A 48419-nucleotide genomic window follows, 5' to 3' on the forward strand; every position below is an offset into this window, starting at 1 on the left:
TCACCATCACCAAAACCGTGCCGTTCGACGTCCTCACTCATGCCAGATTCCCGTGAGTTCGACGGACACCCTCTCCGCCAGTCTCTCATTAGGTCAGGTGACGGAACGCGTCCCCCCTTATGTCGGGTTGCGGCGTTCTCAGCCGCTTCGCAATGGCTCAGAACCGCGCCCGTGGATCTTCAGGGAGACTGCGGGCGGCTCGGTCTCGACTGACGGGCTCTATGATTTCCCGCTGGCGCGGCCTGACCGGTTCGACGCTGGCGGAGCGACACTCATCACGACTGCGGGCCGCGGCGCGGCGCCATTCGGCAGATCGCGGCGATGGGGCACCGTCCCTTTCGCCGCCATCCCTCGCTAATCAGCCATCGAACCTCGGCGCCTTGTCGAAGTCTGCCTTGCCGAACGGCTTGTCGGTGAAGAGATAACCATAATAGAAATCGCGCAGTCGTTTGTGGAACGCCCGGATACGATCCTGATAGGCCAGTTGCGCCTGCATGTCGGTCTTCGCCAGCCGCGTCAGCACCGCCTGCACGCCTACCGAAGGCAGCAGCCAGCCGATGGTTCTGGCCGCCGCATCGCGTGTCTCTATGCCGCGGCGATAGGCGTCAACCTGCTGCGCGACGCTTTCGTCACCCACCTGGTGGAAAGCGAAATACCATTTATAATGGAAGGCGTCGGTGAGGGGCGGGCTGTCCTGCCATTCGGGATGGCCGGCGTAGAAGGCGCGCATCGTCGCGTCGCGCGGGATGTCCCAGGCGCGGTTCACCGCTTCGCGCTGGGCTAGCGTCAATTCCACCCCCTGACCCACCGGGACGGCCTGGTTGATCGCGACATGGGCAAGTGTCGGCAGGACCAGCGTCAGCACCAGCCACAGCCCCGCCAGCGTTGCCGCATTGGCGACCGATGACCAGCGCAGGCGGCCGATGAGCAGTGTCACGCCGATCCAGAAGGCGAGGTAGAACGCCGTCAGTCCCAATACCGCCAGCAGCAGGATGCCCGGCACATGCGACAGGATCGCCCCGATCGTCAGCGGCGTTCCCAGCGCCACGAACAGCAGACCGCCGCGTAGCGCAACCCGGCGCGCCCAAAGGTGCCGGCCGGACCCGGCGATCGCGTCCAGCATCCGCAGGCGGCCCGCTTCCCGCTCGCCCGACACCATATCGTGGAACAGGGCGATCACGAACAGCGGGGTCAGATAGACCAGCACGAAGGCAAAATCGAAACGGCCAGGCAGCGCCAGTTCGGGATTGAACGCTTCGCCATCATATAGCTGTGCCTCCAGCCCCAGCGCGCGGACCCGCAGAATATAGGGGGCGACGTCGCGCAGGCCGAGCGCGGCGAAGGCCAGCGGCGCAGGCGTATCCCATGTGGCATGGAAGCTGTAATAGGCGGCGTTGCCGGCATCCTTGGTCTTGTCCACCCATGCGGCGATGCTGGCGGTGTCCTGCGCCTGTTTGGGCTGGATACGGGCGATGACATCGCGCTGGCGGGCGATTTCGGCCATGCCCGCCGCCACGGCGGCGATCGACAGTAGGGTGACCAGCAACAATGTCAGCACCGCCATGCGCGATCGCAGCAGCAGGCGCAGTTCGTGGGCGATCAGGGTCATGGACGGGCTTTCTGAAGATGACGGACGACGGGCAGCAGCGCCAGCGCGGCGGCGATCAGCCAGGCGATCAGCAGGCCAAGGCCGGGCAGGCTGGCCTTCACCAGGTCGGCGGCGCTGGCGGGCTGGAACCGGAATTGCGGGATGGCATGCCAATGGTCGGCGGAAATGCGCTTGCGCTGGTCGGCGCCCGCGTCGCTCGCGGTGTCATTCTGGTAGCTGACCGCCTCCGCCTGGAGCCGGTTCAGGCGCTGCACCATGTCGTAGCGATAGGCTTCCGCCTGCGAGAGAAAGCGGCGATGACCGGCAAGGTCCGTGCCCGCAGCCGCCATCGAAACGCGTTTGAGGGCGATGGCGGGGCTGACGATACCGAAACCGTCGTACAGGCGGCTCTGGTCCGCCTGGATGGCGAAACTGCGGTTGGCATAGTCGTCGAACAGGCCCGATGTGAGCGCCTCGCCTTCGAGCGCAAGCAGCCCCTTGTAATTGACGGGCAGGTCTTCGACGCGAGTGACGCCGTAGCGGCGCAGTGTCCTTTCCTTGAACGCGGTGAAGAACGGATCGTCGGGATTGTGGCTGTCGCCCAGCCTGTGCAAATCCTGCGCAATGGCGATGTCGGTTTCAAGCCGCGTCGGCAGCGCATGCGCCTGCGCCGCGATGTCGGGCGCGACGCGCGGCGCCAGGATCACCAGCACCGCCCAAAGCGCCAGTAGCGCGAGCAAGGCGTCCCGCCCGCGCGGCGCGAGCGCGGAGACCAGAATGACGATGATCGTCCACAGGCACAGATAAGCGGCATAGCCAAGCGCGATGACCAGCATCGGCCCGGCCGAAGCGCCCGGCTGTCCGGCTATAGCCAGAAAGGTGATCATGGCCGGCAACCCGACCAGCGCGGCAATGCTGCCCAGCGCCAGCAGCTTGCCCGTGACAAGCGATCGGGCCGATACGCCCTGGACCAGCATCTGCCGCAAAGTCCCGCGCTCCCGTTCGCGCGCGATCGCGCCATAGCCAAGGAAGATGAGCAGCAGCGGCGCAATCACCTGCAATATGAAGGCGGGGGTCAACTGGCCAAAACGCACCAGCAATGAGGATTGGCGTATATCGCCGAAATTGGCGCTATTCTGTCGGTGGCCTTCCAGGAACATGGCGTTGCCCGTGAAGGCGTCGACGCCCGGATCGAAGGCGGCAAGCGGTCCGAGCGGACGAAAGATGAAATTGCCGAAATGCACCATCCGATGCGGATGCCTGTCGGGCTGCGCCTCGAACGCCTCGGCAGCCTGGGCCTGGAACCGGGCGCGGGTTTGGGAAATCGACTGCTGGTGCGACCAGCTGATGAGCGCGGCGGCCAGGGTCAGCAGGACAAGCAGCGCAAAGGCGATGACGGCGACGCGATTGCGCCGCATCAGCCGCAGCTCGTCTCGCGCAATCAGCGTGACCGGGCTCATGCGACGGCGACCTCGCGCGTGAATTTGCGATGCAGCGCGCGCACGTCGAACCGCTCGGGCGGCTGCGCGCAGGCTTCATCGACGATGCGGCCGGCATCCAGGAAGCCGATGCGATCGGCGATGTCGGCGGCCGACAAAAGGTCGTGCGTCACCATCAGCACCGCTGCGCCCCGGCGCGCGACATCGTGGACAAGGCGGTTGAAATCGGCAGTGGCGCGCGGATCGAGACCCGATGACGGCTCATCGAGCAGCAGCACCGGCACTTCGCGCAGCAGGGCGATCGCAATCGCGACCTTCTGCCGCATCCCTTTGGAAAAGCCCGACAGGCGCTTGTCCCATGCCTCGCGTTGCAGGCCGGTTGCCTCGAACGCCCCCTCAATGTCCTGCATGCCGGGCTGAAGTCCGGCCAGCGCCAGCAGATAGGCGGCATTTTCCCGGGCGTTCAGATGCTCGTACAGCGCGACATTTTCCGGGACATAGGCGATTTGCTCGCGCGCCCGATCCGGCTCCGCCGCCGGATCATGTCCGGCGACCAGCACCGTACCGCTATCGGGCCGCGTAAAGCCCAGCAATGTCGACATGGTGGTCGATTTGCCCGCGCCATTGCCGCCCAGCAGCGCATAAATCTCGCCTGGCTCGACATGCAGGGTCAGGCCGCGCAGCACAGGCTGACTGCCGTAGGATAGATGAACATCGGACAAAATAATGCGCTGGCCGGTTGCGGTCAGGGGCATGGGACAAGGCTCCTTGGCTGTTGGTCACGAGCATTTCGCGATGGCAGCCTCATGTCAATGGAATGGTATAACATTTTTATTGACGGGGGCGACCCGTCGGCCATAGGGGCAGCCGCGCACGATATCGGGCTGGTCCGATCAGGGGAAAATCATGTCGATCACAACAACGCCGCGAAAGCGGGCTGCGTCCTCATGCGCCTGGGGCCTGCGCCATCTGACCGTGGCGACGCCTCTCGCGGCCTTGCTTGCCGCCGCCTCCGCGCAGGCGCAGTCGGGCGATGCCCTGCACCATCTGCCGGACGGCCAAGGGGCCATCACGGTGACCGGTGTGCGCCAGGCCTATCGCGGCGATTTTCAGCTCCGCGAAATCCCGCAGGCCATCACTCAGATCGATGGCGAAACATTGCAGCAGAACAATATTGTGCGCCTGACCGATGCGCTCGACATGAATGCGTCGGTCGCCCGGCAAAATACATTGGGTGGCTTGTGGGACGCCTTTGCGGTCCGGGGCTTTGCCGGCGACGAAAATCTGCCCAGCGGTTATCTCGTCAATGGCTTCAACGCCGGACGCGGCTTTGCCGGCCAACGCGACGTGGCGGGGATCGACCGGATCGAGGTGCTGAAGGGCCCAGCGGCGGCCCTGATCGGGCGCGGCGAACCGGGCGGGACGATCAATATCGTGACCAAACAGGCGGAAATCGGGCGCAGCTTCGGCACCGGGTCGCTGCAATATGGCAGCTATGATCGGTTCCGCGCCGATGCCGACGCCAATCTGGCGCTGACCAGCGGCCTCACGGCGCGATTGATCGGCTATTATGAAAATGGCGACACGTTCCGCGATTATGTGTCGCAGAAACGCTGGGGCCTTCTGCCTTCGGTGGGCCTGACGCTGGGCGACCGGACGCGCCTGACCTATGATTTCGAATGGACGCGGGTGGAAGTGCCGTTTGATCGCGGCATTGTGGTCTTGAACGGCGATTTCGACACGGTCCCGCGCTCCCGCTTCCTGGGCGAGCCGGGCGATGGCGATACGGTGGCGCGCGCCACCGGCCACCAGCTCCGGCTCGATCATCAGTTCAGCGACGACTGGAGTCTGCAGGTCGGCGCCAGCCATCGCGACACGAAGCTGACCGGCTCCTCCTCCGACGCGGAGCAGGCGCGCGCGCGCCAGAAGCTGTATGTCGACGGTCATTCCCTGTCGCGTCAACGGCGCTCGCGCCGCTATGACGCGGAACATAGCGTTCTGCGTGCCGAACTTGCCGGTGCGTTCGACACGGCATCCCTGCGCCACCGCGTGCTGATCGGCGGCGATTTCGACCATTTCCGCTATGATAATTTCTTCACGCGATATCGTCCGCCAGCGGTCAGCACGAACCCGGACGATCAGGCCGGCTACGTCATCGACATCGATAATCCTGTCTATGGGCGATATCCGCTTCCCGCGACGGCGGTGTTGACCAACCGCCTCGATACGCAGCGCAGCTTCGGCTTTTATGTGCAGGATCAGATCGAACTGACGGACCGTCTTCAGATCCGCCTCGGCGGCCGATACGACAATCTGACGCTGAAGGTCGATAACCGCCTGCTCGCGCCCGCCATCCGGCACAACAGCCGCAGATATGAACGGTTCAGTCCGCAGGCCGGCATCGTCTACGATCTGAACGCCGCGATCAGCCTCTACGCCGCCTATGGCGAGGGGTATCGCGCCAATATCGGCGCGGATTTCCTCAACAATATCTTCGATCCCGAAACCAGCGAGTCCATTGAGGCCGGCGCCAAGCTGACGATGCTGGGCGGCGCACTGACGGGCACCCTGTCCGTTTATCAACTGTCCAAGAAGAATGTTCTGGCCAGCGACAACGACAATCCTGGCTTTTCCGTCGCCATCGGCAAGGCGCGAAGCCGGGGCGTTGAACTGGACCTCAATGGCCACCTGCCCGGCGATATCGATGTGCTGCTCAGCTACGCCTATACCGACGCCCAGGCGCGTTCGACGGTGAATGATCCCAATTTCGGGTTCCAGATCCTGCCGGGCGACCGGCTGATCAACATTCCCGACCATGTCCTCAACCTCCAGGCGGCCAAGCATTTCTCGCTCGCCGGGCGCGCCGCCCAGCTTGGCGCCGGCATGAACTATGTCGGCAAGCGGCTCGGCGAGACTGGCACCGACTTCAGCCTGCCGTCCCACACGCTATTCCGCCTGTTCGGCAGCGTTGACGTGTTGGAGAATGTCGAGCTGTTCGGAACGGTCAGCAATTTGTTCGACGCGACCTGGTATGCCAGCAGCTACAGTTCGGTCTGGGTGCAGCCGGGCACGCCGCGCACCGTAACCCTTGGCGTACGCGCCCGCTTCTGAACAGGAGGAGTCCGGAAATGGTCGAATGGATGAGGACATGCCTGGGCGCTGCGGTCCTGTGCCTGGCCGGCAGCGGCATGGCACAGCCGCTGTCCCGCGCGCCGATGCCAGATATGCCAATGTCAGCGTTGCCGCCGGCGCTGCCATGGTCGGGCGCCAGCGAAGCGCTGGTGGTCGATCAGGATGATCCCTGGATCACGCCGGCTGAACGGGCGGGCTTTGCCACTTCGCCCCGCTATGGTGAGGTTCAGGCCTGGCTGAAGCGACTGGACGCGGCCTCGCCGCTCATCAGCCTGGAAATATTCGGCCGCACCGGGGAAGGGCGCGACATGCTGCTCGTCCGCGCCAGTAAGGGCGGCGGGGCCAAGCCCGTGGTGCTCGTCCAGGCGGGCATCCATGCCGGCGAAATCGACGGCAAGGATGCGGGCCTGATGCTGCTGCGTGACATCGCGCTGCGGGGCAAGGACGGACTGCTGGACAAGGTCGATCTCGTGTTCGTGCCGGTCTATAATATCGACGGGCATGAGAAGGCGAGCCGCTGGAATTTTCCGGCGCTGCGCGGCCCTGTCGAAAAAGGCTATGTCGGCAACAGCCGGAACATCAATCTGAACCGCGATTATGCAAAGGCGGATGCTCCCGAAAGCCGCGCGATGATCGGCCTTTTGCGCCGGCTCGACCCCATCCTCTATGTCGATTGTCATGTGAGCGACGGCTTCGACATGCAATATGACATCACCTTCACCTATGCCGGCTGGGGCCGCTACGCCTATCACCGCTTCACCGCCGATTGGCTGCAACAGCGCTTCGGGCCGATCGTAACGGCCGCGCTGGAACAGGCGGGGCATGTCCCCACCCTTTATCCCAGTCCGATCGACACGCGTGATCCCACGAAAGGCATTCGCCAGGCGCCCGAAGGCCCGCGCTATTCGACCGGCTATGGCGATTTCATCGGTGTTCCGACGGTGCTGGTCGAAAACCATATGCTCAAGCCTTACCGCCAGCGAGTGCTGGGCACCTATATATTGCTGGAAGCCGCGCTCGGGCTGGCGGGGCAGGATGCTGGCGTCATCGCCAAAGCCAAGGCCAGCGACCTGGCGACGCGCCCGACCGAGATGCTGACGCGCTGGAGGCCTGCGCCTGCGCCGATCGGCTGGATCGACCAGTTCAAGGGGGTGGCCTTCGACACCTATGTCTCGCCCGCCAGCGGGCGCAGGGAACAGGTCTGGCTTGGCCGGCCAGCCAATTGGCGGATGCCGGTCATCGGGCAGGAACCGGTCGAAACGGTGCGTTTGCCCAAGGCATGGTGGATACCTGTGGAGCAAGCCGATGTGATCGATCGACTGACGCTCCACGGCATCCGGTATGACAGGCTGGATGCGCCCCTCACCTTGCCGCTGGATCGCGTGCGTCTGGTCAATCCGGAAATGATGCCGGCGCGGGACGCCCGCATCCCGCTGACCACGACATTGCAGCATGAGGATGTGACGGAGACGCTGCCTGCCGGTACGGTCAGGGTGCCTTTCGACCAACCGCTGGGGCTGCTCGCCGCAGCCTTGCTGGAGCCTGAAAGCCAGGACAGCTTTCTTGCCTGGGGCTTTTTCCCGGAAATATTGGCGGCTCCCCCCGGCGCGGAAGATTTCGTGCGGGCGCCGATCGCGGACGCTCTGCTGGCGGCCGATCCGCGCATGAAAAAGGCGTTCGAGGCGAAGCTGGCGGCTGATCCGGCGTTCGCTGCGGACGGCGACGCCCGGCTGGACTGGCTGATGCAGCAACGATTTGATCGCAGCCCCTACCATCATCTCTATCCGATCAGGCGGGAGCGGGACTGATCAGGCGCACGGCCGCCGGGGCGGGGCGGCCAGTCTATCCCTCCGCCGCCGCCGTCGACAGGCCAAGGCCCGGCAGGCCGATCGAGCGCTTGCCCGAAAAATCGGTGCGCGCGACGATAACGCCCAGCTTTTCCATATAGTCGATCAGCCTGCGCACGCGGCCGGGCGAACTGGTGCCATAGGCGCGGGCCAGCGCACCGTCGTCGGGACAGGGATGGCCGTCGATCGCCGCGCGCGCGATCAGCAGGAAGGGGGCCAGCATATCCTCGGGCACCGGCTCGGCCGCGCGGATGGCGTCCTGCCAGCGCGGGTCGTCGCCGTCCGCCATCCCCGCCTGCGCCATCGCGAACCGCTTGCGAAAGGCCGGCAGGTCGAGCGGCGATTTTTTAAGGCCCTTCATCCGGCAGCGGACGCCAAAATCCTGATACAGGCTCGCGACGCTGGGCGTGGCATCGCCCAGGTCCGCAACGATCTCTTCCAGCACCGCGATCACGACCGGCTCATTTTCGCCAAAGTCCAGCTCGGGCGCTGCGGGCTTGGCCTGCGGCGTGTCGGCCAATGCGCGCATAATCTCTTCGGCCGGGCGCGGGGGCGGATCGGCGCGCGGCGGGGGCGGGGGCAGGGCGTCCGCTTCGGCCTTGGCGAACAGCAATTCCTGGAAATCCCCGGTCGCGGCGACCGGCGGCGGCATCAGCTTGTGCGCGCCGCCGCGCGACCCGGTCCTCACCGCGCCGATCTTCACATTGACGGGTCGCCGCGCGATCGCGGGGCCAAGGCCCAGGAACCGGCCGCGCTCCAGGTCGCGGATCTGCTCCGCCTGGCGCCGCTCCATCCCAAGCAGGTCGGCCGCGCGCGCCATGTCGATGTCCAGGAACGTGCGTCCCATCAGGAAGTTGGAGGCTTCCGCCGCGACATTCTTGGCGAGTTTGGCCAGCCGCTGCGTGGCGATGACGCCGGCCAGGCCGCGCTTGCGCCCCCGGCACATGAGGTTGGTCATCGCGGCGAGCGACAGACGGCGCGCCTCGTCCGACACGTCGCCCGCGGCGACCGGCGCGAACATCTGCGCTTCGTCCACCACGACCAGCGCGGGATACCAATGGTCGCGCGGCGCATCGAACAGGGTCGACAGGAAGGTGGCGGCGCATTTCATCTGCGCTTCCAGCTCCAGCGAATCGAGGCTCAGCACGACCGACGCGCGATGTTCGCGGATGCGGCTTGCCATGGTGACGATCTCGCGCTCATTATAGTCGCCCGCGTCGATCACGACATGGCCATATTCGTCCGCCAGCGTGACGAAATCGCCCTCCGGATCGATCACCACCTGCTGCACCATGGCGGCGCTTTCCTCCAGCAGCCGGCGCAAAAGATGCGATTTGCCCGATCCCGAATTGCCCTGGACGAGCAGACGGGTGGCGAGCAATTCCTCCACGTCGACCAGCACGTCCTTGCCGTGATGATCGGTTCCTATGCTGATGCTGGCGGTCACGGCAGCGTCTTTGGCCCAAGCGGGCGGCCAAGTGCAAGGGGTGAGCGCAAAGGGGGCGGACGCTCTGTCCCCTGTCCATCAGGCTTCTTCGCCTTTAGGACCGGTTGGAAAAGGAGCGATGACGTGCGCCGATTTGCGATGACGATGGCCCTGATCTTGGTGCTTGCCGTGGCCGGCTGCGGCGACGATCGCAGGGCTGAACGGCTCGCCGCCGCCGGCCCCAATCCGTCACTCGACGCGCTTTTGAACGTGGCCGACGCCGATGCGGGCGCGCGGAAATTCGCCGTGTGCGCGGGCTGTCACAAGGCGACGAAAGGCTCCCCGGACATGGGCGGCCCCAATCTCTACGGCGTCTATGGCCGCCCGATGGCGCAGCAAAGCGCGCGCTACAGCTATACCGCCGCGCTCCTCGACGCGCGGGGCCGTTGGGACGCGCGAACGCTCGACGCCTGGATGGCCCACCCGCAACGGGTCGTGCCGGGGACCAAGATGATCTATCCCGGCGTCTCCGACCCGCTCGACCGTGCCGACATCATCGCCTTTTTGAAGCGGCAGGCCGATTGATCGGCAAAGGTATGGAAAGCCCCTATCCGCCTTGACGATTCCCATGCCGCAGTGCAGCATATCCTCCATGGAGAGCCATGCACAGCAAGCCGCCCCTGCGATCACGCAGAATCCCGACATCCGCTATCTCGGGCGGCTGCTGGGTGATGTCATTCGCGCCTATGGCGGGGAAAAACTCTACCAGCAGACCGAATATATCCGCTCGGCATCGGTCGATCGCGCGCGCGGTGTGCAGGGCGCGGACCTCACGGACACGGGGCTCGACGCGCTCAACCTTGACGACACGCTGAATTTCACGCGCGGCTTCATGCTGTTCTCGATGCTTGCCAACCTGGCCGAGGATCGCCAGGGCGTGGCGGCCGAACCGGGCGCCGATGTCGCCTCTGCGCTCAAGCGTCTCGAATCGCAGGGGGTGGGGCGTGATGCGGTGCTCGACCTGCTGGCGCACAGCCTGATCGTGCCCGTGCTGACCGCCCACCCGACCGAGGTGCGGCGCAAGAGCATGATCGACCACAAGAACCGCATTGCCGACCTCATGCATCTGAAGGATGCGGGGCGAACCGAGACGGCGGACGGCGAAAATCTCGACGAAGCGATTTTTCGCCAGATCGCGCTCCTGTGGCAGACGCGGCCGCTGCGCCGGGAAAAGCTGTTCGTCGCCGATGAAATTGAAAATGTCCTCGCCTATTTCCGCGACAGTTTCCTGCCGGTGCTGCCGGCGCTCTATGCCCGCTGGGAACGGGTGCTGGGCGCGCGGCCGCAAAGTTTCCTGCGCGTGGGCAGCTGGATCGGCGGCGATCGCGACGGCAATCCCTTCGTCCAGGCGCCACAGCTGCAATATGCGCTGAAACGCGGCGCGGCGGCGGCGATCGCTTATTATCTGGACGGCGTCCATGCGCTGGGCGCGGAATTGTCGCTCTCGACTGAACTGGCCCATGTGCCGCAGGCGGTGCTTGATCTGGCGCAAGCCAGCGGTGACGACGCGCTCAGCCGCAAGGATGAACCCTATCGCCGGGCGCTGAGCGGCATCTATGCGCGCCTGGCCGCGACCTGCGTGTCGCTGACCGGGGATCAGCCGGCGCGGCCATCAGCGCTGAAGGGCGAACCCTATGCCAGCCCGGCCGACCTGCGCCATGATCTGGTCGTCGTCGCGCAGGGACTGGCGAGCGAAGGCAATGGCGCGCTGGCGAGCGGGGGTGCGCTCGGCCGCCTGATCCGCGCGGTCGAAACCTTCGGCTTTCACCTCGCCACACTCGACATGCGCCAGAACAGCGCCGTGCATGAACGCGTCGTCGCCGAACTGCTCAAGGTCGCGGGCGTGGAGCCGGATTATCTCGCGCTCGACGAATATGCGCGCATCGCCCTGCTGCGCCGTGAACTGGCCAATAACCGCCCGCTCGGATCGCGCTTTTCCGCCTATTCCGACGAAACCGCGTCGGAACTGGCGATCGTCCATGCCGCCGCCGAGGCGCACCGCCTCTATGGGCGGCAATGCATCACCCATTATATCATTTCCATGGCGCAGAGCGTGTCCGACCTGCTGGAGGTCAACATCCTGCTCAAGGAGGCGGGGCTGTGGCGCGTGGGCGACAATGGCGATCCGCCGCACGCCGCGATCATGGCGATCCCGCTGTTTGAAACCATTGGCGATCTGGAGGCCGCGCCCAAGATCATGTCCGCCTATTTCGGCTTGCCCGAAATTGCCGGCGTGGTGAAGGCGCGGGGCCATCAGGAAGTGATGATCGGCTATTCCGACAGCAACAAGGATGGTGGTTACATCACCTCGACCTGGGGCCTCTACAAGGCGAGCAAGGCATTGGAGCCGGTCTTTGCGGAGGCTGGCGCGGCGATGCAATTGTTCCATGGCCGGGGCGGGGCGGTCGGCCGTGGCGGCGGTTCGGCCTTCGCCGCGATCCAGGCCCAGCCCAAGGGCAGCGTGCAGGGGCGCATCCGCATTACCGAACAGGGCGAAGTCATCGCCGCCAAATTCGGCACGCGCGACGTTGCCATGACCAATCTGGAAGCGACGACCAGTGCGACCCTGCTCGCCAGCCTTGAGCCGGAGGGCATTTCGCAGCGGGACGCCGCGCGCTTTGCCGGGGCGATGGATGAACTCTCGAAGAACGCCTTCGCCGCCTATCGCGACCTGGTCTACGGCACCGAAGGATTCCGCGATTTCTTCCGCCAGTTGACGCCGATTCAGGAAATTGCGGGCCTCAAGATCGGCTCGCGCCCGGCCAGCCGCAAGAAAAGCAGCCGGATCGAGGACCTGCGCGCCATCCCCTGGGTGTTCAGCTGGGCGCAGGCGCGCGTGATGCTGCCGGGCTGGTATGGCGTGGGCCAGGCGCTCGCCGGGTTCGAGGACAAGGCGCTGCTGGCGGACATGGCGCAGCATTGGGCGTTCCTCAAATCCGCGCTCGCGAATATGGAGATGGTGCTCGCCAAATCGGACCTTGGCATCGCCGCGCGCTATCTGCCGCTGGTGGAGGATCAGGCGCTGGCCGACGACATATTCGGCCGCATCCGCGAAGGCTGGCAGGCGGCGCATGACGGCCTATTGCAAGCGACCGGGCAGAGCCGGCTGCTGGAAAGCAACCCGGCGCTCGAAACCTCGATCCGCCTGCGCCTGCCCTATATCGAACCGCTCAACCTGTTGCAGGTCGAACTGTTGAAACGCCATCGCGCGGGGGAGGAAGACCCGCGTATCAAGGAAGGCATTGAATTGTCGATCAACGCGATCGCCACGGCCCTGCGCAATAGCGGCTGACGGGCGCGCGGCGGTAGTGCGAATCGTGGCCGGGGCGAGGCGTTAGCGCCCCTGGTCCGCGATGATGTCGACGCTGGTGCGCCCGCCCGGCGCGTCGGTGAACAGGATGAAATAGGCTGCGCCATCGGATGCGCGGGTGCCGCCCAGCACATGATCGCCGCCCATGATCTTGTGCTCGCCATCATAGCCGGCGCGGCGGGCGAGCGTATAATAATAGTCCATCACTCCCTGGCGTGGCACTGCCGTCACGAAGCTGGCGGCGCGGAGCGTGCAGCCATCGGCCTGCGCGCCGGCGGCTTCCATCAGCTGCGCGCCGGGATAGAGGGGAAAGCCCTCGGGCAGGCGCTGGGCCCATTCCATGCCATATTTCAGTTTCTTGGCGCAGTTCGCATTGCCGCCCTTCGCCGCGGCCTGTTCGCGCGCCACCGCCCCCAGCGTCACCGTGGACGCCATCGCCTCGCCCGTGGTCGGGGCAGGAGCCGACAGCAATTTGCCGCCCGCCTGTCGTACGGCCTGCGCCTGCGCCTTGGCCGCGTCCCCGCTCATCACCGGCACCGCGCCCGTGGCGGGTTTGTCTGCGGGACGCACGGCGTCGCGATTGGCCTGCCCCACCAGTTGCGGATCGACCAGGATAGGATCATTGAGCGCCCCCTTCATCGCCGGGTCCGCCGCATTATTGGTCAGCTGTGCGTCGAGGGCGGCAAGGTCGCCATCCCCGTCCTTCTTGTTGCAGGCGGCCAGCGCCAGCAGCAGCGACGCGGCGCATACGGATCGAAACAGGGCCATTCTTCACTCCTTTGTAAATGAGCGATGAAGAGGGAAGGTTAAACATTCGTTAGGACTTTTGGTGAATCTGCCGATTTTTTGCCGAAAGGCCAGTTTCGATTGACTGGCACCGGTCACCTGTCTTGCTCTGGCACAGGTTCGGGGGCATGGATTGGCTATGCTCAACCTCCTGTCAGGCTTTATCGGCCTTGTCACCCTCATCCTCATGATCCCGGCGGTATTGCCGCTTTTGGGGGCGCTCAACTGGATATTGGTGCCGATCGCGCTGTTCGGCGCTTTCATCGGCCTGATGTCGTCGAAGAAAAGCGGCCAGTATTTCTGCCTTATCGTCGCCGCCTTCGGCGCGCTGCGCCTGTTTCTGGGCGGAGGCATTTTCTGACGCAGACGCAGGCCGAAACCCGGCGCGGCCTGCTGGCCGCGACCGCTGCCTATGGGCTGTGGGGGCTTTTGCCGCTGTTCTTTCGCCTGTTGCATCATATCGACGCCATAGAGATCGTGACGCAGCGCATCCTGTGGTCGCTGCTGCTGATCCTGCCGATCCTGGCCTGGCGCGGCACGCTGCCGGTATTTCGCTCTACCTTTGGCAATCCGCGATTGGTGGTGGCGCTGGCCGGATCGGCGCTGATGATCGCGATCAACTGGCTGACCTATGTCTGGGCGGTGAACGACAATCATGTCGTTGCTGCCAGCCTGGGCTATTTCCTCAATCCCCTGGTGAATGTCCTGCTGGGCGTCCTCGTGCTCAAGGAACGGTTGCGCCGGTTCCAGTTGCTGGCCATCGGTCTTGCCGCCATTGGCGTCGCCATCCTCGCCGCATCGGCGCTCACCACCCTCTGGATCAGCCTGACCCTGGCCTTCAGCTTCGCCTTCTATGGCCTGCTGCGCAAGCTGACGCCGGTCGCGCCGATGACGGGCCTGGGCGTCGAAACGGCGCTGCTCGCGCCGCTCGCCATCGCCTATCTGATCTGGGAAGCGGGCCATGGCGGCATCGGCTTCGGGCAGGACCTCCCCACCAGCGCCCTGCTGATCCTGTCGGGCGGCGTCACCACCGTGCCGCTGGTGCTGTTCGCCACCGCGGCCCAGCGCCTGCCGATGGCGACGCTGGGGCTGATGCAGTATATCGCCCCAACGCTGCAATTTCTGTGCGGCGTCCTGCTGCTGGGGGAGGTGCTGAGCATCGGCCAGATGCTGAGCTTCGCCCTCATCTGGATCGGCCTCATCCTCTTCGCCGGCGACAGCATCGCCACCGCCCGGCGCAACCGGACGGCGGCTGCCGCCTGACCCGGCTCAATTATATTCGGTCGCCTCGAACCGCACCGGCTCGCCGATCGCATCGTTGGCCAGCGCGTCTTCCCACATTACGCGGTTGCCGCGAATGATGGTGCCGACCGCCTTGCCGGTCAGCCGATCGCCGTCGAAGGGCGACCAGTCGCAGCGCGACGCCAGCCAGTCCCTGTCCACGGTCCATTGTTTCTTGAGATCGACCACAGTGAAATCCGCGTCATAGCCGACCGCGATCCGCCCCTTGCCCACCAGCCCGAACACGCGCTGCGGTCCCGACGACGTCAGCTCGATGAAGCGGCGCAGCGTCAGCCGCCCTTGTGCCACATGGTTGAGCAGCAGCGGGATAAGCGTCTGCACCCCCGGCATGCCGCTGGGGCTGGCGGGATAGGGCTTGGCCTTCTCCTCGATCGTATGCGGCGCATGGTCGCTGCCCAGCACGTCGGGCACGCCCTGGTTGAGCCAGAACCACAGGCCGTCGCGATGCGCGGCGCTGCGGATCGGCGGGTTCATCTGCGCATAGGTGCCCAGGCGCGGATAGGCGTCCTCGGCCGCCATCGTCAGATGCTGCGGCGTCACCTCGCAGGTGGCGATATCCTTGTTCTGGCCGATATATTCCAGTTCTGCGGGCGTGGTGACGTGCAGGATGTGGATACGGCGTCGCGCCTTGCGGGCCAGCGCGATGATCCGCCTGGTTGCAATCATCGCGCTTTCATCATCGCGCCAGACCGGGTGCGACGACGGGTCGCCTTCTACCCGCAAATCCTTGCGCGCATTCATCCGCGCCTCGTCCTCGGCATGGATGGCGACGCGGCGCGTGCCGCTCGCCAGCACGCGCGACAGGGCGTCGTCGTCATCGACCAGCAGGCTGCCGGTCGACGCACCCATGAAGATCTTGACCCCCGACGTGCCGGGAATGCGCTCCAGTTCCTTCAGCTTCTCGGCATTATCGGCGGTCGCGCCCACATAGAAGGCATGGTCGCACCACATGCGGTGATGCGCGCGCTTCAGCTTGTCATGCACCCGCTCGGCCGTGTCGGTATTGGGATTGGTGTTGGGCATCTCGAACAGCGCGGTGATGCCCCCCATCACCGCGGCGCGGCTGCCTGATTCCAGATCCTCCTTATGCTCCAGCCCCGGTTCGCGGAAATGAACCTGGCTGTCGATGCAGCCGGGCAGTACGTCCAGGCCCGTGCAATCGATCACTTCGCCCGCGTCGCCCAGCGACGTGCCGATCGCGGCGACCTTCCCGCCGCGCACGCCCACATCGACCTGCTCCGCGCCGCCGGGCGTATGGACCGTGCCGTTCTTCAGGATCATGTCGAAATTCTGGGTCATGGCAAATTCCTGTCTGCTCTGGCCGCGCGAACGGCTTGGCTTCGTCCTGTTGCCGTCCTACCTAAAGCCGATGACCGGCACCACCCTCACTGACCGCGCGCTCCTTAGAATTTCCGGGGAGGAGGCGCGCGCCTTTCTTCAGGGCCTGTTGACCCGCGATGTGCTGACATTGCAGCCGGGCCATCCGCGCTGGACCGGCCTGCTGACGCCGCAGGGGAAGGCGCTGTTCGACTTCATCCTGTGGGAAGATGGCGGCGACGTGCTGATCGACTGCGAGGCTTCGCAGGCCGACATGCTTGCAAAGCGCCTCACCCTCTATCGTCTGCGCCGCAAAGTGACGATCGCGCGCGAAGAGGCGCTGGCGGTGCACTGGTCCCCTGACGCGGCCGACCAGCCGCATGATCCGCGCCTTCCCGCGCTCGGCCATCGCTGGCTTGCGCCGGCGGGCAATGGTGTGGGGGAGGGCGATGCCGCCGCCGCCTTCCGCGCCCATCGTCTCTCGCTCGGCGTGTTCGAAGGGGTGGAGGAGCTGGGGCAGGACCAGGTCCTCTGGCTGGAAACCAATGCGCAGGAACTGGGCGGGGTCGATTATGACAAGGGCTGCTATGTCGGGCAGGAAAATACCGCGCGCATGCATTATCGCAACAAGGTGAGCCGCCGGCTGGTCGCCGTCCCGCTCAGCGAGGCGGATGACAAGCGCCAGCGCGCCGCCCTGCCCGATCTTGGCCTGTCGATCGAACTGCGCCGCGTGGAGGGGCTGGACCCGGCGCTGCTGCCCGATTGGCTCGCCGCGGCGATCGCGGGGGAAGCTGCGGTATGATCCGCGCGCTGCTGGCGGTCCTCGCCGCCTGTCTCCTCGGTGCGCCCGCCCAGGCGCAAACGCCCTGGACCCTGGTCAAAACCTACCCGCACGATCCGTCCGCCTTTACCGAGGGGCTCTTCTATCACGACGGCGCGCTTTACGAGAGTACCGGGCTGGAGGGCCGCTCCGACATTCGCAAGGTGGCGCTCAAAAGCGGCAAGGTGCTGCAACGCCGCGTCGTCGATCCGCCCTATTTCGGTGAAGGCATCGTCAACTGGAAGGATCGGATCGTCAGCCTGACCTGGCGGCACCGGCGTGGTTTCGTCTGGTCGCTGGCCGACTTCGCGCCGCAGGGCGAATTCCGCTATGAAGGGGAGGGGTGGGCGCTGACCCAGGATGGCCGGCACATCATCATGAGCGACGGCACGGCGCAGCTGCGCTTCCTTGATCCCGACAGCCTGACGGAACAAAGGCGCATCACCGTGACCTGGAACGGCCGCCCGGTGCAGCGCCTCAATGAACTGGAATATGTGCGCGGCGAAATCTGGGCCAATATCTGGTATGATACGCGCATCGCCCGCATCGACCCGGCATCGGGCGCGGTGATCGACTGGATCGATCTTGCGCCCTTGCGCGCGAAGGCGGGCGTCACCGACAATGAAGCCGTGACCAATGGCATCGCCTATGATGCGGCGCGGGACCGGATTTTCGTCACCGGAAAATATTGGCCCAAGCTGTTTGAGATTCGCGTGGAAACCCGGCCGCGCGGTTGACTTGGATGTACCGAATCGCTAATGGCGACCCTCCCCAACACGCTGGCGAGCGGCAGTGCTTTTCGCACTGGCCGTCTTTTTTGCGTCTGGGGGGATAGGAAATCGGCCATTCTTCCTTGCCAGGGAAGCATGGCCCGGACGCTTTGAGATAGGGTTGCGCAAGCGCCCTGTGGAGCAGGAGAATAGTTTACCATGGCACGTATTGCGGGTGTTAACATCCCGACCAACAAGCGCGTGATCATCGCGCTCACCTACATTCACGGCATCGGCCGCCACACCGCCGTGTCGATCGCCGACAAGCTGGGCATCGACCATAGCCGCCGCGTTCAGGACCTGTCGGACGCCGAAGTCCTCCAGATCCGTGAAGCCATCGACGCCGATCACACGGTTGAAGGCGACCTGCGTCGCGAAACCGCGATGAATATCAAGCGCCTGATGGATCTCGCCTGCTATCGCGGCCTGCGTCATCGCAAGGGCCTGCCGGTTCGCGGCCAGCGCACGCACACCAATGCGCGCACCCGCAAGGGCAAGGCTAAGCCGATCGCTGGTAAGAAGAAGTAAGAAACAGTCCGGGGGACTGTTTCCTCTTCTTCTCCGCCGGAGGCAGCTCTCCCACGGGATGACGCCTCCAGCCTCACAAGTTTCAGTAGGATAGAGCAAAATGGCACGCGAACCTCAGCGCATTAAGCGCCGCGAACGCAAGAATATCTCGGCCGGCGTCGCGCACGTCAACGCCAGCTTCAACAACACCATGGTCACCATCACCGATGCCCAGGGCAATGCGATCAGCTGGTCCTCGGCCGGCATGATGGGCTTCAAGGGCAGCCGCAAGTCGACCCCTTATGCCGCGCAGGTCTGCGCCGAAGACGCCGGCCGCAAGGCGGCCGAACATGGCGTCCGCACCCTCGAGGTCGAAGTCAAGGGTCCGGGGTCGGGCCGTGAATCGGCTCTGCGCGCCCTCCAGGCCGTGGGCTTCCACATCACTTCGATCCGTGACGTCACGCCGATCCCGCACAATGGCGTGCGTCCGTCCAAGCGTCGCCGCGTCTAACCGCAGCGTTGCATGACATGCGGGCGGCGGACGCGTCGCCCGTTTTCCCGTTTGCATCGCCGGAACGTTCCTGTCGGGTCAGGATCATACAGCGTTTCGGCCCATCCCCAGGGGAAATACATGACTGTCAACATGAAGAACTGGCAGGAATTGAAGAAGCCCAACAGCCTCGAGATCAAGGCGTCGGGCGACGGCAAGCGCAAGGCGACGTTCGTTGCCGAGCCGCTGGAGCGCGGTTTCGGCCTGACGCTCGGCAACGCGCTGCGTCGGGTTCTTCTGTCCTCGCTTCAGGGCGCGGCGGTCACCTCGATCAAGATCGAGAACGTCCTGCATGAATTCTCGTCGCTCACCGGCGTACGCGAAGACGTGACCGACATCGTCCTCAACATCAAGCAGGTCGCGCTGAAGATGGAAGGCGAAGGCCCCAAGCGGCTCCAGCTTTCCGCCACCGGCCCTGCCGTGGTGAAGGCCGGCGACATCAGCGTCGTGGGCGATATCGAAGTGATGAACCCGGACCTGGTGATCTGTCATCTTGACCAGGGCGCGACGCTCAACATGGAACTGACCGCTGACGTCGGCAAGGGCTATGTCCCCGCCGTCGCCAACCGTCCGGCCGATGCGCCGATCGGCCTCATCCCGGTCGACGCGCTCTATTCGCCGGTCCGTCAGGTCGCCTACAAGGTGGACAACACCCGCGTCGGCCAGGAACTGGACTATGACAAGCTGTCGCTGACGCTCGAAACCGACGGCACCGTCACGCCGGAAGACGCGGTGGCCTATGCTGCGCGCATCCTGCAGGACCAGCTCCAGCTGTTCGTCCACTTCGAAGACGCGCTGCCCGCCGCTGCGCCCGCCACCGGCCATGCCGCTGGCGCCGCCGCTTCGGAAGGCGAAAGCGACGCCAACCAGATCAACCGCTATCTGCTCAAGAAGGTGGACGAACTGGAACTGTCGGTCCGCTCGGCCAACTGCCTCAAGAACGACAACATCATCTATATCGGCGACTTGGTCCAGAAGACCGAGGCCGAGATGCTGCGCACCCCCAATTTCGGCCGCAAGTCGCTGAACGAAATCAAGGAAGTGCTCTCGTCGATGGGTCTGCGCCTTGGCATGGACATCCCCGGCTGGCCGCCGGAAAATATCGAGGAAATGGCCAAGAAGCTCGAACAGGAGCTGTTGGGCTAAACTCCAACCGCCGTTCGGTTCGAGCAGCCCTTCGACTGACTGCTTGCAGCAGTCGCTCAGGACAGGCTCGAATCGAACGGAATGGGTCATGGGCGACGACCCTCAACGGTCGCCTGGTCTGGGCTACCTCATACGGGCCCTTAACGAACGAAGGAAACGAACATGCGTCACAAAATCGGTCATCGTAAGCTTCAGCGCAGCGCCGGTCATCGCACCGCCCTGCTGCGCAACCTCGCCGCCTCGCTCATCAAGCATGAGCAGATCCTGACCGGCACCGCCAAGGCCAAGGAACTGCGTCCCTATGTCGAAAAGCTGATCACCCTCGCCAAGAAGGGTGGCCTGTCCAATCGCCGTCTGGCCAGCTCGCGGCTCCAGGACGATGCGCAGCTGACCAAGCTGTTCGAAGTGCTGGCGGAACGCTACAAGGACCGCAACGGCGGCTACACCCGCGTCATCAAGGCCGGCTTCCGCGCGTCGGACGCCGCCCCGGTCGCGATCATCGAACTGATCGACCGCGACGTCGATGCCAAGGGTCAGGATTCCGGTCCGGTCCAGGGCGCCGACGAGGACGATTTCGAAGCCGCCTGATCTTCGCGGTCCCGCGCCGCGGGACGGGATGCTTTACCGACAGGCCGCGTTTCCTTTATGGGAAGCGCGGCCTGTTTTGGTTATGTATAAAAGAGCTTGGAAGAGAGGATGCGCGGCTTCGCCCTGATCCTGCTGTCGCTCTGGCTGGCCGCTGCCCCGGCCATGCTGCGCGCACATCCCGACGACGCGGCGATCGCGGCGAGCGATCCGGCGCTGCGCTATCCGCTCGCCCGCAGGCAGGACATAGTGGAGGATCATTTCGGCGTGCCGGTCGCCGATCCCTATCGCTGGCTGGAAAATGACCTGCGCGCCGATCCGGCGGTCCGCGACTGGGTGGCGCGGGAAAATGCGCTCACTCGCCGCTATCTCGACGCGTTGCCGGGGCGAGAGGCGCTCAAGGCCCGCTTGCAGGCGCTCTTCGCCCATGGCCGCTACACTGTCCCCCGCAAGGCGGGCGACCGCTATTTCTATGGCTATAACCGGGGGCTGGAAAATCAGACCCCGCTTTATGTACGCGAAGGGCTGACGGGCAGGCAGCGGCTTCTGCTCAATCCCAACAGCTGGGCGCAGGATGGCGCCAGCGCGCTCGCGGAGTGGACGCCCTCGCCCGATGGCCGGATGCTCGCCTATGGCGTGCAGGATGCGGGCAGCGACTGGCGCACGCTGCGCCTGATCGATGTCGACAGCGGCCGCACGCTCGACGATGCCGTCCAATGGGTCAAATTCTCGCAAACCGCCTGGGACGGGCGCAGCGAAGGCTTTTTCTATTCCCGTTTCGCCGCACCCGGTCCCGGCGAAGCGTTCCGCTCGACCAACCTTGGCCAAAGCCTCTATTATCACCGCATCGGCACGCCCCAGTCGCAGGATCAGCTGATCTACGCCACGCCCGACCGCCCCCGGCTCAGCCATCAAGCGCAGGTGACGGCCGATGGGCGCTGGCTGGTCGTCAGCTCGTTCGAAGGCATCGACCCGCGCCGCGAAATCCATGTCGCACCCCTGACCGGCGGCCCCATCGTCCTGCGCCGGCTGGTGCGCGGTCCCGCGCAGGACTGGCGGCTGATCGGCAGCCGGGGATCCACGCTCTATTTCCTCACCGATCACCGCGCGCCGCACCGGCGCGTGGTCACGCTCGACGCCGCCAATCCCCGAAGGCGCGCGCAGGAAATCGTGCCCGAACGCGCCCAGACGCTGGTCGGCGGCGCGCTGGTGGGCGATCGCCTGATCCTCGCTTCCATGAACGGCGCGCAGACGATCGCCGAACTGGTCGAACTTGACGGGCGCAGGGTGGGTGACGTGCCGCTGCCGGGCTTCGGCACGGCGGCTGGCTTTGGCGGCCGGTCGGGCGATCCGGAGACATTTTTCAGCTTTTCCGGCTTCGTCACGCCGGCCAGCATCTATCGCTTCGACACCGCGACCCGTCAGTTCCAGCTTTTCGCCCAGCCCGACCTGCCCTTCGACCCGAACGACTATGGCATAGAACAGCGGCTCTACCCGTCGAAGGACGGCACGATGATCCCGCTCACCATCCTGCGCAAGAGAGCGCTGGCCGACAGCGCGACCGCCGCGCCGACCATCCTCTATGGCTATGGCGGCTTCAACATCAGCCTGACGCCGGGCTATTCCGCCACCCGCATGGCCTGGCTGGAGCAGGGCGGGGTCTATGCCATCGCCAATCTGCGTGGCGGCGGCGAATATGGCAAGGCGTGGCACGATGCCGGGCGCGGCGCCAACAAGCAGAATGTGTTCGACGATTTCATCGCCGCGGCGGAGTATCTCAAGGCCAATGGCTTCACCCCGCCTGATGGCCTTGCGATAGAGGGGCGCTCCAATGGCGGTCTGCTGGTCGGCGCGGTGGTGAACCAGCGGCCCGACCTGTTCGCCGCCGCGCTGCCGGCCGTGGGCGTCATGGACATGCTGCGCTTTGATCGCTTTACTGCCGGCCGCTATTGGATCGACGATTATGGCTCGCCCGCCGACAAGCGGGATTTCCCGCTCCTCTACGCCTATTCGCCCTATCACAATATCGCGGGCGGGGCGGACTATCCCGCCATCCTTGTCTCCACCGCCGACACCGACGACCGCGTCGTTCCCGCCCACAGCTTCAAATATGCCGCCGCGCTCCAGGCCGCTGACCTTGGCGCGCGACCGCGCCTGCTGCGGGTCGAAAGCCGCGCCGGCCATGGCGCAGGCAAACCGGTCGACAAGCTGATCGACGAATATGCCGACAGCTACGCCTTCGCCGCCCATTTCACCGGCCTTGCGATCGCCCCGCGTCCCGCCGCCGCGCCCCGTTCAGCCGCTGGACAGCCGGCGCACGTTATGGCTCCCATAGTCGCAGGAGGCCAATGAGCATGATCGGGACCAAGACACGCTGGATGACCGGAGCGCTGGTGAGCGCGGGCCTGCTGCTGGGCAGCGTCAGCGCGGCGGAAGCCCGTCCGCGCTGGGACCGGGGCTGGGATCGCGGCTGGGACAGGCATCACCGCCATCGCGGCGACGGCTTTGGCCTGGGCGACGCAATTGGCGTGGCCGCTCTGGTGGGCGCCGTCGCGATCGTCGCCAATTCGATGTCGAAGGATCGCAAGGTCCGCGATCCCATCACCGGCGGCGAATATGACGCGCCACCGCCCCGCGCCGGCACTGATTATGGCGATGATCTGGGCAGCGACGCGCCGCCACCGCCTGTCGACGAAGCCGATTTCTCCGACATAGCCGCGCAGGACGATGCGCTCGCCGACAGCTGCGCCCGCGCCGCCCGCGACGAAGCCGAGCGCGACGGCGGCTTTGCCGAGGTGCGCACCATGGCCAGCCCGGTCGCCGCAGCCAATGGCGGTTACAATATCGACGGCCAGGTCGAACAGCGCGCCAGCACCCGCGCCCCCACCGGCCAGACCCGCCGTTTCACCTGCACCCTCGATCGCGACGGCCGCGTCGCACAGGTCTATCTCAGCCGCGACTTGGTTTCGCGCTGACACCCGACCGGTTTTGCTGTCGGCCTATGTAAAGCTGGGCTAGCATCTGCCCCGAATCAGGGGGTTAGGGGTGTCGGGCTTTCTCTTCGCGCCGGAGAATATCATATTCGTTTCGGCCTTTGCATTGATGCTGGTGATCGGACTCGTGCAGGCCATGGGCCTGGGTGGCGACGCCGATCTGAATCTTGACGGAGACGCCGATCTGCTAGGTTGGCTTGGATTTGGCCATCTGCCGTTGCTGGCATTGATCGCGTTGTTCCTGACCCTTTTTTCCGTGATCGGTCTGATCGGCCAGCAAGCCGCCCACGACCTTATCGGTGCCATGCTGTCCCCGTGGATCGCGGTGCCGGTCGCCGGAGCGCTGGCGCTGCCAGCGACCGGCCTGGCAGCACGCGCGCTGGCCCCGTTGCTGCCACGCGACCACAGCACCGCCATTCCTATCGAGCATCTGGTCGGCAGCCATGCCGTCATCGTGACCGGCCGCGCCTATGCCGGTTCGCCCGCACGCGCTCGCGTTCAGGATCATCATGGTCAGCATCATTATGTCATGGTCGAGCCTGACAATAACGGCCAGCAGTTGGAGGAGGGAGAAACGATCCTGCTCGTCCGGCGCGAAGGCCAGCTTTTCCGCGCCATATCCTATGGCGACCATTATCTGCCCCGACTCTGAGGAGATATTATTATGACCCTTCCCGTCGCACAGGACGGCGTATCCGTGCTGCCTTATGCGGTGATCGCGGGCAGCGGCCTGCTCGTTCTCATCGTGCTGGGGGTCATCATCGCGCGCCTCTACAAGCGGGCTTCGAAGGAAATCGGGTTCGTGCGCACCGGCTTTGGCGGTGAGAAGGTGGTGATGAATGGCGGCGCGCTGGTGCTGCCGATCTTTCATGAAACCATGCCGGTCAACATGAACACGGTGCGCTTGGCGGTCGAGCGGAAAAATGCCGATGCGCTCATCACGCTGGATCGGCTGCGCATCGACGTGAAGGCGGAATTTTACGTCCGCGTGAAGCCGGACGCGCAATCCATCGCGATCGCTGCCCAGACGCTCGGCATGCGCACCATGAATCCCGAAGCGCTCAAGGAATTGGTCGAGGGCAAATTTGTCGACGCCTTGCGCTCCGTGGCGGCGGGCATGACGATGAACCAACTGCATGAACAGCGCAGCGAATTTGTCCAGAAAGTGCAGCAGGTTTCGTCGGTCGATCTCGCCATGAACGGCCTGGAGTTGGAGAGCGTGTCGCTCACCGGTCTCGACCAGACCTCGATCGAGCATTTCAACGCCAATAATGCCTTTGATGCCGAGGGTCTCACCAAGCTGACCGAGCAGATCGAACTGCGCAAGAAGACCCGCAACGACATCGAGCAGGAAACCCGCGTCCAGATCGAGACGAAGAATCTCGAGGCCGAGCGTCAGTCGATGATCATTGCGCGTGACACCGAATTTGCGCGGCTCGAGCAGGAACGCGAAGTTGAAATGCGCCGCGCGGAACAGGCGGCTGAAGTCGCGCGCGAACAGGCGTTGCGTCAACAGGAAGCGGAACAGGCGCGGATCGAGGCCAAGAAGCTCGTTGACAGCCAGCAGATCGAGGCTGATCGCACCGTCAAACAGGCCCGCATCGCCCAGGAACAGGCGCTCGAACTTGCCCGCCAGGAACAGCAGATCGCTGTTCAGAACAAGAGCCGGCAGGAAAGCCAAGCCAAGGCCGAAGCCGATGAAGCCCGCGCAAAGGCCGTTGCCGCCGAAGAGCAGGTGCAGACGTCCCGCGCGACAGAAGTCGCTGAACGCGCCAAGCGGATCGAGCTTATCGACGCAGCGCGGGAAGCGGAACGCGCCGCCATCCAGGTCCGTGTTGAAGCCGAGGCGGAAAAGCAGGCCGCTGCCGACCGCGCCGAAGCCATGCGCCTGGCTGCCGAGGGCGAGGCCGAAGCGGCCAAGCTGCGCGCTGAGGCGGATCGTGTCCGCTTTGAAGTAGAAGCCGCTGGCCAACGCGCGGTCAACGAAGCGGCCAACATCCTCTCGTCCGATCAGGTTTCGCTCCAGACCAAGATCGCGCTGCTCAAGATACTTCCGGATCTGGTGCGTGAAGCGGCCAAACCGATGGAGGCGATCGATTCCATCCGCATCGTCCAGGTCGATGGCTTGACTAACCAAGGGGGCGGCGGGGCCGGGGCGGCCGGAATCGAAGCTGGTGACCAGAACCTCGCCAATGCCGCAGTCTCCGCGGCCTTGCGCTATCGTGCCCAGGCCCCGGTGATCGACGGCCTCATGAAGGAACTTGGCCTGGATGGCACCAGCCTCGATGCCATGGTGAAGGGCGCGGCCGCGTCCACACCTCCTGTTTCCGCGTCGCCAGAGACTGCTGAGGACAGTGCTGCGACCTAGCACGGAACCAGATCGGTCTTGCCGCCATGGCCCCGGCCCCGGGGCCTCAGGCCAAAAATTTCAATTGCGCCACAGAATATGGGGGTTGGACTGCCATGGGGCGGCCGCCCCATCCAACACCCTTCCAATGTTGGAAAATAGCTGATCTATCCTGCCAGATGCTGGCTCACGCCTTCCTTCATCCGTCACGCGCCACGCCGCCTCGGCAACGCCCATCTGCACGATCGCGCGCTGCCGGACCCGTGTCGCTTAGGTGTCGCTTCGTGGTCGCCTTATGGTCGCTTCCTGGTCGCTTCGGGCCTCAAAAGCCCGGTGACACTGTGAACTTCGCCCCTGTCGTTTTTGCCATCGGCGGCGCCATATCCGCGGCCCATCGCACGGCCATCGCCGCCGCTCCGGCTACGGCGCGAACCCCTTGCGCAGCCGGCATGGCCCGCTCAACTGGACATTGCGCCAAGGGGCGACTAACCGGGCGCGAATCCCTGCCACCACTCGACATAAAGGCGATTCGATGACGCTGCCCCTTCAGGATACGATCCTCATCGTGGATTTCGGCAGCCAGGTGACTCAGCTTATCGCCCGGCGTGTGCGCGAAGCCGGGGTCTATTCCGAAATCGCCCCCTTCACCGCCGCCGCCGAGGCTTTCGAGCGTTTAAAGCCCAAGGGCATCATTCTGTCCGGCTCGCCCGCCGGCGTTCCCGATGAAGGCAGCCCGCGCGCGCCGCAGGCCCTGTTCGATGCGGGCGTGCCAATTCTGGGCATCTGCTACGGCCAGCAGGTGATGAGCCATCAATTGGGCGGCGAAGTCCGCCCTGGCCATGAAACCGGCGAGGGCGGGGAATTTGGCCGCGCGTTCCTCACCGTCACCGAACCCTGCGCCCTGTTCGACGGTCTGTGGGAGGTCGGCGAGCGGCATCAGGTGTGGATGAGCCATGGCGACAAGGTCACGCAATTCGCGCCGGGCTTCAAGATCGTCGCCGTGTCGGACGGCGCGCCCTTCGCCGTCATCGCCGACGAAGACCGCAAATTCTATGGCACGCAATTCCACCCCGAAGTTGTCCACACCCCCGATGGCGGCAAGCTGATCGCCAATTTCGTCCGCCATGTCTGCGGCCTCGCGGGCGATTGGACCATGGCCGAGTTCCGCCAGGTCAAGATCGCCGAAATCCGTGAGCAGGTTGGCGACGGCCGGGTCATCTGCGGCCTGTCGGGCGGCGTCGACAGCGCGGTAGCGGCGGTGCTGATCCACGAAGCGATCGGCGATCAGCTCACCTGCGTCTTTGTCGACCATGGCCTGATGCGTCTGGGCGAAGCGGAACAGGTGGTGAGCCTGTTCCGCGAACATTATGGCATCAAGCTTGTGCATGTGAATGCGGAGGACCGCTTCCTAGGCGGGCTTGCCGGTCTCACCGACCCGGAAAAGAAGCGCAAGTTCATCGGCGGCGAATTCATCGCCGTGTTCGAAGAGGAAGCCGCGAAGATCGGCGGCGCCGACTTCCTGGCGCAAGGCACGCTTTACCCTGACGTCATCGAATCCGTGTCCTTCACCGGCGGTCCATCGGTCACGATCAAGTCGCACCATAATGTCGGTGGCTTGCCCGAACGGATGAACATGAAGCTGGTCGAACCCCTGCGCGAACTGTTCAAGGACGAAGTGCGTGTGCTGGGCAAGGAACTCGGCCTGCCCGACATTTTCGTTGGTCGCCATCCCTTCCCCGGCCCCGGCCTTGCCATCCGCATCCCCGGCGAAGTGACCAAGGAACGCTGCGACATATTGCGCAAGGCCGACGCCATCTATCTGGAGGAGATCCGGTCAGCCGGCCTCTATGATGCGATCTGGCAGGCGTTTGCGGTGCTGCTTCCCGTCCGCACCGTGGGCGTGATGGGCGACCATCGCACCTATGACAGCGTCTGCGCCGTGCGCGCCGTCACCTCGACCGACGGCATGACCGCCGACATCTACCCCTTCGACGCCGCGTTCTTGAGCCGCGTCGCCACCCGTATCATCAACGAAGTCAAGGGCATCAACCGCGTCGTCTACGACTATACCAGCAAGCCCCCCGGCACGATCGAGTGGGAGTGACGGATATAATCGGCGGCAATGGCGTCGGTTTAAGGCGGTCGGTTTCGTCTGCGCGTCTCCTCGGCCTCTGAACGCATCCAAAATAGCAATGGGGCACGCGTGGCGCTCGTCGTGGATCAGCTACTCCCCCGGCCCGCCCGCTGCTTGCCCGAAATCGTGCTGGGCCGTCGTCCGGTCATGCGACGATACCAGCGGGAGAAATAGGACGGGTCCTCGAACGACAACTCGTCGGCGACATCGGCGCAGCTTGCATTGGTGAAGCGCAGCAGACGTGTCGCCTCGACCGCGAGGCGTTGGTGGAGATAGTCCATCGGGCTCACCCCCAGCGCCTCCCCGACTCGCCGCGTGAGGGTGCGCTCGGTACAACATAGCCCCTGCGCGTAGAAAGCCAGCCGCCGCTCCCGACGGCAATGCGCCTCGACCAGCGCCTGGAAGCGCGTGACAAGGCGGTCGCCATGCTGGCGCGCCGGTTGGCCGCATTCCTCCGCCGCGATGCGCAGCAACGCCTCGGCCAGCGACCGACGCAGCAGTTCGCGCGGAGGTTCATGGCCGCTGGCGAGCAAGACCTGCTCACCCATGGCGCGCAGCCGACGAGCAGAAGCGGGCCATCATCGACCGCGATTACAACCAAATGCTCGATCTTGGCGGGAACATCTATTTCCTCGCCAAGATTTTTTCCTGTGACGGCCTGTCCTTTGTTCAGGCCGTCTCGACGATGACGGGCATGAGCGTCGAGGATTATCAGGCCATGATGAACGCTGGCGGGCGCTCCCCGGACGGCGTCCGGTCGATAAGGGACAAGAACTGATGGCGCGCATCACCCACTGCATCGCATGCAGCCATATCCCCGTGCTGGGCTATGCGTTCGATCATGGCAAGGAAGGCGAGGCTTATTTCAAGCCCGCTTTCGACGGTTTCGAATGGACCCGCCGATTCCTCGCGGACGAAAAACCCGATGTGATCGTGCTGGTCTATAACGACCACGCATCGGCATTCGACATGAAGATCATCCCGACCTTCGCCATTGGCTGCGGCGACGTCTACCACCCCGCGGATGAGGGATTCGGCGCGCGCCCGGTGCCGCCGGTCGAGGGACACGCCGACCTTGCCTGGCATATCGCGCAGTCGCTGATCCTCGACGAATTCGACATGACGATCATCAACGAGATGGAGGTGGACCACGGCCTGACCGTGCCGCTGTCGATGATGTACGGCCATGTCGACACATGGCCGGTCAGGGTGATCCCGCTCGCCGTCAATGTCGTGACCTATCCGCCGCCGTCGGGCAATCGCTGTTGGGCGCTGGACGAGGCGATCGCACGCGCCGTCGCGAGCTTCCCCGAGGATCTGAAAGTGCAGGTCTGGGGCACCGGCGGCATGAGCCACCAGCTCCAGGGGCCGCGCGCGGGCCTCATCAACAGGGCATGGGACAACCGCTTCCTTGGCCGGCTGACCGGCGACACGCAGGAGCTGCGCCACATCCCCCATATCGAATATCTGCGCGAGACAGGCAGCGAGGGGATCGAGATGGTCATGTGGCTGATCATGCGCGGCGCGCTGGGTACGCGCACGAGGGCGCTTCACCGCCACTATCATGTGCCTGTCAGCAATACGGCGCTCGGCCATCTGGTGCTCGAACCGGTGGATGGCACCATTCCACCCGGCCCGACACCGGCAGGCAATGACGCGACCGCACAGGCACCGATCGCCTGACAACCCCATTTATCCGGGAGACCGAAACATGAAGATCGCACTCGTCGGCGCGGGCGCCTTTGGTGAAAAGCACCTCGATGGCCTCAGGAATATCGAAGGTGTGGAGATCGCCTCGGTCATCTCCCGGTCAGCGGAGCAGGCCGCGGATGTCGCCGCCCGATATGGCGCGCCGCATTCGGGTACCGATCTGGCCGAAGCGTTGGCCTTGCCCGAAGTGGATGTGGTCATCCTGTGCACCCCAACGCAGATGCATGCCGGGCAGGCCATTGCCTGCATGGACGCGGGCAAGCATGTGCAGGTCGAAATTCCGCTCGCCGACAGCTGGCAGGATGCACAGGCGGTCGAGGCAAAAGCCAGGGAAACCGTGCTTGTCTGCATGGTCGGCCACACCCGCCGGTTCAACCCCAGCCATCAATGGGTGAAGAAGCGGATCGAATCAGGCGAGTTCCACATTCAGGCGATGGATGTCGAAACCTTCTTCTTCCGCCGCAAGAACATGAACGCGAAGGGCCAGCCCCGCAGCTGGACGGATCATCTGCTGTGGCACCATTCCGCGCACAGCATCGACATCTTCCAGTATATGACCGGATCGAAGGTGATCACAGCCAATGTGCTGCAGGGACCACGGCATCCCAATCTGGGGATTGCGATGGACATGTCGATCCAGCTGAAGACCGAAGCGGGGCAGATCCTGACGCTGGCCCTGTCGTTCAACAATGACGGCCCGCTCGGAACCTTCTTCCGTTATATCGGCGATACCGGTACCTATATCGCGCGCTACGACGATCTCGTCACCGGGCATGAGGAGCCGATTGATGTATCGCAGGTCGATGTGTCCATGAACGGGATCGAACTTCAGGACCGCGAGTTCATCGCCGCCATCCGGGAGGGGCGCGCGCCCAACAGCTCGGTCTCGAACGTGCTCGATTGCTACCGCGTGATCGGTGAGCTTGCCGCCAGCCTCGAAGCGCAGGACGGCTGGTCCTGATGACGCGCGACCTCGCCGGACGCCGCGTAAACGCCGTCGGCCTTGGCTGCATGAACGTGGCCTGGGCCTATGGCTCGCCGCCTCCGCGCGAGGACGCGGTGCGGCTCTTTCGCCAGGCGCTTGACCTCGGCTACGATCACTTCGACACAGCCAACATCTATGGCAAAGGCGTGTCCGAGGAGATTCTGGGCGACGCCATCATGGACCGGCGCGATGAATTCCTGTTGGCGACCAAGACCGGCATCGTCGTCGACGGCCCACGCCGGGGCATCGATTGCAGCCCGGAGGCCATGAGGGCCTCGATCGAGGCAAGCCTGAAGCGGCTGAAGACCGATCATATCGATCTCTTCTACATGCATCGCTTCGATCCAAAGGTTCCGATCGCGGACAGCGTCGGCGCGCTCGCCGAAGCGATCGTCGCGGGCAAGATCGGCGCCTATGGCGTTTCCGAATGGAGCAGCGCGCATATCCGCGAGGCGCATGAAGCCTATCCGATGGCGGCGGTGCAGGCCGAATATTCGCCCTGGACGCGGAACGTCGAACTCGGCGTGCTGGAGACGACGAGGGAACTGGGCATTGCGCTCGTCGCCTTTTCACCCGTCGCGCGCGGGGCACTGGCTGGCGCGCTGGGCGATCCTCTCGTGCTGGCGGAGAAGGATCTGCGCGCCACGCATCCGCGCTTCAGCCGGGAGAACTGGCCGCGCAACATGGACATGATCCGCGCCTTCAACGCTGTCGCAGAGGATGCGGGCATCACTCCGGCGCAACTGTCGCTCGCATGGGTTCTCTCTCGCGGCGACCATGTGCACGCGATCCCCGGTACGGTGAACAGCGACCATCTGGCGCAGAATATCGCGGCTCGTGACCTGGCGCTGGATGACGCCGTGCTGGAGAGGGTGGGAGCCATCGTGAACCAGCAGACCGTGTCCGGCCATCGCTATCCTGACGTCATGCGCGCGACCATCGATACCGAGGACTTCTGATCCCGCACCCAGTGGGAGGTGGTGTGCTGTGGCCTCTTCAGGACCATCGCCACTGAGGATGTTCAGGACACCGGCGCCGCCGAGCGCACGCCCGCAGCGAGCTTGAGTATCCTGCGCTTCAGGTGAGCGCGTTGCCCATATTGCAGTGCGCTATCCAGGAATGGTTCGACCATTTTTGCTCCTCCCTCATATTGCCGCGCCGGGTCTTGGGGAAAGTCCCGGTCGCAGCAGCGCATCCACCGACCATGCGCCGCCACCGCGCGCGACGAGCGGCAGCAGGATCGCGATCCAACTTAGATGGGTAGGCCAGGCGTCGGGATAGACGAAGACCTGGATCACGATCGTCATTCCAAGCAAAGCGAGCGCCGAAAGACGGGTGCCCAGACCGGCTATGAGCAGTAACGGGAACACATGTTCCGACCAGGTCGCCACCGTCGCGGCGAGTTCCGGAGAGATCAACGGCAGCGCATATTCTGTACGGAACAGTTCGTAGGTGCTGTCGGCGATGGTGATGACGCCTTCGACCTTGGTACGTCCCGAGAGGAAGAAGATGACCGCACTACCCAGGCGGGCGACGAGCAGCAGCAAAGCATCGGGCAGGAGCGCGGAGAGGCGCGCGGTTATGCCGTCATAGGATGTCGGTGACAGGTTCATGGATGAACTCCTCGCGTCAATCGGCCGGGATGGCGCGAGCCTGCCCGGCCGATCGCTGTCAGGCCTTCTTCGGTGTGAGCGAGCCGTTGCCCTTGGGCGTCTTGATGCTGGTGCAGGTGCCCGCCTTCACTAGTTTCCAGGCATTGCCCTGATAGTCGACCTTCGACGTTCCAGCACAGCTCGTGCCCGGCCCGGCAGCACAGTCATTCTTGCCCGCGAGCGAAACGCCATAGCATTTTTCCATCGCGGGTTTGGTCTGCGCGCCGACCGGCGCAGCGAGGCCTCCTGTCATGATGGCGATACTCGCCGCCAATGTGGCATGGGTGCGCATAATCTAAGTCCTTCTAGATATCGCCTCTTCGCGCGGCCCGGCAGAATTGCCTGGGCCGCGCGGTGACCGGGAAGGAGGCGGTGGGCCCGTGCCACGACAGGTCATTCGCTGTCGGATCAGTCCGCGTTACAGCCGGGGCCAGAAAAATCATTTGCGCCCCGTGTAACCTTTAGGCTGCCCAGGACGAACCTACATGCGAGGAGAGTGCATGCAGACGGGCGAGGAAGTCTTACGTGGACTGATGATAGACGGGCTTGGCGGCGATGCCGCCGCCCACGCGTCATTGCTGCGCCAGATCGTTCCGCTGCTGCGGGGATTCTATCGGCGACGAGTTCGCGGTGCCGATGACGATGTTGAGGATCTTGTGCAGGAAACCCTGATCGCCGTTCACACACGCCGCGGGACCTATGACCGCGACCGCCCATTCACTGCGTGGATGTTTTCCATTGCGCGTTACAAGATGATCGATCATTTCCGACGGGCCGGCCGGTTGCGTCCCATAGGAGACCTGGAAGAGACGTTGGTCGTCGAAGACTTCGAAGCCGGCCTGATCGCGCGGCTAGATATCGACGACTTGCTTGCAGGCCTTCCCCCCAAGCAGGCGCGCATGATTGTCGCAACCCACATAGATGGTCTGACGACGGCAGAGGCGGCCGCTGCGGGGGGCATCGGTCAATCCGATGTGAAGGTTTCGGTTCATCGCGGGCTCAAGGCCCTGATCGCAAAGGTGCAGAGGACCCAGCGATGAACACCGACGATCTTATTCTCAGACTCGCTCGGGATACGCGCCCGGTACGCAGAGGATCTGTATGGCGGCGGATTGCGATCGGCGTCGCGATCGGTGGCATGGTGGCCGCGTTATTGACGGCGATCGGTATGGGGATGCGCCCCGATCTCGGCGTCGCCATGCAAGGCCCGGCCTTCTGGATAAAGTGGGGTTATACCTTGTCGCTATCCGCAGTCGCGCTGGCTGTGACGGCGCAACTTGCGCGGCCAGATACCGGCCGCGTGCGCGGTCTGTGGCTGATCGCGGTGCCCGTCATGTTGCTGGCGTGTCTCGGATTTCTCGAACTGGCCCGCACGCCGCCGTCGGCTTGGCTGACCATGTGGCTCGGACAGAGCTGGAAGACATGTCCCTGGCGGGTATTATCCCTTTCTGCGCCGATCTTTGCCGGGTTATTGTGGTCATTCCGCAAACTGGCGCCAAGCCGGCTGCGCGCCGCTGGGGCCGCCGCAGGCCTGTCGGCAGGCGCGTTCGCCGCGACGGTCTATTGTCTTCACTGTCCGGAGGTATCGGCAATCTTCGTACTGACATGGTATTCGCTTGGCATCCTGCTCGCGACGCTACTCGGCGCTTTGCTGGGCCCCCGCCTGTTGCGCTGGTAAACTTCTGCCCCGCAACGCACTCACCCGGTCAGGGTATATGGCTCCCGGCGTTGGATTTGAGTCTGCTGCTATCGGCGCGATGATCGGCGTCAGGTCCGGCATAATCGGATTTCACAGGCGCGGCTGTAACCAGCGCCTCCCGTGGTCCGAATGGTGGATGCCATCACGGCAGACATATTTTCTGGAGAACGTGCCATGCTCATGATCGACTCCCGCTTCGGCGTCGCGACTGCCGCCGCTGCCATTGCAATCACGGCCGCAGCTGCGCCGACTGTGGCCTTCGCCAACGATAGCACGGCCGCCAAAGGCCAGACCGTCCATTGCTACGGCGTCAACAGTTGCAAGGGCACGTCAGACTGCAAGACCGCGAGCAACGAGTGCAAGGGGCTGAACGACTGCAAGGGCCAAGGCTTTAAGGCGATGACCGCCAAGGCCTGTACGAAGGCCGGCGGTAGCCTCACCGAGCCGAAATGATATCCATTGGCCCGGCGTGTCATCGCGCCGGGCCGATCATCCCCGGCAGGGAGCGACCAGATGACACCGACCTTTTCCGGATTTGGCCTTGGCCTGCGCAAGCCCCATTATGGCGACTTTCTCGAACATAGGATTGCTGTCGACTTTATCGAGGTGATTTCCGAGAACTTCATGGTCGACGGCGGCCGTCCCCGGCAGATTCTTCGCGATATCCGCGCGCGCTACCCGGTGGCGCTGCACGGCGTATCGATGTCACTTGGTTCGGCAGATGGGGTCGATGGCGCGTATCTTGCGCGACTGCGCGCGTTGGTCGATGAGGTCGAGCCCCTTTTCATCTCCGATCATCTAAGCTGGAGCCGGCTGGAGGGCTTCAATGCGCACGACCTGCTGCCATTGCCTTATACGCAGGAAGCACTCGACATCGTCTGCGCCAATATCGACCGCGCGCAGGAAGCGCTCGGCCGCATCATGCTGATCGAGAACCCTTCAACCTATATCGACTTTGCATCCTCCGACATGAGCGAATGGGAATTCATAGACATGATGTGTGCTCGAACGGGCTGCGAGCTGTTGCTCGACGTCAACAACCTGTTCGTCAGCGCCAGCAATCATGGGTTTGATCCCCTCGCTTGTCTGCATGCGGTGCCTCATGCACGCGTGCGCCAGATCCATCTGGCGGGCCACAGCCGAGGCGAAACGTTGCTCGTCGATACGCATGACCGGCAGGTCCCGGCGTCGGTGTGGAGTCTCTATGCCCACGTCTTGCCGCAACTTGGCCCGGTGGCGACGATGATCGAGCGCGACGACGCTATTCCGCCGCTGCATGATTTACTGGGCGAACTTGGGACCGCGCGGGAGATCGCGCGTGAGCGGGTCGGTACGACGCCATGAACTTGCTCGCGCTGCAACGCGACTTGCGCGCCTTTCTCCTGGCCGAGGACGAGACTGCCGCTACACATCTGGGCGCGTCGGCCAGGCCCGGACTGAGCGTCTATTTGAACAATTATCGCGCGCAGCTTGTCACAGTGCTGGAAGGCAGCTTCGCACAGACGCATGCCTGGATTGGAGACCAGGCATTTCTTCGTGCGGCCGCGCAACATATCGACCGGGTGCCGCCCAGCAGTTGGACGCTTGATGCTTACGCGCGTGACTTTCCTGAAACGCTCGCCTGGCTCTATCCGAAGGATGCGGACATAGCGGAGATCGCCCGTATCGAACTCGCGCTTGAGGAATGCTTCGTAGCCTCTGATCATTCAGCGCTGACGGTCGAGCAGCTTCATGACGTGACGTGGGATAGCGCGATTCTGCGCATCGCGCCGACGATCGATTTCGTGCAACTCACGACCAATGCTTTTGCAATCTGGTCAGCCCTGGTCGGAAACGAAACGCCTCCCGCTGCGGAGCCGTTGACCAGTATCGCCCTGGTGTGGCGACAGGATTACCGAAATCGCATCCGTCTCCTGGAGGCTTTTGAATATCAGGCTTTGCTGAAAATCCGGGGCGGTATGGCATTTGGCGATCTGTGCGACGGCGTCGTGGATATCCACGGAGCGGCCGAAGGCGCGGCTCGGGCGGGCGGATGGCTCGGCCGCTGGATCGGCGATGGCCTGATCGTCGCGATCGAGGCGGCACCCGGATGACTGCGACAATGCGGGCATAGGTGACCCGGCGATCGCTCCAGATGGCCCCGTGTGGGCAATATTGTCCGGCACTCCCGCGTACCAAAGCGGCTGCGGAACCGGACCAGCGCAGCGGCGCTGCCAGCCACATGCGATTTTGCCGATCATTGTGTAACCATGTCTCGCGCCGCCGCGTATTAAGGCTCGGATACGGGAGCGAACCATGAAGAACTTTGTTTTCAGTGAAGCTGTGGTGATGGCCGGCCTACGGTGGACCATCGTGCTCATTTTCATGCTTTTCGGCCTCGCCAAATTTGCTGAATATGAGGCGGCTGGCGTAGCCAAGATCGCGGCTCATTACCCGCTTTTCGCGTGGATGTATCCGCTCTGGGGCGAAAGTGGAGCGAGCAATGTGATCGGAACCATCGAGTTGTTGACTGGCGCGATGATCGCAGTCGGCGCATTCTCCGCGCGGGCCAGTTTTGTTGGCGGACTGATGGGCATATTCACCTTCTGTGTGACGCTTAGTTTTGCACTCGGAGCGCCAGCTTTTTGGGAAGCCGGCTATGGCGCGCCGTTCCTGGGGTCGACCGGACAGTTTCTCGTCAAGGATGCGGTGCTGCTGGCGGCGTGTTTTGCAATCATGGTTGATGGCCTTCGTCGCCATACGGCACCCTGATGCGGCGCCCGTCTGGCCAAATGGCGGGGCAAGATGCTTGACCCGATGAACTCGGCGGGTAGACGCCGATGATAAGGGCATTGCCCTCGATCCTCGTCCCTTCGCCCGCCCCGGCTGACGGACCACGAGGGTGTTCTGTCCAAAAACTTCGGAGAGCTGGATGCGCTGACGCAAGGAAGGTGCTCTGCCTAATTCGGCTCAAGGCTTAGGGCGGCATTCAGTCGAAGCGAAACAGATTGGGTTCGGTCGATCAGTCATTCTCACGATCTTACAACGGCGCCGGCACGCATATTTCCCGCCCGCGTCAGAGGCGATGGACCCTTGCTCCCATTTGCTGGCAAAAAAAGGGCCGCCTCCGAGTTGGAAGCGGCCCTTCTTCATGATTGAAGCGTCGATTAGAAGCGGAATTTCAGGCTTGCGCGATAGCTCTGATATTCGACGTCGCTGCGCCAGGCGGTCGTGTCGGCCGACAGGCTGATGTCGACATTGCCGGTCGTAACCGTCAGGCCACCGCCAATTTCGGCCCAGTTCCTGTCCTGGCCGCCCAGCGCGAACGGCGCGAGCGGGCCGGTACCGCCGATCAGGTTCGCCTGCAAAAAGGCGGGCTGATCTTGGAACTCATGGACATAATTCGCCGTAAGATAGGGGCGGAAGCCACCGCGATCGGCCTTGGCGGTTGCGCCCAGCCGACCCTGGGTGCTCTTGATCGCTTGGCGATGGATGACCAGTGCCGCATCCCCGCCATATTCGGCCAAATTGCCCGAACTGATATAGGCACCGCGAATCGCCGCGCGGGGGACGATGCTGAAGCCGTCATTGCCCAGCGCCTTGCTGAGGCCGATTTCACCCGACAGCGCCAGTTCCTGATCGCTGCCATACAGGGTGTAGGGCATGGTGCCGACCGAGAAGGAGCGGCGCGACCGGGTTGCCATGGTGCCCGCGCTGCCGACCGCGTCGAGCTTCAGCCCGCCAAGGTCGAACGCGCCATAGACGGTACCCTGATACAGGCGCGCCCGGCCCCAGTCACTGGCAGCCGTATTGCCCTTGAGTTCGCTGAACGAGCCCGAAAGGCCGACGACGCCATTGTCGCCAAACGCTTTTTCGATGCCCAGCGCCACATACCAGCCATCGAACGTGTCGCGGCCCATCGGCATGGTCGACCGCATGGGCTGCGCCTTGCCGTCGATATAGCCGCCCGCCAGGAACGCGCTCATATCGTCGGGCAGAACGCCTTCACGCGTCACGCTTTCGTTTCCGCCCTGATCCATGCCGAGGTCGATATTGTTGAGGCTCGCGGCCGCCAATTGCATCGGCTGACCCGTCATGGTCAGCGTGCCGCCCATTGCGCCGCCGTCCAGCTTGGTCAGCCGGTCACGATAGAAACGCGCCATATTGTCGTTGAGCACTTCGCTCATCGACGTCTTGAGCGTCTCCGTGCGCGGCGCCATCGCCTCCAGGGTCGCCTGAATGCCCTCGACGCTCAGAAGGTCCGCTTCGCCATAGAGGTTGGCATAATTGGCGTAGAGCGACCGGTTCTGGTCGAGCAACTGCGCGAAGCTGGTTTGCGTTACCGACGCGCCATTGACGACATCGGCATAGAGCCCGGCGTCAATGCGCATCGAAACGGCATTGTCGCTATAGCTCAGCACAGGCTTGAGGATCGCGGTCAGCTGCGCAGGCTGCTCGAAGCTGCCTTCGACCCCGCCTTCGGCCGTGACGAAGGTGTAGCTGTCGCCATAGCGCGGGCGGGTGCCGCTGGTCGCGCCAACGACCACGCGGCTGCCGACCGATGCGACGCCATCATCGCCAGCGTCGCTGGCCTTGACCGCCAGCACGTCCGACGCGCCATTGGGACCGATGTCGATGTGCAACGTGCTGCCCGAGGTCAGGATCGCATTGCCTTCGACCGACAATGTACCGACCGTGCCAACGCCGCCGGGCGCGATCGTGCCCATGACGCTGGTGAGGAAGGGGGCGCGAAGCGTGCCGCTACCCGACAGCAAACCAGACAGCAGGAAATAATCGCCCGTGCTGGTCAGCGACCCGTCGACATTCACACGGCCTGCCAGATGGGCGACGTCCATCTCGCTGGTCAGCGATCCTTCGCTGGTGATGTCAAGCGCCGACTCCCCGCCGGAAATCGTGAAGCGATCGATCGTCACATCGGTGTCGAGCGTGGTGGTGCCCGCGGCGCTCAGCGTCACGTCATAATAGCGCCCGATGACGCCCTGGGATGCGACCGGATCGATATTATCGGGGACAAAACCGCTCGCGCCGGGCAGACCGTTGGCCAGCGTCGCGTCGGGCAGGGCGGTCGCCGAAACATCGCCTTCCGCCTGCGGCTGCGCGGTTGAATTCAGCGAAGCATTGGCGGCGGTGGGGCTGCGCTCGGCGATCTGGACCTTGCCCTTGTTGTTCGACACCGTCTTGCCGCCGGCGTTGGCGACCGCCTGCGTTTCACCCGTCGCTGGTTCGCCATTGACGATCAGCGTGTCGGTGCCGACGTCATAGCAGACATTGTCCGACCCATCGGTGGGCTGGTAGCAGAGCTGACCGAATTTCTGTGCGTCGTCCTGGCCGAACGCACCCGCTCCCGGCGATGTCGGAACACCATTCACCAGCGAGCCGTTGCTGTCGATGATACGATAATTGGGGTCGAGCGCGGTCACCCAGTGATCGGCATCGCTCCAATTGCCGTCACCCGCCTTGGTCGTGGCATAGCGATAGGGGTTGTTCTGCGCGATCCAGTCCCAGAACAGGTAGAGCGGCTGATAGAAGGAGGTGCCGCCATAAGAGCTTTCGGGCTGCTCGAAGAAATAGCGGCTGCCACCAGAAAGGACGCCCAGGATCGTTTTTTCGCTAAATGCTTGGTCGAGGATCAGCGGACCACCCGAATCGCCGCCCGCGGTATTGCCTTCGTTGGGCAGGGCGTCATCCTTGAACGCGTTGAAGTCAAAGGGGTTCTCCCGATCCGGATCGTCAAAATCGGTCTGGTAGAGATTTTGCGTGTAGCCGCCGGGCGCGCCGAACAGGAAGCTGTCGATGTCATCGAGCGAGCCCAGCATGCCGAGGAAATTTTCGGCCGTCTTGCGGCGGAAATCGATGCCCACGCTGTTGCCGGTGGTGCCGCTGCCGGTGCGGCCATAGCCGGTGACCGTCACATGATAGCCGGTGCCTGTGGTTTCGTTGATGGCCGCAGGCGCGGGCAGGGCGGAAAACAGCATCGTCCAGGTTGGCACATCGGCTGCGGGCGTATCGAGCGTCGCCATCGCAACGTCGCCATAGAGGAAGCTGAGCGCCGGCGGATCAAGCGAATCGGGATGATAGGCGATGTTGTTGACGTTGTAGACGCTAAGCGCCGTATTGGTGCGATAGCCGTTCGAGATCCAGTCGATCAGGCCCGGGCGTGCGTCGCTCTGAAAAGCGAAGGCCACCGGCACGCCGCCATTGACCGTACTATAATCCGGCGTGCTGAGGTCGTTCACGCAGTGCGCCGCGAAGATCACGGTGCGCGGATTGATCAGCGTGCCCGTGCATACGAAGCCGTCGTCGCGATACATGATGCCGACGCCGTTCACGTCGGTGCCGTCGACAATGTCCTCCGGGCTTAAATTGTCGTTAGGCACGACCGCCTGTGCCGCTGGTGCGATGCTCAAAGCCGCGGCAGCGACGGAGGCAAGGAGGCTGGAACGACCGGCGCGCGCCAGCATTTCCGCCCCATTCTTACGAATGCGCATGATAAACTCCCCATAGACCGAGGTCGAAGCTAACCAACGGAATTGGCGAAGACAATTGGCTGCGAAAAGAAAGTTCACGCCTGTCGTAAAATAGTCACTATCCTCTCGATCGACTTGCAGTCCCGCCGGCTCCTTTGATCGCGCCTTTGCTTTTTCTGGCATTAAGGACGGTCAGTCTTGGTGAAGTGCGGTTTTCGTTGATCGTTGCAGGTCCGTTCCCTTACCATGGTCGCGCCTTGCGTATCGCGCACTATCTGCTTAAGCATGAAGGCAAGTTCCGGCCCCATGCGGGGTTGGCGATGCAGAAGAAGCGAGTACGGCATGGTGCAGCAGAGCCGCCCATCGCCGCAGAGTTCCGGCCCGTCCGGCGGTTATGTGGGCAAGCATGCCCGCTCCGGATCGGGCAATGGGAGCAAGGCTGCGGCCATTCCTCCCCCGGCAAAGCAGCGGGGCTTTTCGTCCGCGGGCGCGCGTGACCGGCGATCCTATGCCGCCATTGATCTGGGCACCAATAATTGCCGGCTGTTGATTGCCAAGCCTTCGGCCGACGGGTTCATCGTCGTCGATGCCTTTTCCCGAATCGTCCGGCTGGGCGAGGGGCTGGCGTCGTCGGGTCGGATCAGCGACGCAGCGATCGACCGCGCGATCGCGGCCTTGTCGGTCTGCGCCGACAAGCTGCGCCGCCGCCATGTGACGCTCGCCCGGTCGGTAGCCACCGAAGCCTGTCGGCGCGCTTCCAACGGATCGGAATTCATCCAGCGAGTCTATCGCGAAACCGGCATCGCGCTCGACATCATCAGCGCACAGGAAGAAGCGCGACTGGCGGTGCTGGGCTGTCACGCACTGCTGGAGCCGGGCGATGGGCCAGCGCTGATCTTCGACATTGGCGGAGGCTCCACCGAACTGGTACTGGTCGATGCGCATGGTGACGGCGCGCCGCACATCGTCGATTGGGTCAGCGCTCCCTGGGGTGTTGTTTCGCTGACCGAAAGCGAGGCGTTCGATCATGATGATCCTGCCGAACGGCTGGCCGCTTATGGCCGCATGCGCGCCCGCGTGTCTGAAGCCTTCCTGCCGTTGGCGCGCCGTTTGCCGCGCAACGCGCAGGGCATCCGCCTGCTTGGCACATCGGGAACGGTGACGACGCTCGCCAGCCTGCACCTCAATCTGCCGCGTTACGACCGACAGGTGATCGACGGGCTGATCGTGCCGTGCGATGCGATGCGCGCGATTTCGGATCGGCTTTCCGGCATGGCCTTGGCGGAGCGGCAGCAGCTTCCTTGCATCGGCACCGAGCGCGCCGATCTGGTTGTCGCGGGATGCGCGATATTGGAGTCCATCCTCGACATCTGGCCGGCGGAGCGCTTGGGCGTAGCCGATCGCGGCATCCGCGAAGGCATTTTGCGCGGCCTGATGGATCGCGACGGGAGGGCGATGTGAGAGGCGCGGGCGCAGGCAAGGTTCGCGTTAAGACCGCGAAGGGCCGCACGGCACAGTCGGTGCGCTGGCTCGAACGGCATTTGAACGACCCCTATGTCAAGAAGGCGAAGGCCGAAGGCTGGCGCAGCCGCGCCGCCTTCAAACTCATCGAACTGGATGAGAAATTTCATTTCGTGAAGGGGTCGCGCGCGGTCGTCGACCTGGGCGTGGCGCCAGGCGGCTGGGCGCAGGTGGTGCGCAAGATGGCGCCCAAGGCAGCGGTGGTGGGCATCGACCTGTTGCCGACGGACCCTATTCCCGGCGTGACGCTGTTCGAAATGGACTTCATGGATGACAAGGCGCCCGACCTGCTGCGCGAGGCGCTGGGGCAGGAGCCGGATCTTGTGATCTCGGACATGGCCGCGAACACCGTCGGCCATGCCCCGACCGATCATCTGCGCACCATGGGCCTGGTCGAGGCTGCGGCGCAATTTGCGGTCGAAAATCTGCGCAAGGGCGGCACCTTCGTCGCCAAGGTGTTCGCCGGCGGCACGGATGCGCAATTGCTGGCGGTGCTGAAAAAGCATTTCACCACGATCAAACATGCCAAGCCCCCGGCCAGCCGCAAGGGCAGCGTGGAATGGTATGTCGTGGCGCAGGGGTTCAAGGGGCGGACGGACGAAGCGGCCTGAACGGCCATCTAGGGGGATCATTGGTCGCAACGGTTTCGACGGTCGCCTATCTGGGGCTGGAGGCGCGCGCTGTGGAAGTGCAGTGCCAACTGGTTCCGGGCCTGCCCAATTTCATCCTCGTCGGGCTGCCTGACAAGGCCGTCGCTGAAAGTCGCGAGCGGGTGCGCAACGCCATCGCCGCGATCGGCCTATCGCTGCCGCCAAAACGGATCACCGTGAACCTGTCGCCCGCCGACCTGCCCAAGGAGGACCATTCTTTCCCCTTTTTGAACTTTCGTATGCTCGGCTGTAATTGAAATAATCGTTGCGAGTCAGTGCTATGGCTCGCGATCACGGATGACATTGCAATTCATACGTATGTTTCTTCCTTTGAGATGTTTTGCCGACGCGGCAGCCAACGTGGAAACGGCCGCAAGAATTCATGCTCCGAAGGTGAAATTTGAACACAGTGGAGCTCTTGCCGTAGCGCCTCCAATCTGCGACTGATCGGACGTCGTTGGTGGTAAGCCTGACGATGGGGCGTGGTAACCTCTCTAGCTGATGGCCGGTCGCAAAGTGTTGCGGCCGGGTGGCCGTCGCGCATGTCCAAGGCTCGCCTAAAGGCGACGGCGCTTGGAGCATCAGCCTAAGTTACCAACACCCGGCTCTGCCGGTCCGCCCCTGCTTGCAGCGTTGGAGGACTGAGCATGCGTATCGAGTTTACGGGTAATATTAAGCCCGAGGATTTTGATCGGGTTGTAGCAGCAGCTATGTGCGTGCTCGCGGAAGAGGGCGTCGCGAAGATAAACAGCGTCACCCTCGATTTTCTTGCATGGAGTGCCGGAGGAGAGCGACGGCAAGCGGTTGACAGTGACGGCTTTATGGCATCGTTGACGATACCAGGCGAAGAACTGGCTGCCATTCCAACCGTTGTACAACTTCAGGCGCCGGAGACCATCACGTTCCGCGATCGGCCTGAGGACATGGAATTCAACATGTTCAACATAGGGGCGGGTCGAGATGACTGAGGATGAAATTCTCCAAAGGAATCTCGAATTGGCAGTCGGTCTACCGACCGGATGGCAAGCGCTCTATCGGCAAGTGATCCACGATGTAGCAAAGGTCGATGGAACCGCAACGGTGGTCCAAGCTAAAGAGAAATTTGGCGAGATGCGGGTCTATTTGAAGGCTTACAGCGAGCCAGCTTTTGCCCTTACTGACGCCGCTACGGCTCGTTCTCGTACCCTGTGTCAAACATGTGCGGAACCTGCCGTTCTTTCGCGAACGACTGATGGGTTTTACGCGACTGTCTGTCCTCAACACTCAGATGGATTTGCGCCCGCGAAATTTACTCCCATGCGGCACGTAAGGGTACTAATCCCCAAACTCGACGATGATGTCGAGGACGATCCAAGCTGGTGATGCGAAAGGGGCAAAAATGATCGTTACCCTTGATGAGCATTTGGCGCGCATACGCGCTCGCAAAGTCGAGCTTGGCATCGTGGATAGCCCCGAGCGCACCGAAGCGATGCGCAATTCAGGGCTTCGGCGAACGGCGCGAAAGCGGGCGGCACTCGCGCGGATCGCCGAACGTTCCCATGCTGTGTGTATCATAGCCCTGGAAGCGCGCCGCTAGCGGGGTACGTTTAATGGCCAAACGCATTGTGGAATATATGTCCGCAATAAGGCGCGCGATCACCGACTTATCTGTGATTGCGCATTCGATTATCTCCAGAACACCTTCTATCCGTCTCCAATTCTGGAAAGTGTTCTTGTGGCAGCATTATTCGAACCATTCCGACTAGGTACGCGCACCCTCCCCGGCCCCGATCAATTCATGCTGTTTTGACGCCGCAGGGCGAACGGACGGCTAAGCTGGGGATGAACGTTCGCCGATGGAGACAGGAGCGAATGGCTATGGACGACAAATGCCGGAAGGTCTTGGGACAAAGCCGTCGTTCACGATCACCCGCCTTGATCGACTGCATTAGACGATAGCGGACGCTCAGGCCGTCCTCGGGCATAACGGAATGTCTCATCTAGCCAGTGGCCACTGCCGTCGATCACCCTACACTGGAACAGATGCTAATAACCCAAGCGGACCGCTGCTATGACTCAACTGACCAAGACCGATATCGAACTCGCAACCAAGGCCTATGGCGCCGCGCGGGCGGCGGTCCAGAACTGCCATGCGCAGGTGAACGCCTACGCCGATGCGGATGAGAACCGTCCCGACGACTTCGACCCTGAGGAATACCTGCAGGACATGGCGGCACAGCTGGAGGAACTGAGCCGGAAGGCCATCGACGCACTGCGGATTCTGCTTGAGCTGCTCGGCCTCGACGCGACGCGGATCGACTTCGACGACCAGATCGCAGTGTTCGAGGCAGTCGACTTCACGAAGGTCGGATACTTCGACGAATATTACGGTGCGAACAACGTGGTGGTGGACGCGGTGAGTCGGCGCCTTGATCGCATCGCGCCGCTTATCGAGATTCCGGCGGACGTGAGGACCGAGCGACGCGTGCTCGCTCGGATGCTGCGACAGACCGCGCATTACCTCGACGCGATAAATAATGTACCGACCAGGGAAAAGGACGTGCAAGACGCTCTTCAGCCGGCGCTACGGCTCGCGTTCCCCGACGTCATTCGCGAACCACCCATCCCGAAACAGACCAAGACCTACCATCCGGACTTCGGCATCGATTCCATTGCGACGGCGGTCGAGGTGAAGTTCGCCGACGACAAGCAGAAGGCGAAGTCAGCGATAGGCGAACTGTATGAAGATATGAAGGGATACGAGGACAGCGAATTCTCGCTCTTTGTCGGACTCGTCTACCTAACGGGCGCCTATCTTTCCCAGGATCAGGTCGATGCCGAGATGAAGAAGGTCGGCACTTCGAAGAACTGGCGCGTCTACTTGGTCTTCGGAGATGGAAAGCCCAAACCGAAGCGTGGCCCGGCGGAATCCGCGAAAGCGGCAGCCACGTGAGGCAAGACGAGGTCGCGGCCGGCCTGCGCGAGCTTGCGTTTGACTTGTTCTACTGGTTCTCGCGCTTTGAGTTCGCCCTCTGGCCTTCCCCGTGATCGGAGCTCGTGCCCAGCCGGACTGGGACCGGTTCGTAGTCGTGCATCAGGATCAATACGCACCCGATCAAGCCGCGTACGCCCTCATAGAGGCGAATCCGCTCCGACAGATCGTGGACGCGCGTGCCGCTCGGAGACAATCAAAGACTGGTGCGCTGTCAGAACGGATGGTTCGAACAGGCGTTCACGCTTGATCGCCAAGTGAACTTGCCGACCTTCCCGCCTAGGGTTGAGCGGGCGGCTCGCCAGTCCAGTCCTGCACGAGCGTAGGCCAGTCGATCACGCGCGGACTCTTACCGGTCCACACGTCCCAGAAATCAGGGTCTGAGGATTGCGGCCGATGTTCCTCGGCCAGTTCGTCCATTTCAACCAGCAAAGGGATCGGCGTCGCCCAACCGAGAAGCACGGCCTGACGCGATGGCAGGCTAGGAAGCTCCTTCAGCAGACCCGCAACATTATCCGGAACAAGCCGTGCGACTAACGCCTGGTCAAGGTCATTCACGATCCGATGAAGCAGGAAGGTGTTGCACTGGGCAAGGATGGTCGGTGAGGATCAGCGTGCAATAGGCACCCCCTTCGTGGGGTGATCGGCGTGCAAAAAGGACCCCTTCATCCCGGGGATTTAGTCGGCCGACTGGTTTTGATCAGTTGGCGAGAACGGGATGTTGATCGTGGAGACAGTGGTTCGGATTCGGCGTGAGCATGCAGCGGGTAAGGCGATCAAGGCGATCGCTCGTGACCTTCGTTTGTCGCGGAAGGTCGTCCGCAAAGCGATCCGGTCGCCGGAGGCGGCGTTCAACTATCAGCGCAAAGTCCAGCCGCTGCCGCGGATCGGTCCTTATCAGGATCGTCTCGATGCGCTGCTTGAGGAGAACGAAGGTCGCGGCCGCCGCGATCGGCTACGGATGACGCGTATCCATGACCTGCTGGTGCGCGAGGGGTTCGATGGATCCTATGATGCGGTGCGCCGCTATGCGGCGCGCTGGCGTGCTGCGCGGCGGAAGGATGCTGGCGAAGGCGCACCGGCGTTCATCCCGATGACCTTCCAGCCGGGTGAGGCCTACCAGTTCGACTGGAGCCACGAGGATGTGGAGATCGCCGGCAAGCCGATGCGGGTGAAGGTGGCGCATATGCGTCTCTGCGACTCGCGCGCACCCTATGTCCGGGCCTATCCGCGCGAGGGCCAGGAGATGCTGTTCGATGCCCATGCCCGGGCGTTCGCGTTCTTCGGCGGTGTGCCGCGACGCGGTATCTACGATAATATGAAGACGGCGGTGACGGCCGTGTTCACCGGCAAGGAGCGTGTGTTCAACCGCCGCTTCCTGATCATGACCGATCATTACATGGTCGAGCCGACCGCCTGCTCGCCGGCGGCGGGATGGGAGAAGGGCCAGGTCGAGCAGCAGGTCCAGACAATCCGAGGCCGCTTCTTCCAGCCGCGGCTCCGGTTCGCCAGCCTGGCCGAGCTCAACGGGTGGCTGGAGGCCGAGTGCCGGCGCTGGGCCGAGCATCATGCCCATCCCGAACGCGGGGATATTACCGTCGCCGAGGCGCTGGATATGGAGCGACCGGCCCTGCAGCCGATCCTGGCACCGTTCGACGGCTTCCATGAGAGCGAGCATGCCGTCACCGGCACCTGCCTCATCAGCTTCGATCGCAACCGCTACTCGGTCATGTCGACGGCCGCACGCCGGACCGTTCAGGTGCGCTCCTATGCCGATCGCATCGTCATACGCTGCGGCGATGCGATCGTCGGGGAGCATGAGCGCCACTTCGGTCGGAACCGCACGATATACGATCCCTGGCATTATCTGCCGGTCCTCGCGCACAAGCCCGGCGCGCTGCGTAACGGCGCACCGTTCCAGGACTGGGATCTGCCGCCCGCCCTGCACCGATTACGGCGAAGGCTCGGCACCGGGGACGAGGCCGATCGCAGGTTCGTGCGGGTCCTCTCGGCGGTGCTCACCGATGGCCTGGAGCCGGTAGAGGCTGCCGTGCGCGAAGCGTTGGCGAACGGAACGGCCAGCGACGAGCTGATCCTCAACATCCTCTCCCGGCGCCGCGAGCCGGCGACACCCCACAGCATCGTCACTTCGGAAGACCGGATGCTGCAGCATCCTCCGCTCGCCGACTGTGCCCGCTATGATCTGCTGCGAGGCTATGATGCAGCGGCATGATATGATCGACACGATGCGCGGCCTCGGACTCAAGGGCATGGCGGCGGCGTTCGACGAGGCGGTCACCACCGGCCTCCAGCGCAAGCGCACCACCATGGAGATACTGACCGACCTGCTCCGTGCTGAGGCGACCCACCGGGATGCAGCCTCCATCCGCTATCGGATGACGGCTGCGAGGCTGCCCGTGGTGAAGGACCTGGAGCGGTTCAGCTTCGAGGGCACACCGATCAATGAGGAGATGATCCGCTCCCTTCACGATGGCTCCTTCCTCCCGCCTCGCCGCAATATCGTGCTGGTCGGCGGCACGGGGACAGGCAAGACCCACCTCGCCATCGCGATCACCGCCAATGTCGTGCGAAGGGGCGCTCGCGCCCGCTACTTCAACACCGTCGATCTGGTGACACGCCTCGAAGAGGAGACCCGGATCGGCAAAGGCGGGACCCTGGCGGCGCAGCTGTCGCGGCTCGACCTG

The 48419-nt window shown here is 63.7% G+C and carries 45 protein-coding genes and 2 pseudogenes; 36 read left to right on the forward strand and 11 right to left on the reverse strand.

The features are described 5' to 3' along the window. Positions 1-358: 358 nt before the first annotated feature. Genes LL253_RS17825 through LL253_RS17835 form a run of 3 tightly spaced genes read right to left on the reverse strand, consistent with a single transcriptional unit; the run spans position 359 to position 3782 of the window. Positions 359-1609, reverse strand: coding sequence for a DUF3526 domain-containing protein (locus LL253_RS17825; protein ID WP_228221662.1), 1251 nt, complete (start codon positions 1607-1609; stop codon positions 359-361). Next, positions 1606-3048, reverse strand: coding sequence for an ABC transporter permease (locus LL253_RS17830; protein ID WP_228228035.1), 1443 nt, complete (start codon positions 3046-3048; stop codon positions 1606-1608). The genes LL253_RS17825 and LL253_RS17830 overlap by 4 nt, the downstream gene beginning before the upstream one ends. Next, positions 3045-3782, reverse strand: coding sequence for an ABC transporter ATP-binding protein (locus tag LL253_RS17835; protein ID WP_228228036.1), 738 nt, complete (start codon positions 3780-3782; stop codon positions 3045-3047). The genes LL253_RS17830 and LL253_RS17835 overlap by 4 nt, the downstream gene beginning before the upstream one ends. Before the next feature lie 151 nt (positions 3783-3933). Here LL253_RS17835 and LL253_RS17840 point away from each other — a divergent pair, with 151 nt between their 5' ends. Then, positions 3934-6138 (forward strand): TonB-dependent siderophore receptor, encoded by a 2205-nt coding sequence (locus tag LL253_RS17840; RefSeq protein ID WP_228228037.1) that lies wholly within the window; start codon positions 3934-3936, stop codon positions 6136-6138. 17 nt (positions 6139-6155) lie between these two features. Further along, entirely contained in the window at positions 6156-7967 is a 1812-nt protein-coding gene (locus LL253_RS17845; RefSeq protein WP_228228038.1) for a M14 family metallopeptidase, read from the forward strand. Between the two features lie 34 nt (positions 7968-8001). On the opposite strand, the gene LL253_RS17850 is transcribed toward LL253_RS17845, so the two are convergent. Then, a complete protein-coding gene (locus LL253_RS17850) occupies positions 8002-9453 on the reverse strand; it encodes an ATP-binding protein (protein WP_009820554.1) in 1452 nt (483 codons plus the stop codon). Positions 9454-9576: 123 nt separating this feature from the next. Here LL253_RS17850 and LL253_RS17855 point away from each other — a divergent pair, with 123 nt between their 5' ends. Both LL253_RS17855 and ppc read left to right on the forward strand, forming a co-directional pair. Further along, complete coding sequence (locus LL253_RS17855) at positions 9577-10017, forward strand: c-type cytochrome (RefSeq protein ID WP_050762987.1); 441 nt, start codon at positions 9577-9579, stop codon at positions 10015-10017. Between the two features lie 67 nt (positions 10018-10084). Beyond that, complete coding sequence (gene ppc, locus LL253_RS17860) at positions 10085-12784, forward strand: phosphoenolpyruvate carboxylase (protein ID WP_228228039.1); 2700 nt, start codon at positions 10085-10087, stop codon at positions 12782-12784. A 42-nt stretch (positions 12785-12826) separates the two neighbouring features. Here ppc and LL253_RS17865 read toward each other — a convergent pair whose 3' ends face one another. Further along, entirely contained in the window at positions 12827-13570 is a 744-nt protein-coding gene (locus LL253_RS17865; protein ID WP_228228040.1) for a hypothetical protein, read from the reverse strand. Positions 13571-13727: 157 nt separating this feature from the next. Here LL253_RS17865 and LL253_RS17870 point away from each other — a divergent pair, with 157 nt between their 5' ends. Continuing rightward, positions 13728-13949: a hypothetical protein gene (locus LL253_RS17870; RefSeq protein WP_009820558.1), complete on the forward strand. Its 222-nt coding sequence runs from the start codon at positions 13728-13730 to the stop codon at positions 13947-13949. Between the two features lie 32 nt (positions 13950-13981). Next, positions 13982-14851: an EamA family transporter RarD gene (gene rarD / locus LL253_RS17875; protein ID WP_323133425.1), complete on the forward strand. Its 870-nt coding sequence runs from the start codon at positions 13982-13984 to the stop codon at positions 14849-14851. A 6-nt stretch (positions 14852-14857) separates the two neighbouring features. Here the strand turns inward: rarD and LL253_RS17880 are convergent, their stop codons facing one another. Beyond that, positions 14858-16189 carry a dihydroorotase gene (locus LL253_RS17880; protein ID WP_228228041.1) on the reverse strand — a complete coding sequence of 444 codons (1332 nt, stop codon included), beginning with the start codon at positions 16187-16189 and terminating at the stop codon, positions 14858-14860. A gap of 70 nt (positions 16190-16259) precedes the next feature. Here LL253_RS17880 and ygfZ point away from each other — a divergent pair, with 70 nt between their 5' ends. The 11 genes from ygfZ to guaA all read left to right on the forward strand — a co-directional run bounded on the left by ygfZ (position 16260) and on the right by guaA (position 28029). Continuing rightward, positions 16260-17009: a CAF17-like 4Fe-4S cluster assembly/insertion protein YgfZ gene (gene ygfZ, locus LL253_RS17885; protein WP_228228062.1), complete on the forward strand. Its 750-nt coding sequence runs from the start codon at positions 16260-16262 to the stop codon at positions 17007-17009. Then, positions 17006-17764: a glutaminyl-peptide cyclotransferase gene (locus LL253_RS17890; protein ID WP_228228042.1), complete on the forward strand. Its 759-nt coding sequence runs from the start codon at positions 17006-17008 to the stop codon at positions 17762-17764. Before ygfZ ends, LL253_RS17890 begins: the two co-directional genes overlap by 4 nt. Positions 17765-17956: 192 nt before the next feature. Further along, on the forward strand, positions 17957-18325 hold the full coding sequence (gene rpsM / locus LL253_RS17895; protein WP_009820563.1) for a 30S ribosomal protein S13: 369 nt from the start codon (positions 17957-17959) through the stop codon (positions 18323-18325). Positions 18326-18425: 100 nt separating this feature from the next. Continuing rightward, positions 18426-18815 (forward strand): 30S ribosomal protein S11, encoded by a 390-nt coding sequence (rpsK, locus tag LL253_RS17900; protein WP_004208752.1) that lies wholly within the window; start codon positions 18426-18428, stop codon positions 18813-18815. A 120-nt stretch (positions 18816-18935) separates the two neighbouring features. Next, positions 18936-20000 carry a DNA-directed RNA polymerase subunit alpha gene (locus tag LL253_RS17905; protein ID WP_037542000.1) on the forward strand — a complete coding sequence of 355 codons (1065 nt, stop codon included), beginning with the start codon at positions 18936-18938 and terminating at the stop codon, positions 19998-20000. Between the two features lie 162 nt (positions 20001-20162). Next, the gene (rplQ, locus tag LL253_RS17910) at positions 20163-20588 is read left to right on the forward strand and encodes a 50S ribosomal protein L17 (RefSeq protein WP_009820565.1); all 426 of its coding nucleotides are present in this window, start codon (positions 20163-20165) and stop codon (positions 20586-20588) included. Positions 20589-20696: 108 nt separating this feature from the next. Then, entirely contained in the window at positions 20697-22937 is a 2241-nt protein-coding gene (locus LL253_RS17915; RefSeq protein ID WP_228228043.1) for a prolyl oligopeptidase family serine peptidase, read from the forward strand. Between the two features lie 2 nt (positions 22938-22939). Further along, positions 22940-23560 carry a hypothetical protein gene (locus LL253_RS17920; RefSeq protein WP_323133424.1) on the forward strand — a complete coding sequence of 207 codons (621 nt, stop codon included), beginning with the start codon at positions 22940-22942 and terminating at the stop codon, positions 23558-23560. 70 nt (positions 23561-23630) lie between these two features. Continuing rightward, positions 23631-24230 (forward strand): YqiJ family protein, encoded by a 600-nt coding sequence (locus LL253_RS17925; protein ID WP_228228045.1) that lies wholly within the window; start codon positions 23631-23633, stop codon positions 24228-24230. A gap of 12 nt (positions 24231-24242) precedes the next feature. After that, positions 24243-25946: a flotillin family protein gene (locus LL253_RS17930; RefSeq protein ID WP_228228046.1), complete on the forward strand. Its 1704-nt coding sequence runs from the start codon at positions 24243-24245 to the stop codon at positions 25944-25946. A 511-nt stretch (positions 25947-26457) separates the two neighbouring features. Further along, on the forward strand, positions 26458-28029 hold the full coding sequence (gene guaA, locus LL253_RS17935; protein ID WP_228228047.1) for a glutamine-hydrolyzing GMP synthase: 1572 nt from the start codon (positions 26458-26460) through the stop codon (positions 28027-28029). A gap of 116 nt (positions 28030-28145) precedes the next feature. On the opposite strand, the gene LL253_RS17940 is transcribed toward guaA, so the two are convergent. Next, the gene (locus LL253_RS17940; RefSeq protein ID WP_228228048.1) at positions 28146-28607 is read right to left on the reverse strand and encodes a helix-turn-helix domain-containing protein; all 462 of its coding nucleotides are present in this window, start codon (positions 28605-28607) and stop codon (positions 28146-28148) included. On the opposite strand from LL253_RS17940, the pseudogene LL253_RS17945 reads away from it, so the two are divergent. The 4 genes and pseudogenes from LL253_RS17945 to LL253_RS17960 form a co-directional block, all read left to right on the forward strand. Next, positions 28574-28837 (forward strand): annotated as a pseudogene (locus LL253_RS17945) (protocatechuate 4,5-dioxygenase subunit alpha); the annotation flags it as partial. The gene LL253_RS17940 and the pseudogene LL253_RS17945 overlap by 34 nt on opposite strands. Next, positions 28837-29742: a class III extradiol dioxygenase subunit beta gene (locus tag LL253_RS17950; RefSeq protein WP_228228049.1), complete on the forward strand. Its 906-nt coding sequence runs from the start codon at positions 28837-28839 to the stop codon at positions 29740-29742. The pseudogene LL253_RS17945 and the gene LL253_RS17950, both read left to right, overlap by 1 nt. 28 nt (positions 29743-29770) lie before the next feature. Next, positions 29771-30730, forward strand: coding sequence for a Gfo/Idh/MocA family oxidoreductase (locus tag LL253_RS17955; protein ID WP_228228050.1), 960 nt, complete (start codon positions 29771-29773; stop codon positions 30728-30730). Then, positions 30730-31713, forward strand: coding sequence for an aldo/keto reductase (locus tag LL253_RS17960; RefSeq protein WP_009820612.1), 984 nt, complete (start codon positions 30730-30732; stop codon positions 31711-31713). The genes LL253_RS17955 and LL253_RS17960 overlap by 1 nt, the downstream gene beginning before the upstream one ends. A gap of 186 nt (positions 31714-31899) precedes the next feature. Here LL253_RS17960 and LL253_RS17965 read toward each other — a convergent pair whose 3' ends face one another. Both LL253_RS17965 and LL253_RS17970 read right to left on the reverse strand, forming a co-directional pair. Then, positions 31900-32367: a DoxX family protein gene (locus LL253_RS17965; RefSeq protein WP_228228051.1), complete on the reverse strand. Its 468-nt coding sequence runs from the start codon at positions 32365-32367 to the stop codon at positions 31900-31902. 58 nt (positions 32368-32425) lie between these two features. Continuing rightward, positions 32426-32701, reverse strand: a complete 276-nt coding sequence (locus LL253_RS17970) for a BufA1 family periplasmic bufferin-type metallophore (RefSeq protein WP_228228063.1) — start codon at positions 32699-32701, stop codon at positions 32426-32428. Positions 32702-32906: 205 nt separating this feature from the next. Here LL253_RS17970 and LL253_RS17975 point away from each other — a divergent pair, with 205 nt between their 5' ends. From LL253_RS17975 to LL253_RS18000, 6 genes are all read left to right on the forward strand, one after another. After that, positions 32907-33446: a sigma-70 family RNA polymerase sigma factor gene (locus tag LL253_RS17975; RefSeq protein WP_228228052.1), complete on the forward strand. Its 540-nt coding sequence runs from the start codon at positions 32907-32909 to the stop codon at positions 33444-33446. Then, positions 33443-34084 (forward strand): DUF1109 domain-containing protein, encoded by a 642-nt coding sequence (locus tag LL253_RS17980; RefSeq protein ID WP_228228053.1) that lies wholly within the window; start codon positions 33443-33445, stop codon positions 34082-34084. Before LL253_RS17975 ends, LL253_RS17980 begins: the two co-directional genes overlap by 4 nt. 195 nt (positions 34085-34279) lie before the next feature. Continuing rightward, positions 34280-34558 carry a BufA2 family periplasmic bufferin-type metallophore gene (gene bufA2 / locus LL253_RS17985; protein WP_228221632.1) on the forward strand — a complete coding sequence of 93 codons (279 nt, stop codon included), beginning with the start codon at positions 34280-34282 and terminating at the stop codon, positions 34556-34558. 60 nt (positions 34559-34618) lie between these two features. After that, positions 34619-35449, forward strand: a complete 831-nt coding sequence (gene bufB, locus LL253_RS17990) for an MNIO family bufferin maturase (RefSeq protein ID WP_228228054.1) — start codon at positions 34619-34621, stop codon at positions 35447-35449. Next, positions 35446-36198 carry an HvfC/BufC N-terminal domain-containing protein gene (locus LL253_RS17995; protein WP_228228055.1) on the forward strand — a complete coding sequence of 251 codons (753 nt, stop codon included), beginning with the start codon at positions 35446-35448 and terminating at the stop codon, positions 36196-36198. Before bufB ends, LL253_RS17995 begins: the two co-directional genes overlap by 4 nt. 202 nt (positions 36199-36400) lie before the next feature. Then, the gene (locus tag LL253_RS18000) at positions 36401-36856 is read left to right on the forward strand and encodes a DUF417 family protein (RefSeq protein WP_228228056.1); all 456 of its coding nucleotides are present in this window, start codon (positions 36401-36403) and stop codon (positions 36854-36856) included. 395 nt (positions 36857-37251) lie between these two features. On the opposite strand, the gene LL253_RS18005 is transcribed toward LL253_RS18000, so the two are convergent. Then, positions 37252-40593, reverse strand: a complete 3342-nt coding sequence (locus LL253_RS18005; protein WP_228228057.1) for an autotransporter domain-containing protein — start codon at positions 40591-40593, stop codon at positions 37252-37254. 321 nt (positions 40594-40914) lie between these two features. Between LL253_RS18005 and LL253_RS18010 the strand changes: the two genes are divergently transcribed. The 7 genes and pseudogenes from LL253_RS18010 (at position 40915) to LL253_RS18040 (ending at position 45675) form a co-directional block, all read left to right on the forward strand. After that, positions 40915-42033, forward strand: coding sequence for a Ppx/GppA phosphatase family protein (locus LL253_RS18010; protein ID WP_228221627.1), 1119 nt, complete (start codon positions 40915-40917; stop codon positions 42031-42033). Then, complete coding sequence (locus LL253_RS18015; protein WP_009820623.1) at positions 42030-42704, forward strand: RlmE family RNA methyltransferase; 675 nt, start codon at positions 42030-42032, stop codon at positions 42702-42704. The genes LL253_RS18010 and LL253_RS18015 overlap by 4 nt, the downstream gene beginning before the upstream one ends. Before the next feature lie 20 nt (positions 42705-42724). Then, a pseudogene (locus tag LL253_RS18020) lies at positions 42725-42952 on the forward strand (magnesium chelatase domain-containing protein); the annotation flags it as partial. Positions 42953-43390: 438 nt separating this feature from the next. After that, positions 43391-43711 carry a hypothetical protein gene (locus LL253_RS18025; protein WP_133084308.1) on the forward strand — a complete coding sequence of 107 codons (321 nt, stop codon included), beginning with the start codon at positions 43391-43393 and terminating at the stop codon, positions 43709-43711. Continuing rightward, positions 43704-44105 carry a hypothetical protein gene (locus tag LL253_RS18030; protein WP_133084307.1) on the forward strand — a complete coding sequence of 134 codons (402 nt, stop codon included), beginning with the start codon at positions 43704-43706 and terminating at the stop codon, positions 44103-44105. The genes LL253_RS18025 and LL253_RS18030 overlap by 8 nt, the downstream gene beginning before the upstream one ends. A gap of 16 nt (positions 44106-44121) precedes the next feature. Further along, entirely contained in the window at positions 44122-44319 is a 198-nt protein-coding gene (locus LL253_RS18035; protein ID WP_228228058.1) for a hypothetical protein, read from the forward strand. Positions 44320-44793: 474 nt separating this feature from the next. Continuing rightward, on the forward strand, positions 44794-45675 hold the full coding sequence (locus LL253_RS18040; protein WP_228228059.1) for a PD-(D/E)XK nuclease domain-containing protein: 882 nt from the start codon (positions 44794-44796) through the stop codon (positions 45673-45675). 318 nt (positions 45676-45993) lie between these two features. Here LL253_RS18040 and LL253_RS18045 read toward each other — a convergent pair whose 3' ends face one another. Beyond that, positions 45994-46272, reverse strand: coding sequence for a hypothetical protein (locus LL253_RS18045; protein ID WP_228228060.1), 279 nt, complete (start codon positions 46270-46272; stop codon positions 45994-45996). Positions 46273-46432: 160 nt separating this feature from the next. On the opposite strand from LL253_RS18045, the gene istA reads away from it, so the two are divergent. Together istA and LL253_RS18055 are read left to right on the forward strand one after the other, a co-directional pair. Then, positions 46433-47947: an IS21 family transposase gene (gene istA, locus LL253_RS18050; RefSeq protein WP_021238707.1), complete on the forward strand. Its 1515-nt coding sequence runs from the start codon at positions 46433-46435 to the stop codon at positions 47945-47947. Next, the coding region (locus tag LL253_RS18055) for an ATP-binding protein (protein WP_228228064.1) at positions 47934-48419 on the forward strand (486 nt) is incomplete at its 3' end. The genes istA and LL253_RS18055, both read left to right, overlap by 14 nt.

The organism is Sphingobium soli (assembly GCF_020782245.1).
Classification (GTDB): Bacteria; Pseudomonadota; Alphaproteobacteria; order Sphingomonadales; family Sphingomonadaceae; genus Sphingobium; species Sphingobium soli.

Coding starts and splice junctions, on each gene's coding strand:
- LL253_RS17825 (WP_228221662.1), bottom strand. CDS start 1,609: ATGACCCTGATCGCCCACGAACTGCGCCTGCTGCTGCGATCGCGCATG.
- LL253_RS17830 (WP_228228035.1), bottom strand. CDS start 3,048: ATGAGCCCGGTCACGCTGATTGCGCGAGACGAGCTGCGGCTGATGCGG.
- LL253_RS17835 (WP_228228036.1), bottom strand. CDS start 3,782: ATGCCCCTGACCGCAACCGGCCAGCGCATTATTTTGTCCGATGTTCAT.
- LL253_RS17840 (WP_228228037.1), top strand. CDS start 3,934: ATGTCGATCACAACAACGCCGCGAAAGCGGGCTGCGTCCTCATGCGCC.
- LL253_RS17845 (WP_228228038.1), top strand. CDS start 6,156: ATGGTCGAATGGATGAGGACATGCCTGGGCGCTGCGGTCCTGTGCCTG.
- ppc (WP_228228039.1), top strand. CDS start 10,085: ATGGAGAGCCATGCACAGCAAGCCGCCCCTGCGATCACGCAGAATCCC.
- LL253_RS17865 (WP_228228040.1), bottom strand. CDS start 13,570: ATGGCCCTGTTTCGATCCGTATGCGCCGCGTCGCTGCTGCTGGCGCTG.
- LL253_RS17870 (WP_009820558.1), top strand. CDS start 13,728: ATGCTCAACCTCCTGTCAGGCTTTATCGGCCTTGTCACCCTCATCCTC.
- LL253_RS17880 (WP_228228041.1), bottom strand. CDS start 16,189: ATGACCCAGAATTTCGACATGATCCTGAAGAACGGCACGGTCCATACG.
- ygfZ (WP_228228062.1), top strand. CDS start 16,260: ATGACCGGCACCACCCTCACTGACCGCGCGCTCCTTAGAATTTCCGGG.
- LL253_RS17890 (WP_228228042.1), top strand. CDS start 17,006: ATGATCCGCGCGCTGCTGGCGGTCCTCGCCGCCTGTCTCCTCGGTGCG.
- rpsM (WP_009820563.1), top strand. CDS start 17,957: ATGGCACGTATTGCGGGTGTTAACATCCCGACCAACAAGCGCGTGATC.
- rpsK (WP_004208752.1), top strand. CDS start 18,426: ATGGCACGCGAACCTCAGCGCATTAAGCGCCGCGAACGCAAGAATATC.
- LL253_RS17905 (WP_037542000.1), top strand. CDS start 18,936: ATGACTGTCAACATGAAGAACTGGCAGGAATTGAAGAAGCCCAACAGC.
- rplQ (WP_009820565.1), top strand. CDS start 20,163: ATGCGTCACAAAATCGGTCATCGTAAGCTTCAGCGCAGCGCCGGTCAT.
- LL253_RS17915 (WP_228228043.1), top strand. CDS start 20,697: ATGCGCGGCTTCGCCCTGATCCTGCTGTCGCTCTGGCTGGCCGCTGCC.
- LL253_RS17920 (WP_323133424.1), top strand. CDS start 22,940: ATGATCGGGACCAAGACACGCTGGATGACCGGAGCGCTGGTGAGCGCG.
- LL253_RS17930 (WP_228228046.1), top strand. CDS start 24,243: ATGACCCTTCCCGTCGCACAGGACGGCGTATCCGTGCTGCCTTATGCG.
- guaA (WP_228228047.1), top strand. CDS start 26,458: ATGACGCTGCCCCTTCAGGATACGATCCTCATCGTGGATTTCGGCAGC.
- LL253_RS17940 (WP_228228048.1), bottom strand. CDS start 28,607: ATGGGTGAGCAGGTCTTGCTCGCCAGCGGCCATGAACCTCCGCGCGAA.
- LL253_RS17950 (WP_228228049.1), top strand. CDS start 28,837: ATGGCGCGCATCACCCACTGCATCGCATGCAGCCATATCCCCGTGCTG.
- LL253_RS17955 (WP_228228050.1), top strand. CDS start 29,771: ATGAAGATCGCACTCGTCGGCGCGGGCGCCTTTGGTGAAAAGCACCTC.
- LL253_RS17960 (WP_009820612.1), top strand. CDS start 30,730: ATGACGCGCGACCTCGCCGGACGCCGCGTAAACGCCGTCGGCCTTGGC.
- LL253_RS17965 (WP_228228051.1), bottom strand. CDS start 32,367: ATGAACCTGTCACCGACATCCTATGACGGCATAACCGCGCGCCTCTCC.
- LL253_RS17975 (WP_228228052.1), top strand. CDS start 32,907: ATGCAGACGGGCGAGGAAGTCTTACGTGGACTGATGATAGACGGGCTT.
- LL253_RS17980 (WP_228228053.1), top strand. CDS start 33,443: ATGAACACCGACGATCTTATTCTCAGACTCGCTCGGGATACGCGCCCG.
- bufA2 (WP_228221632.1), top strand. CDS start 34,280: ATGCTCATGATCGACTCCCGCTTCGGCGTCGCGACTGCCGCCGCTGCC.
- bufB (WP_228228054.1), top strand. CDS start 34,619: ATGACACCGACCTTTTCCGGATTTGGCCTTGGCCTGCGCAAGCCCCAT.
- LL253_RS17995 (WP_228228055.1), top strand. CDS start 35,446: ATGAACTTGCTCGCGCTGCAACGCGACTTGCGCGCCTTTCTCCTGGCC.
- LL253_RS18000 (WP_228228056.1), top strand. CDS start 36,401: ATGAAGAACTTTGTTTTCAGTGAAGCTGTGGTGATGGCCGGCCTACGG.
- LL253_RS18005 (WP_228228057.1), bottom strand. CDS start 40,593: ATGCGCATTCGTAAGAATGGGGCGGAAATGCTGGCGCGCGCCGGTCGT.
- LL253_RS18010 (WP_228221627.1), top strand. CDS start 40,915: ATGGTGCAGCAGAGCCGCCCATCGCCGCAGAGTTCCGGCCCGTCCGGC.
- LL253_RS18025 (WP_133084308.1), top strand. CDS start 43,391: ATGCGTATCGAGTTTACGGGTAATATTAAGCCCGAGGATTTTGATCGG.
- LL253_RS18030 (WP_133084307.1), top strand. CDS start 43,704: ATGACTGAGGATGAAATTCTCCAAAGGAATCTCGAATTGGCAGTCGGT.
- LL253_RS18035 (WP_228228058.1), top strand. CDS start 44,122: ATGATCGTTACCCTTGATGAGCATTTGGCGCGCATACGCGCTCGCAAA.
- LL253_RS18040 (WP_228228059.1), top strand. CDS start 44,794: ATGACTCAACTGACCAAGACCGATATCGAACTCGCAACCAAGGCCTAT.
- istA (WP_021238707.1), top strand. CDS start 46,433: ATGTTGATCGTGGAGACAGTGGTTCGGATTCGGCGTGAGCATGCAGCG.